Origin of the sequence: Burkholderia pseudomultivorans (assembly GCF_902499075.1) — a bacterium.
GTDB lineage: Bacteria > Pseudomonadota > Gammaproteobacteria > Burkholderiales > Burkholderiaceae > Burkholderia > Burkholderia pseudomultivorans.
On the sequence record NZ_CABVPP010000058.1, the window covers coordinates 1 to 49,048 of the forward strand.

At 66.7% G+C, this 49,048-nt stretch carries 48 protein-coding genes and 2 pseudogenes; 21 read left to right on the plus strand and 29 right to left on the minus strand.

Features of this window, described 5'->3' with window-relative positions; genetic code table 11:
- Window positions 1–163 precede the first annotated feature (163 nt).
- The 3 genes from BST28156_RS27895 to BST28156_RS27905 all read right to left on the minus strand — a co-directional run bounded on the left by BST28156_RS27895 (window position 164) and on the right by BST28156_RS27905 (window position 3,079).
- A complete protein-coding gene (locus tag BST28156_RS27895; protein ID WP_174903921.1) occupies window positions 164–985 on the minus strand; it encodes a quaternary amine ABC transporter ATP-binding protein in 822 nt (273 codons plus the stop codon).
- A 14-nt stretch (window positions 986–999) separates the two neighbouring features.
- Window positions 1,000–1,965 (minus strand): ABC transporter permease, encoded by a 966-nt coding sequence (locus BST28156_RS27900; RefSeq protein WP_040130564.1) that lies wholly within the window; start codon window positions 1,963–1,965, stop codon window positions 1,000–1,002.
- 79 nt (window positions 1,966–2,044) lie between these two features.
- Window positions 2,045–3,079 (minus strand): ABC transporter substrate-binding protein, encoded by a 1,035-nt coding sequence (locus BST28156_RS27905; protein ID WP_174903922.1) that lies wholly within the window; start codon window positions 3,077–3,079, stop codon window positions 2,045–2,047.
- A 601-nt stretch (window positions 3,080–3,680) separates the two neighbouring features.
- On the opposite strand from BST28156_RS27905, the gene BST28156_RS27910 reads away from it, so the two are divergent.
- From BST28156_RS27910 to BST28156_RS27930, 5 genes are all read left to right on the plus strand, one after another.
- Window positions 3,681–4,832 carry a porin gene (locus tag BST28156_RS27910; RefSeq protein ID WP_060247141.1) on the plus strand — a complete coding sequence of 384 codons (1,152 nt, stop codon included), beginning with the start codon at window positions 3,681–3,683 and terminating at the stop codon, window positions 4,830–4,832.
- 320 nt (window positions 4,833–5,152) lie between these two features.
- The gene (gene blaOXA / locus BST28156_RS27915; protein WP_174903923.1) at window positions 5,153–5,962 is read left to right on the plus strand and encodes an OXA-1043 family class D beta-lactamase; all 810 of its coding nucleotides are present in this window, start codon (window positions 5,153–5,155) and stop codon (window positions 5,960–5,962) included.
- Window positions 5,959–7,098, plus strand: a complete 1,140-nt coding sequence (locus BST28156_RS27920; protein WP_174903924.1) for an acyltransferase family protein — start codon at window positions 5,959–5,961, stop codon at window positions 7,096–7,098. The genes blaOXA and BST28156_RS27920 overlap by 4 nt, the downstream gene beginning before the upstream one ends.
- A 34-nt stretch (window positions 7,099–7,132) precedes the next feature.
- Window positions 7,133–7,918, plus strand: a complete 786-nt coding sequence (locus tag BST28156_RS27925) for a hypothetical protein (RefSeq protein WP_174903925.1) — start codon at window positions 7,133–7,135, stop codon at window positions 7,916–7,918.
- Between the two features lie 440 nt (window positions 7,919–8,358).
- Window positions 8,359–8,571 (plus strand): hypothetical protein, encoded by a 213-nt coding sequence (locus BST28156_RS27930; RefSeq protein WP_059516138.1) that lies wholly within the window; start codon window positions 8,359–8,361, stop codon window positions 8,569–8,571.
- 59 nt (window positions 8,572–8,630) lie between these two features.
- Here the strand turns inward: BST28156_RS27930 and poxB are convergent, their stop codons facing one another.
- Complete coding sequence (gene poxB / locus BST28156_RS27935; RefSeq protein ID WP_174903926.1) at window positions 8,631–10,352, minus strand: ubiquinone-dependent pyruvate dehydrogenase; 1,722 nt, start codon at window positions 10,350–10,352, stop codon at window positions 8,631–8,633.
- A 224-nt stretch (window positions 10,353–10,576) separates the two neighbouring features.
- Window positions 10,577–11,077, minus strand: a complete 501-nt coding sequence (locus tag BST28156_RS27940; RefSeq protein ID WP_009688120.1) for an Lrp/AsnC family transcriptional regulator — start codon at window positions 11,075–11,077, stop codon at window positions 10,577–10,579.
- Between the two features lie 191 nt (window positions 11,078–11,268).
- Here BST28156_RS27940 and BST28156_RS27945 point away from each other — a divergent pair, with 191 nt between their 5' ends.
- On the plus strand, window positions 11,269–12,285 hold the full coding sequence (locus BST28156_RS27945) for a 1-aminocyclopropane-1-carboxylate deaminase (protein ID WP_009688121.1): 1,017 nt from the start codon (window positions 11,269–11,271) through the stop codon (window positions 12,283–12,285).
- Between the two features lie 58 nt (window positions 12,286–12,343).
- On the opposite strand, the gene BST28156_RS27950 is transcribed toward BST28156_RS27945, so the two are convergent.
- From BST28156_RS27950 to BST28156_RS28000, 11 genes are all read right to left on the minus strand, one after another.
- On the minus strand, window positions 12,344–14,893 hold the full coding sequence (locus BST28156_RS27950; RefSeq protein WP_059604228.1) for a fimbria/pilus outer membrane usher protein: 2,550 nt from the start codon (window positions 14,891–14,893) through the stop codon (window positions 12,344–12,346).
- Window positions 14,894–14,983: 90 nt separating this feature from the next.
- A complete protein-coding gene (locus BST28156_RS27955; RefSeq protein WP_009688123.1) occupies window positions 14,984–15,694 on the minus strand; it encodes a fimbrial biogenesis chaperone in 711 nt (236 codons plus the stop codon).
- Window positions 15,695–15,748: 54 nt separating this feature from the next.
- Complete coding sequence (locus BST28156_RS27960; RefSeq protein ID WP_254596434.1) at window positions 15,749–16,327, minus strand: fimbrial protein; 579 nt, start codon at window positions 16,325–16,327, stop codon at window positions 15,749–15,751.
- Window positions 16,328–16,559: 232 nt separating this feature from the next.
- A complete protein-coding gene (locus BST28156_RS27965; protein ID WP_059516142.1) occupies window positions 16,560–17,480 on the minus strand; it encodes a fimbrial protein in 921 nt (306 codons plus the stop codon).
- 398 nt (window positions 17,481–17,878) lie between these two features.
- Window positions 17,879–20,881 carry a hybrid sensor histidine kinase/response regulator gene (locus BST28156_RS27970; RefSeq protein ID WP_174903927.1) on the minus strand — a complete coding sequence of 1,001 codons (3,003 nt, stop codon included), beginning with the start codon at window positions 20,879–20,881 and terminating at the stop codon, window positions 17,879–17,881.
- A gap of 143 nt (window positions 20,882–21,024) precedes the next feature.
- Window positions 21,025–21,699, minus strand: coding sequence for a response regulator (locus BST28156_RS27975; protein WP_040130583.1), 675 nt, complete (start codon window positions 21,697–21,699; stop codon window positions 21,025–21,027).
- A gap of 409 nt (window positions 21,700–22,108) precedes the next feature.
- Complete coding sequence (locus BST28156_RS27980; RefSeq protein ID WP_059516354.1) at window positions 22,109–22,306, minus strand: hypothetical protein; 198 nt, start codon at window positions 22,304–22,306, stop codon at window positions 22,109–22,111.
- A 165-nt stretch (window positions 22,307–22,471) separates the two neighbouring features.
- Window positions 22,472–25,483 carry an ATP-binding protein gene (locus BST28156_RS27985; protein WP_174903928.1) on the minus strand — a complete coding sequence of 1,004 codons (3,012 nt, stop codon included), beginning with the start codon at window positions 25,481–25,483 and terminating at the stop codon, window positions 22,472–22,474.
- 310 nt (window positions 25,484–25,793) lie between these two features.
- Window positions 25,794–26,843, minus strand: coding sequence for a hypothetical protein (locus tag BST28156_RS27990; protein WP_174903929.1), 1,050 nt, complete (start codon window positions 26,841–26,843; stop codon window positions 25,794–25,796).
- A 124-nt stretch (window positions 26,844–26,967) separates the two neighbouring features.
- Window positions 26,968–27,795 carry a hypothetical protein gene (locus tag BST28156_RS27995; protein WP_060247190.1) on the minus strand — a complete coding sequence of 276 codons (828 nt, stop codon included), beginning with the start codon at window positions 27,793–27,795 and terminating at the stop codon, window positions 26,968–26,970.
- A 122-nt stretch (window positions 27,796–27,917) separates the two neighbouring features.
- Entirely contained in the window at window positions 27,918–28,508 is a 591-nt protein-coding gene (locus BST28156_RS28000) for a tetratricopeptide repeat protein (protein WP_174903930.1), read from the minus strand.
- Between the two features lie 359 nt (window positions 28,509–28,867).
- Between BST28156_RS28000 and BST28156_RS28005 the strand changes: the two genes are divergently transcribed.
- Genes BST28156_RS28005 through atsR form a run of 3 tightly spaced genes read left to right on the plus strand, consistent with a single transcriptional unit; the run spans window position 28,868 to window position 32,087 of the window.
- Window positions 28,868–29,740 (plus strand): response regulator, encoded by an 873-nt coding sequence (locus tag BST28156_RS28005; RefSeq protein WP_174903931.1) that lies wholly within the window; start codon window positions 28,868–28,870, stop codon window positions 29,738–29,740.
- A gap of 41 nt (window positions 29,741–29,781) precedes the next feature.
- Window positions 29,782–30,282 (plus strand): putative pterin-binding protein, encoded by a 501-nt coding sequence (locus BST28156_RS28010; RefSeq protein ID WP_174903932.1) that lies wholly within the window; start codon window positions 29,782–29,784, stop codon window positions 30,280–30,282.
- Entirely contained in the window at window positions 30,279–32,087 is a 1,809-nt protein-coding gene (gene atsR / locus BST28156_RS28015) for a hybrid sensor histidine kinase/response regulator AtsR (protein WP_174903933.1), read from the plus strand. Before BST28156_RS28010 ends, atsR begins: the two co-directional genes overlap by 4 nt.
- A gap of 24 nt (window positions 32,088–32,111) precedes the next feature.
- On the opposite strand, the gene BST28156_RS28020 is transcribed toward atsR, so the two are convergent.
- Both BST28156_RS28020 and BST28156_RS28025 read right to left on the minus strand, forming a co-directional pair.
- Window positions 32,112–32,531, minus strand: a complete 420-nt coding sequence (locus BST28156_RS28020; RefSeq protein ID WP_009691384.1) for a secondary thiamine-phosphate synthase enzyme YjbQ — start codon at window positions 32,529–32,531, stop codon at window positions 32,112–32,114.
- Window positions 32,532–32,541: 10 nt separating this feature from the next.
- Window positions 32,542–32,868, minus strand: a complete 327-nt coding sequence (locus tag BST28156_RS28025; protein WP_060247201.1) for a thioredoxin family protein — start codon at window positions 32,866–32,868, stop codon at window positions 32,542–32,544.
- Window positions 32,869–33,067: 199 nt separating this feature from the next.
- Between BST28156_RS28025 and BST28156_RS28030 the strand changes: the two genes are divergently transcribed.
- The 5 genes and pseudogenes from BST28156_RS28030 to BST28156_RS28050 all read left to right on the plus strand — a co-directional run bounded on the left by BST28156_RS28030 (window position 33,068) and on the right by BST28156_RS28050 (window position 35,455).
- Window positions 33,068–33,400 carry a DUF2322 family protein gene (locus tag BST28156_RS28030; protein ID WP_174903934.1) on the plus strand — a complete coding sequence of 111 codons (333 nt, stop codon included), beginning with the start codon at window positions 33,068–33,070 and terminating at the stop codon, window positions 33,398–33,400.
- Window positions 33,401–33,503: 103 nt separating this feature from the next.
- A complete protein-coding gene (locus tag BST28156_RS28035; protein WP_174903935.1) occupies window positions 33,504–34,364 on the plus strand; it encodes a PASTA domain-containing protein in 861 nt (286 codons plus the stop codon).
- Window positions 34,365–34,411: 47 nt separating this feature from the next.
- A pseudogene (locus BST28156_RS28040) lies at window positions 34,412–34,627 on the plus strand (LysE family translocator); the annotation flags it as partial.
- 266 nt (window positions 34,628–34,893) lie between these two features.
- Entirely contained in the window at window positions 34,894–35,181 is a 288-nt protein-coding gene (locus BST28156_RS28045) for a type II toxin-antitoxin system RelE/ParE family toxin (RefSeq protein WP_279611181.1), read from the plus strand.
- Window positions 35,168–35,455, plus strand: a complete 288-nt coding sequence (locus tag BST28156_RS28050) for a helix-turn-helix domain-containing protein (protein WP_060247210.1) — start codon at window positions 35,168–35,170, stop codon at window positions 35,453–35,455. The genes BST28156_RS28045 and BST28156_RS28050 overlap by 14 nt, the downstream gene beginning before the upstream one ends.
- A 35-nt stretch (window positions 35,456–35,490) precedes the next feature.
- On the opposite strand, the gene BST28156_RS28055 is transcribed toward BST28156_RS28050, so the two are convergent.
- Window positions 35,491–36,060 (minus strand): hypothetical protein, encoded by a 570-nt coding sequence (locus BST28156_RS28055; RefSeq protein ID WP_060247321.1) that lies wholly within the window; start codon window positions 36,058–36,060, stop codon window positions 35,491–35,493.
- Window positions 36,061–36,263: 203 nt separating this feature from the next.
- Window positions 36,264–36,722: an Lrp/AsnC family transcriptional regulator gene (locus BST28156_RS28060; protein WP_059455810.1), complete on the minus strand. Its 459-nt coding sequence runs from the start codon at window positions 36,720–36,722 to the stop codon at window positions 36,264–36,266.
- A gap of 124 nt (window positions 36,723–36,846) precedes the next feature.
- Here BST28156_RS28060 and BST28156_RS28065 point away from each other — a divergent pair, with 124 nt between their 5' ends.
- From BST28156_RS28065 to surE, 3 genes are all read left to right on the plus strand, one after another.
- The gene (locus tag BST28156_RS28065) at window positions 36,847–37,587 is read left to right on the plus strand and encodes an AzlC family ABC transporter permease (RefSeq protein WP_060247212.1); all 741 of its coding nucleotides are present in this window, start codon (window positions 36,847–36,849) and stop codon (window positions 37,585–37,587) included.
- Complete coding sequence (locus BST28156_RS28070; RefSeq protein WP_060247214.1) at window positions 37,580–37,879, plus strand: AzlD family protein; 300 nt, start codon at window positions 37,580–37,582, stop codon at window positions 37,877–37,879. Before BST28156_RS28065 ends, BST28156_RS28070 begins: the two co-directional genes overlap by 8 nt.
- Window positions 37,880–38,076: 197 nt before the next feature.
- On the plus strand, window positions 38,077–38,856 hold the full coding sequence (gene surE / locus BST28156_RS28075) for a 5'/3'-nucleotidase SurE (RefSeq protein ID WP_174903936.1): 780 nt from the start codon (window positions 38,077–38,079) through the stop codon (window positions 38,854–38,856).
- A 127-nt stretch (window positions 38,857–38,983) separates the two neighbouring features.
- Here the strand turns inward: surE and BST28156_RS28080 are convergent, their stop codons facing one another.
- The 6 genes from BST28156_RS28080 to BST28156_RS28105 form a co-directional block, all read right to left on the minus strand.
- Complete coding sequence (locus BST28156_RS28080) at window positions 38,984–39,733, minus strand: SDR family NAD(P)-dependent oxidoreductase (RefSeq protein ID WP_174903937.1); 750 nt, start codon at window positions 39,731–39,733, stop codon at window positions 38,984–38,986.
- Window positions 39,730–40,200, minus strand: a complete 471-nt coding sequence (locus tag BST28156_RS28085) for a cupin domain-containing protein (RefSeq protein ID WP_174903938.1) — start codon at window positions 40,198–40,200, stop codon at window positions 39,730–39,732. Before BST28156_RS28085 ends, BST28156_RS28080 begins: the two co-directional genes overlap by 4 nt.
- Window positions 40,201–40,280: 80 nt before the next feature.
- Window positions 40,281–40,898 (minus strand): LysE family transporter, encoded by a 618-nt coding sequence (locus BST28156_RS28090; protein WP_174903939.1) that lies wholly within the window; start codon window positions 40,896–40,898, stop codon window positions 40,281–40,283.
- A 148-nt stretch (window positions 40,899–41,046) separates the two neighbouring features.
- Window positions 41,047–42,390: a pyridoxal phosphate-dependent decarboxylase family protein gene (locus tag BST28156_RS28095; RefSeq protein ID WP_174903940.1), complete on the minus strand. Its 1,344-nt coding sequence runs from the start codon at window positions 42,388–42,390 to the stop codon at window positions 41,047–41,049.
- Window positions 42,391–42,410: 20 nt separating this feature from the next.
- On the minus strand, window positions 42,411–42,710 hold the full coding sequence (locus tag BST28156_RS28100) for an ArsR/SmtB family transcription factor (RefSeq protein ID WP_060247225.1): 300 nt from the start codon (window positions 42,708–42,710) through the stop codon (window positions 42,411–42,413).
- A 208-nt stretch (window positions 42,711–42,918) separates the two neighbouring features.
- Complete coding sequence (locus tag BST28156_RS28105) at window positions 42,919–43,806, minus strand: LysR family transcriptional regulator (protein ID WP_174903941.1); 888 nt, start codon at window positions 43,804–43,806, stop codon at window positions 42,919–42,921.
- A 135-nt stretch (window positions 43,807–43,941) separates the two neighbouring features.
- Between BST28156_RS28105 and BST28156_RS28110 the strand changes: the two genes are divergently transcribed.
- Window positions 43,942–44,979, plus strand: coding sequence for an aldo/keto reductase (locus tag BST28156_RS28110; RefSeq protein WP_174903942.1), 1,038 nt, complete (start codon window positions 43,942–43,944; stop codon window positions 44,977–44,979).
- 101 nt (window positions 44,980–45,080) lie between these two features.
- Here the strand turns inward: BST28156_RS28110 and BST28156_RS28115 are convergent, their stop codons facing one another.
- From BST28156_RS28115 to BST28156_RS28125, 3 genes are all read right to left on the minus strand, one after another.
- Entirely contained in the window at window positions 45,081–45,500 is a 420-nt protein-coding gene (locus BST28156_RS28115) for a type II toxin-antitoxin system VapC family toxin (RefSeq protein WP_174903943.1), read from the minus strand.
- On the minus strand, window positions 45,500–45,751 hold the full coding sequence (locus BST28156_RS28120; protein WP_174903944.1) for a type II toxin-antitoxin system Phd/YefM family antitoxin: 252 nt from the start codon (window positions 45,749–45,751) through the stop codon (window positions 45,500–45,502). The genes BST28156_RS28115 and BST28156_RS28120 overlap by 1 nt, the downstream gene beginning before the upstream one ends.
- 138 nt (window positions 45,752–45,889) lie before the next feature.
- Entirely contained in the window at window positions 45,890–46,615 is a 726-nt protein-coding gene (locus BST28156_RS28125) for a class I SAM-dependent methyltransferase (RefSeq protein ID WP_174903945.1), read from the minus strand.
- A 251-nt stretch (window positions 46,616–46,866) separates the two neighbouring features.
- On the opposite strand from BST28156_RS28125, the gene BST28156_RS28130 reads away from it, so the two are divergent.
- From BST28156_RS28130 to BST28156_RS28140, 3 genes and pseudogenes are all read left to right on the plus strand, one after another.
- Entirely contained in the window at window positions 46,867–47,814 is a 948-nt protein-coding gene (locus BST28156_RS28130) for a hypothetical protein (protein WP_437341305.1), read from the plus strand.
- A gap of 144 nt (window positions 47,815–47,958) precedes the next feature.
- Window positions 47,959–48,768, plus strand: a complete 810-nt coding sequence (locus BST28156_RS28135; RefSeq protein WP_174903946.1) for a TlpA family protein disulfide reductase — start codon at window positions 47,959–47,961, stop codon at window positions 48,766–48,768.
- Window positions 48,769–48,786: 18 nt separating this feature from the next.
- A pseudogene (locus tag BST28156_RS28140) lies at window positions 48,787–48,922 on the plus strand (XRE family transcriptional regulator); the annotation flags it as partial.
- Window positions 48,923–49,048 lie beyond the last annotated feature (126 nt).

Here is a 49,048-nt window from a genome sequence, read left to right on the forward strand (position 1 = left end):
TCGTTTCTTCTTCATTGGCATATCCATGGCTTTTACACCTCATGATATGCCCCGCCCACGAAATCACGGATAGGTCCCCGGCAGGCATCGCCTCAAAACAGAAACGGCGCACCCTCGTCGCGGCGCACCGTTTCCTTGCCTGTGCCGATCGATCTTTCCGGGCTCAGTTCACGCCCGCCCGCTTCTCCACGAACCTTCGCACATAGTCGTCCGCCGGCCGCGACAGGATGTCGTCCGGCGTGCCGACCTGCACGAGCGAGCCATCGCGCAGGATCGCGATCCGGTCGCCGATGCGCAACGCCTCGTCGAGATCGTGCGTGATGAACACGATCGTCTTGGCAAGCGTCGCCTGCAGTTCGAGCAGTTGATCCTGCATCTCGGTGCGGATCAGCGGATCGAGTGCGGAGAACGCCTCGTCCATCAGCAGCACGTCGGTGTCCGCGGCCAGCGCACGCGCCAGCCCGACGCGCTGCCGCATCCCGCCCGACAGTTCGTCCGGATAGTGATCGCCGTACCCGTCGAGGCCGACCTTCGTCAGCCAGCTGCGCGCGGCCTCGACCGCGTCGTGCCGCTTCTCGCCGCGCGTGCGCAGCGCATACGCGGCGTTGTCGAGCACGGTCTGGTGCGGCAGCAGCCCGAAATTCTGGAACACCATGCTGACCTTGTAGCGGCGCAGCTCGCGCAGCCCGTGCGAATCGAGCTTGATCACGTCGTCGCCGTCGATCACGATCTCGCCGGCCGTCGGTTCGATCAGCCGGTTGAAGTGCCGCACCAGCGTCGACTTCCCCGAGCCCGACAGCCCCATGATCACGAAGATCTCGCCCGACGCGATGCCGAGGCTCACGTCGTTGAGCCCGACGTTGCAGCCCGTCTCGGACAGCACGTCGGCCTTGCGCTTGCCCGAGCGCAGCAGGTCGAGCACGCGCGGGTGAGCCGCTTCGGGCCCGAACAGCTTGTAGACGTGCCTGACGTCGATGTTCGCCATGTCTGTCTCCGTTCCTATGCGCGCGACGACGGCGCAGGCTGATTCGAATCGACGCCGGACGATGCCGCGCCGCCCGGCGCACGGTACGGCACCCGCGACGCGCCCTTCTGCCGGCGCTGCTGCGCCAGCCGCCGCCGCGCGCGCCGTTCCTGGCCGAAGCCCTGGCTGATCCGGTCGATCACGATCGCGAGAATCACGATCGCGATGCCGGCCTGCGTGCCCTTGCCGACGTCGAGCGTCTGGATGCCCGCGAGCACGTCCTCGCCGAGCCCGCGCGAGCCGATCATCGACGCGATCACGACCATCGACAGCGCCATCATCGTCGTCTGGTTGATGCCGGCCATGATGTTCGGCCGCGCGAGCGGCAGCTGCACGTTCAGCAGCAGTTGCCAGCGCGTCGTGCCGAACGCGCGCGCGGCCTCCGTCACGTCCGGATCGACCTGGCGGATGCCGAGGTCGGTCAGCCGGATCAGCGGCGGCAGCGCATAGATGATCGTCGCGAGAATCGCCGGCACCTTGCCGAGCCCGAACAGCATCAGCACCGGAATCAGGTAGACGAAGCTCGGCAGCGTCTGCATCACGTCGAGCACCGGCAGCAGCATCCGTCGCAGCGCCGGGCTGCGCGACGCGAGAATCCCGAGCGGCACGCCGATCGCGACCGACAGCACCGTCGCGACGAGCATCAGCGCGAGCGTCTGCATCAGCTTGTCCCACAGGCCGAAACAGCCGATCGCGTAGAGCAGCAGCATGAACAGCACGCCGAGGCCGAGGCGGCGCGTCGCATTCCACGCGATCGCGCCGACCACCAGCAGCACGAGCCACGGCGGCGTCGCACGCAGCGCGCCTTCGAGCGGCACGAGCAGGTAGCGCAGCAGCATCGCGCTGAAGTGGTGGAAACTGTCGCCGTACTGCGCGACGAAGGTCTCGATCACGCTGTTGACCCAGTCCGCGATCGACAGGTGCAGGAAGAAGCCGTTCATCGTGTGTCTCCGGCGCGCCGCCGTGGCGCGCATGACGGCGGCGGCGAGCGTGCGACCGCCGCCGCGCGCGTGGCAGTCGTTACGCGCCCTTCAGGCTGCCGGCGATCTTCTGGGCGACGTCGGCCGGCACCCACTGCTTCCACAGGTCCGCGCGGGTCTTCAGGAACTGCGTGGCCATCGCGGCGCCGTCGATCTTCTTCGTCGTCATGTCGAGGATCGTCTGGTTCAGGTAGTCCATCGGGAAGCTGACCTTCTCGAACACCGAGACGAGCGCCGGATTCGCGTCGTAGAACGGCTTCGACACGCCGATCTTCAGGTGCGACACCATGTACGACGACGCGCACTGGTTCGTCGCGCTCTCTTCGCGCAGCGTCTTCCAGCATGCTTCATTGTAGGCGGGCATCTTCAGCGCGACGAACTTGTACTTCGCCATCAGCGCGGCCGGCCCCCAGTAATAGAACAGGATCGGCGCACCGCGCTGGTACGCGGACGCGATCGCCGCATCGAGCGCCGCGCCCGTGCCCGGATGGAAATTCGTGTACGACTGGTCGAGCTTCAGCACACGCAGCAGGCGCGTGTTCACGCGCTCGCAATCCCAGCCGGTCGGGCAGTTCAGGAAACGGCCCTTGTCCGGCTCTTCTTCGTCCGCGAACACCTGCTTGAACTTCGGCAGATCGCCGACCGACGCGAGCCCCGGCGCGACCGGCTTGATCTTGCGCGCCGCGTCGCCCTTCACCACGTATTCGGGCACGAACCAGCCCTCCTTCGTGCCGCCCGGCAGCGTATCGCCGACCAGCTTCACCGTGCCGGCCGAGACCGCCTTCGCGACGATCTCGCTGCGGCCCGTCCATTGTTCGGACCAGACCTGCAGGTCGTTGCGCGCGAGCGCCGTTTCGGTCGCGGCCGTGCTGCCCGGCACGACGTCCGTCTTGCAGCCGTAGCCTTTCTCCATGATCTGCCGCAGCACTTCGGTCGAGAACGACCCGCTTTCCCACGTGACGCCCGCGAAATGGACCGTCTTGCCGTCCGCGCACGCGCCGGCCGCGTGGGCCGCGGGCGCCGACAGGATCGCCGCGGCGGCGAGAAGGACTGTCTTCAGTCGTCGAATCTGCATGATGGGTCGTCTCCAAATCGAATCTGTTGTTTGTGCGCTGCCGCATGCGCGGCAGGCCAGCCGGGCAGCGGCATGCCCGCATTCTTGTAGCGGCCGGCGAAAGCGTCCAAGTCCGGCCAGTCTGCATAGTTCAGTGGCCGATTTGTTTAGGGAAACGAGTAATTCCGATCACTGCAATCGGCGCTGCCAATCGTTCCCGATACCGGCTGCCAGCGCCGTAGGACGGGCCTCTCGGCCGTTTTCCGGACGACCCGACGGATGCTTCGCGCCGCCTGTTCCGCCGTGTTCGCGGCACGGTTGCGCGTGTTGCCGGCGCGCGATCGCCGCCCGTCGTTTCGGTTGCCGAAACACCCCGTCGCCTATCCATTGGCGATACCGATTGCAATGATCGAAATTACTCGCTTTCGGTTCTGTTTCGACTTGTTAAGAATGCGCGGAGTCATCGGAGGAGACAGGATCGGACGCCGCCCGTCGCACGCCGCCGCACTTCGCGCGTGCCGGCGCCGCAGGCGCTGCGCCGCTTCGCCCCGGATGACGGGACGCGCCTGCTGCGACGCGCTCACGACAACCGATACAAGCTGGATACCCGGAGATCTCATCAATGAACAAGAAACTGACGGCGCTCGCCGTAACGGCCGCTTTCGCGTCGCCCGCGTTCGCGCAAAGCAGCGTCACGCTGTACGGCGTGATCGACGAGGGTCTCGATTACACGAACAACGTCGGCACCGGACACGTCTACGAGATGGCAAGCGGCTACGCACAGGGCAGCCGCTGGGGCCTGAAGGGCAACGAGGATCTCGGCGGCGGGCTGAAGGCGATCTTCCAGCTCGAGAACGGCTTCGACGTCAACACCGGCCGGCTCAACCAGGGCGGCCGCATGTTCGGCCGCCAGGCGTACGTCGGCCTGAGCAGCGCGCAATACGGTACGGTCACGTTCGGCCGCCAGTACGACTCCGTCGTCGACTATCTCGCGCCGACCACCGCGAACGGCAACTGGGGCGGCTACCTGCTCGCGCACCCGTTCGACAACGACAACACCGACAACTCGTTCCGCCTCGACAACACCGTCAAGTACGCCAGCCCGAACTTCGCGGGCTTCCAGTTCGGCGGCGCGTACAGCTTCAGCAACAGCACGAACTTCTCGGACAACCGCGCGTACAGCTTCGGCGCGCAATACCAGAACAACGGTCTGCTGATCGGCGCCGCGTACCTGCAGGCGAACCGCCCGGGCGACGGCTCGGCCGGCGCGATCACCGCGAACGACGCGAGCTACATCGCCGAGCGCATGCGCGTGTTCGGCGCAGGCATCAACTACACGTTCGGCCCGGCAACGGTCGGCTTCGCGTACACGAACTCGAACTACAAGAATCCGACCGGCAACGGCTACCTCGGCACGCCGGGCGCGATCATCGCGCCCGGCGCAACGGTCAGCGCGATCAAGTACCAGAACTTCGAAGTGAACGGTGCGTACCAGATCACGCCGGCGTTCATGGTCGGCGCGCAGTACGTGCTGTCGCTCGAGAAATACGACGCATCGACCGGCGACGCAAAGCCGAAGATCCATTCGGTCGGGCTGATGGCCGACTACAACCTGTCGAAGCGCACCGACGTGTACGTGCAGGCCGCATACCAGCACATCGCCGGCGACAAGACCAACTCGATCCTCGACAACGCGTTCATCCCCGGCACCGATGCACCGTCGTCGACGTCGAACCAGGTGGCCGTGCGCCTTGCGCTGCGCCACAAGTTCTGACGCGCTCCGGTTCTCCCGTCTTCACGCGACACCCGCGCGGCTCCGCCCTGGTGTCTTCGCCCGCCCGCAGGCCGAAGCCTGTCGGCGGGTTTTTTCATGATTCGTCGTCGATCCGTCGCGCTCGCGGCCGGACTCACGTGTCGCGCCCCACCCGTCAACCGTGACAGGTCGACATTCGGCGATCCGCCGATACACTGTGAGCGGTCTCGACGTCCGGCCGCCGCCATCGCGGCCGGTCGCGCCGGGCCTCCATCACGCGCCCCGCCGTCGCTGCCGTCGAACGATGCCTGCGTGCCCTCCCTGCCCCGAAGGAGTCTCCGTTGAAACATTGGCGCCACGCGCTGTTCGTCTTCACCGCCGGCCTGCTGGCCGCGGCCGCCGCGCAAGCCCGCCCGCTGTGCACCGTCGTCGCCGATGCCGCCACCGGACGCGTACTCGTGCAGCAGGGCGACTGCGCGACCCGCGTGACGCCGGCGTCGACGTTCAAGGTGGCGATCAGCCTGATGGGCTTCGACGCGGGCGTGCTGAAGGACGAGCACACGCCGACGCTCGACTTCCACGCAGGCTATCCCGACTGGGGCGGCGCGCCGTGGCGCGAGCCGACCGACCCGGCGCGCTGGATGAAGCTGTCGATCTTCTGGTATTCGGAACAGGTCACGCAGGCGCTCGGACAGGCGCGCTTCCAGCAGTACACGAACGCGTTCGGCTACGGCAACGCGGACGTCAGCAGCCGGCAGGGCGAACTGAGCGGCGTGATGGGCGCTTGGGTCAATTCGTCGCTGCAGATCTCGCCGCTCGAGCAGGTCGGCTTCATGCGCAGGATCGCGAACCGGACGCTGCCTGTCAGCGCGCACGCGTACGACATGACCGAACGGATCACGCTGATCGACAGGCAGCCGGACGGCTGGATCGTGCACGGCAAGACCGGCACCGGATCGCCGGGGCCCAGGTACGACGCGTCGCACGCGTACGGCTGGTTCGTCGGCTGGGCGACCAGGGGGCCGCGCAAGCTCGCGTTCGCGTACCTGATCCAGGACGAGCAGCGGCAGACGCCGAATGCCGGCCTGCGCGCACGCGACACGTTCCTCGACGCGCTGCCGGCGCTCGCGGAACCGGGCCGCCCGCAATGAGCGCCGGCCCGCGCAACGCACGGATCGACCTGCTGCGCGGCATATCGATCCTGCTCGTCCTGCTGCATCACTTCAATATTCCGTACGCGCTGGGCGACACGGCCATCGCACGCGCGTTCGGCCGGGATGCCGTGCATGCGGTGGTGCGCAACGGCAACTACGGCGTGACGATGTTCTTCGTGATCTCCGGCTATCTGATCACGTCGAATGCGCGCCGCCGATGGGGCAGCCTCGGCGCGATCGATGTGCGCACGTTCTACGTGTCGCGCGTCGCGCGCATCGTGCCGTGCCTGCTCCTGCTGCTCGCGATCGTCGACGGACTCGCGGCGGCCGGCGTGCCGGTCTTCATGAATCACGCGCCGCAGGGTGTCGCCGTGTCGCTCTGGCTCGTGAATCTCGCGTCGCTCACGTTCTGGATGAACGTGCTGATCGGCGCTTGCGGGTGGGTCAACTACGCGCTGGGCGTGCTGTGGTCGCTGTCGGTCGAAGAGGTGTTCTACCTGTCGTTTCCGCTGCTGTGCGTCGCGCTGCGCCGCGACGCGCGCCTGTTTGCGTTCTGGGTGTGCGTCGCTGCGATCGGCCCGCTCTACCGTCTCACGCATGCCGACGACGAAGGCGGATTTCTCTACGCGTATTTCGCATGCTTCGACGGCATCGCGATCGGCTGCTGCACGGCGCTGCTGGCCGAACGCGCACGCTGGCAGACGCTGGCTGCGCAGCCCGTACAGTGGATCGTCGCGATCGCGATGGCCGTGCTCTATCTTGCATGGCCGATCGCGGAAAGCCATGTCCTCGGCGTGACCGCGATGGCGCTCGGTACGGCCGTGCCGCTGATCGGCTCGCATGCGGCCAGCGCGCAGACGCGCGGCCGCCTGCTCACGCCGTTGCGCTGGAGCGGCCGGCTCAGCTACGAGCTGTATCTGTTCCACCTGATCGTGCTCGGCGCGCTACGCACGGGCTGGCCGCCGTCGGCCACGCATGGCGACGACAAGCTGCTGTTGCTGGTCGCGTATCTGGCAGTGTCGGCGGCACTGAGTGCGGCGATCGCGCGCGGGATTGCGACGCCGCTGGATCGCGCGATCAAGCGCGCGTGGGCGCGTCCGTCGGCTCGTGTGCCGGACGGCGCGCGGTTCTGATGCGGGGCAGTGTGTTGCGGGAGTATCGCGCGGAATGAGCGATTTTTTCACCGGGATCGTGTCTTTCTTGACGGGGATCGCGTCCGCTGTCGAATTCGTGGCGATGGTGTTTGCATTCTTCGGCGGCGCTCTCTTTGAGGCAATCGGCCCGCTTATCGCCATCGCCGTCACGCTGCTGTTGCTGTGGCGCACCGTGCATCGCTTTCGCACCCATCCCGGCCGTGGACGGTTCCTGCCGCTTCGGCCGATACCGGTTTTACTTGTATTGGGCGTTCTGGCGATCGATGCCACGGCCATCGAGATGGTCCGGTACAGGTACCACCTCGAGTACGCAAACTATGAAGCGATAAAACAAACAAGGGAATGGGAAAGGCAATTTCTTCCCGCGTCCATCCAGTATGGCCAATTGCGCATCCCGGCAGGTTCTCTGGTGAACTTCTCGTATCCGACGAACGATACGCTTCTGACGGCAAGGATCCGGTTTGCGAGCCCGATGCCCGTGGCAGGCGTGACGGCGACGGCGCTCGACGTGACCAATGACAAGGTCGCCACGCTGGAGCTGGCAAACGACCAACGAATCGGCGACGTGCAATGCCATCGCGGGAAGCTCGCCGTATTTTCGATTCCGACGAGATACCAGGTGCGCAAGAACGGTGAATTCGTCCATTCCGAGCCATTCGATTTCTCCAAATGGCATTTCGAACAATGCAGCGATGCGCCGGGAATCGACGTGAAACCTCCGAAGCCGCCTCCGCCGGAACCTTCGCTGTGGAGCCAGCTGCTGCCGCGCCGGGCCGCCGGAACGGGATTTGGCGGATAGCGCGGCAGCCCCGGTTGCCGGGGTTCTGCCCGGTTCTCGCCTATCCGACATGGCTCGGCCGCTTGCAGTCATACGGCAAGCCGATCATGATGCTGCTCGGCAATCCGCCACGCCAACCGCTGCCTACTCGCCCATGCATTGCCCCTATTGTTCCGCCACGCTCGCGACCGCGCCGGGAGGAGAACTTCGGTGCTCGTCGACCGGCGCATCCTTCAGCGCGTCGGTGCGCGCACGACTCGATGCGGTCGCGGCAAAGCGCGCCGCCACAGTGCCACCACCGACGTTTGACGTCGGCCGGTGGTTTTGCCCGCGCTGCGGCAAGACAACCCTGCGCGGTGTGTGCAACGACTGCGGTGTCGTGATAACCGCCGGACTGGCGAGAGAACTGCTGGAATTGAATCCGCACGTCGATGCCGGAACGCTGAACGGGAATTCCCCTAATGAGTGACATCGGCATCGAACTGCCCGTCTGGGTCATTCCGGTGATGTTCGGCGCCATCTACTGGCCATTGACGCTGTTTTTCGGCTGCCTCGCGCTGTACGTCGGCGTGTTGCGCGTGCGCGGCATCGCGCGCATCGTGTTCATCGCGCTCGCGCTGCCGCTCATCGCCGATGCAGGCCTCGGGATTTACTACGCCATTGCCGGGTATTAGGCGGCGCCACATGGCCCCGTCGGCGAACGATATCCGCCGATTTCACGGCGCGGCGCACTTCACCTCAAATTGGTCTTCGCCAGCTCGACGATCTCGTCGCCGCGTCCGCTCAGGATCGCGCGCAGCATGAACAGGCTGAATCCCTTCGCATGCGCGAGTTCGATCTTCGGCGGCATCGCCAGCTCGTACTTCGACGTGACGACGTCGACGAGCGCCGGCCCGTCGTGCGCGAACGCCGTGCGCAGTGCGTGCTCGATGTTCTCCGAATGCTCGACGCGTACGCTGAAGATACCCGCGCCTTTCGCAATCGCCGCAAAATCCGTCGGGCTCAGGTCGACGTTCGTATCCAGATAGCCGGCCGCCTTCAGCTCCATCGACACGAAGCCGAGCAGACTGTTGTTGTAGACGACGATCTTGATCGGCAGGTTGAGCTGGCGCGCACTCAGCAGGTCGCCGAGCAGCATCGACAGCCCGCCGTCGCCGGACAGCGACACGACCTGCCGCCCCGGATGCGCGCCCTGCGCGCCGAGCGCCTGCGGCATCGCGTTCGCCATCGAGCCGTGATTGAACGAGCCGTGCAGCTGACGCTTGCCGTTCATCGTCAGATAGCGCGCGGCCCACAGCGTCGGCGTACCGACATCGGCCGTGAAGATCGCGTCGTCGGCCGCGACTTCATCGACGATCTTCGTCAGGTATTGCGGATGGATCGCGCGGCCCGGCGGCTCGGCCACCGCGAGATCGTCGAGCCCCTTGCGCGCGGTCGCATAATGCTTCAGCGCGTTTTCGAGGAAGCGCCGTTGCGTCTTGCGCGTCAGGCGCGGCAGCAGCGCCGCGATCGTCTCCTTCACGGTGCCGACCAGACCGAGCGCAAGCGGCGCGCGATGGCCGAGTTGCGACCCCTTCCAGTCGATCTGCGCGATCTTCGCATTCGACGGATAGAACGGCCGGTACGGAAAATCCGTGCCGAGCATCAGCAGCGTGTCGCACGATTCCATCGCGTGATAGCCGGAGCTGAAACCGATCAGCCCCGTCATCCCGACGTCGGACGGATTGTCCCATTCGACGAACTGCTTGCCGCGCAACGCATGCACGACCGGCGCACCGAGCGTGTCGGCCAGCGCGACGACCTCATCGTGCGCCCCCTGCGTGCCGCTGCCGCACAGCAGCGTGACCGCGTCGGACGCGTTCAGCAGCGCCGCGAGCCGGTCGAGATCGGCGTCGGCCGGCACGATCGACGGCGGCGCCGCGTCGTGCCAGCGCGGCGCTTCGTCGGGACCGTCGCCGAGCGCGATGTCGCCCGGCAGCACGATCACGGCGACGCCGCGTTCGTCGATCGCGGTGCGCATCGCGCGCGCGAGCAGCCGCGGGAACTGCGACGCATTGGTCACCAGTTCCGCAAAGTGACTGCATTCGCGGAACAGTTCCTGCGGATGGGTTTCCTGGAAATAGCCGAGGCCGATCTCGGTCGACGGGATGTGCGCGGCGATCGCGAGCACCGGCTGATGATTGCGGTGGCAGTCGTACAGCCCGTTGATCAGGTGCAGGTTGCCGGGGCCGCAACTGCCCGCGCACACCGCGAGCCGCCCGGTCGATGCGGCATCCGCGCCGGCCGCGAACGCCGCGCTCTCCTCGTGACGCGTATGCATCCACCGGATCGAGCCGATCTGGCTCAGGCTGAACGACAGGCCGTTCAGGCTGTCGCCGGTCACGCCCCAGATACGCTCGACGCCCGCTGCCGCCAGCGTCTTCGCCAGATATTCCGCCATCGTCTGTCTTGCCATGATGCCCTCGCTCGCAGGTTGGGTTGTCGCGACATGCCGGTGTGCGTGCGCGCCGGTTCGTCCCGCGTGCCGGCGCGGCACCTCTGCGCATGATAGACAAACGCGGGAATCGGCGTCCTGAACGCGCATTTGCGTGCATTGTTTCGCAGCCCGCGCATCCGCCGCGGCCGTCATCGGTTCGTCAGATGGCCGACAGGCAAACGAAACAGGCAAGCGCGGCCGCGCTAGACCGGCAACGCATGCGTCGAAAGAATTTCCTTGAGCACCATGAACGACCTCACCTGCCGCACGCCCGGCAGATACAGCAGTTGCTCGGCATGCAGCCGATTGAAACTCTCGTTGTCGCGCGTGCGCACCAGCATGAAGTAGTCGAATTCGCCGGTCACGACATGGCATTCGACGCATCCCGAGACTTTCTGCGCCGCCGTCTCGAATGCGGCGAACGCTTCGGGCGTCGAGCGATCGAGCACGAAGCCGATCACGACCAGCATGCCGGCGCCGAGCGGCTTCGGGTCCAGCAGCGCGACGATGCCGCGGATCAGCCCCATTTCCTTCAGCCGCTCGACACGCCGCAGGCATGCGGGCGCACTCAGCTTCACCTTCGCGGCGAGGCTCACGTTCGAGATCGACGCATCCCGCTGCAACTGCCGAAGAATCGCGCGGTCGATGCGATCGAGTGCCGGCGCGGCGTCGCCGGGGGAAACCGCTTTTCTTTCTAATTTCATTGCGTCTCGCTCCGTTTTGACGAACTGAAATTGCTTGGTCAATGGTCCGGTCTTCGACAACGTAGGCCGACGCGATTTATTTCGCAAGCTCATTTCGCATCGATGTTCCTATCATCTTCTGACGGGATGCGCGGCCGCCGGCCGTGCGCGAACGATCCCGCCTTTCCCCCCAACGTCCCCGGAGCCCGCCGATGAACCTGCAACGTTTCCCCCGTTATCCGCTGACGTTCGGCCCGACGCCGATCCAGCCGCTCAAGCGCCTGAGCGATCACCTCGGCGGCACGGTCGAGCTCTACGCGAAACGGGAGGACTGCAACAGCGGGCTCGCGTTCGGCGGCAACAAGACGCGCAAGCTCGAATACCTGATTCCCGATGCGCTCGAACAGCGCGCGGACACGCTCGTGTCGATCGGCGGCGTCCAGTCGAACCAGACGCGGCAGGTCGCAGCCGTCGCCGCGCATCTCGGCATGAAGTGCGTGCTGGTGCAGGAGCATTGGGTGAACTACGACGATCCGGTCTACGACCGGGTCGGCAACATCCAGCTATCGCGCATGATGGGCGCCGACGTGCGGCTCGTGCCGGACGGCTTCGACATCGGCATTCGCCGCAGCTGGGAGGAAGCACTCGAAAGCGTGAAGCGGGCGGGCGGCAAGCCGTATCCGATTCCGGCCGGCTGCTCGGAGCATCCGCTCGGCGGGCTCGGCTTCGTCGGATTTGCCGAGGAAGTGCGCGCGCAGGAAGCGCAGCTCGGCTTCCGGTTCGACTACATCGTCGTGTGCTCGGTGACGGGCAGCACTCAGGCGGGGATGGTCGTCGGCTTCGCGGCCGACGGACGCGCCGACCGCGTGATCGGCATCGACGCGTCGGCGACGCCCGAACGCACGCGCGAGCAGATCACGCGCATCGCACGCCATACGGCCGCCCTCGTCGAACTCGGACGCGAGATCACCGATGCGGACGTGGTCCTCGACAAGCGCTACGCCGGCCCCGAGTACGGGCTGCCGAACGACGGCACGCTCGACGCGATTCGTCTGTGCGCGCGGCTCGAAGGCGTGCTGACCGATCCCGTCTACGAAGGGAAGTCGATGCACGGGATGATCGACAAGGTGCGGCGCGGCGAATTCGAGCCGGGCTCGAAAGTGCTGTACGCGCATCTTGGCGGCGCGCCGGCGTTGAGCGCGTACAGCGGGATGTTCGGCGAAGGCTGATGCGCGGCACGGGGCGGCGACGTCCCGCCGATCGCGCGACGATACCGGGGCCGGTCGTTCACGAATCCGCGTTCTGCGTGTCGAGCGCGGCAACCGGTGCACCGGCCGGATCGGGGATGCACTCGGCGTCGACGACGTCATAGCTCAACGACGGATCGGCCTGCGGCAACGTATAGCGGACGCGGCATCCGTTGTCGCGCCAGCGCACCTCGAAGTCGCCGTGATCCTGCGCGCCGAACACCATCAGGCGCGACTGGTTGTCGACCACGCCGAGCGTGCGGCCCGTGTCGTCATATGCCATCGCGCCGATCGGCACGGTCGCGTCGCCCTTCGTCTGCAGCACGAACTGCACGCGACGGCCGACCTCCGCTTCGAAGTCGGCCGCGACCACCGCGCCGCGCGTCGGCACGAGCACCTTGGTACTGTCGGACACTTCGGTATCCGTACCGAGCGACGCCGCCGCGAGGTTCAGCCAGTTATAGCGATACGGCTGCATATAAGGCACCACCGCATAGCCGCGACCGTCCGTCGAAATCGACGACGACGCATCGAGCTGCGCACCCTTGACGCCCGACACGCGCATCACCGCGAAGGTTTCGCCGACCGGCTGGCCGAACGTCACACCACCCCGATGAATCACCATCGACCCGGCGGCGTTCGCGTCGAAGTGTCCGCCGTAGCGGCTCTGGTTGTAGTTCGCGCCCAGCTTGCCCATGCGCGCATCCCAGCTCATGCCGAGGCCGCCGGACGCGCCGCCGTGCTTCTCGTAGCCGGCCTGCGCCGAAAAGCCGAGCGTGCCGTTCCGGTCGACGAAACCCGAGACGCCGCTCTGCACGTTCGCGCTGCCGTCGAGCGACGACACCACGTTGGTATACGCGCGCAGCGAGCGCCCCCCGCCGCCGAGCGGAATGCTCGCCGACACGGTCACCTGCGTATCCGATCGACGCCACGCGCCGCTCTCGCGCGTATGCGACAGCGCGACGCTGTAGCTGGCGGCGGACAGGTTGCCGCTATACCCGAGCTGATAGCGACGACTGCGCCCCGACTCGCCCCAATAGCTGGTTTCCCCCAGCGACACGAACAGCGAGCCGCGCCGGATCGACTGGTTGACGTTGACGTCGAACCGGCTTTTCTGGCGCTGATAGCCATACGGCTGCACGAGGCCCAGATCGTCGGCATGCTGCGCAAAGGTGCGAAAGCCCTCGGTCGAGTAGCGATAGCCGACCATCGTCAACGTCGTGTCGGTCGCAGCCAGCGTCTTCGAATACAGCAAGCGCGCACTTTGCCCGCGCTGCGTTCGGTTGCCTGCATCGGACTGACTGTGCGTAACGTCGAGCGACAGGCCGCCGAACGGCGAATTGAAGCCCGCGCCGAGGTTCAGCGCGGTATAGCGCTGCGAAACCAGCAGCCCGCCGAACCCGGTGACGTTGTCGGTCACGCCATACACGAGCGTCGCCATCGCAAAGGTCGGCGACGGCTTGCCGGTGTTGCGGAATTTCCCGGTCGCGAAGTGGTAGCGCAGGCCGCCGCGACGCACCATCACCGGCACGTACGAATACGCCTGCGTGAAGGTGCGCACGCGGCCGTCGGCTTCGATGATCCGCACCTCGAGGTCGCCGTTCGAACCGCTCGGATAGATGTCGGCGATTTCGAATGCGCCCGGCGACACGGGCGTCGAGTAAATGAGATACCCGTTCTGGCGCACCTCGACGGTCGCATGACTCTCCGCGATGCCGCGCACGACCGGCGCGAAGCCGTTCTCGTTATCGGGCAGCATCCCCGTATCCGACGCAAGCTGTGCGCCGAGAAACCGGAAGCTGTCGAAGATCTGTCCGGACGTATACAGCTCGCCGGCCGCCATTCTCCCTTTGATCGCGCGCAGATCGCGCTCCGCGTACGTCCGGTTGCTCGAGAATCGCGTCAGGTTGCCGCTGCGCGTCAACGACGCATCGTTGCGCAAGCGCCAGCGGCCGACGTTGAAACCGTTGTGCAATCCAAGGTAGTAGTAGTCGCTGTTGTATCCGCCGCCCGTGTTCCGGCTGTAACTCGCCTGATAGTCGGAGAACAGTGCGGTTATGCCGTCATCCCAAAGGGACTCGTCGACATGGCCGCGCGGTTGCCGCGCCATGTACTTCTGCGGCATCGCGAGATGCAGCGACAGCGCATGGATGTCGAAATCCACCGACGCGCCGCTGTCGCCGCCGAAGAAGCCGACCACCGCGTCGTCGGGACTTCCCGGCGGCACCAGGCCGTCCGCTTCGAGCTTCGCGATATCGATGCCGATCTGCTTCAACACGCCGACCGTCAGCAACGGCTTGACGATCTTGTCGTCGCCGTCGTCGGCAAACCGCACCGACGCCCGCTTGACGAGCGACTGATTCAGATAGAGGTCGAGTTCGTACGTGCCCGGTACGACGCCATTGCCGCTTTCGAAGTACGACATTTCGACCGGCGCATCGTCGCGCTTGAGCAGGATCTCGTTGAATTGAACGACCGACGCCGGCGCGCTGCCCGGAAGCGCCATGCCCAGCAGGACCAGAAAGCAGGCGGGAGAACGGCCGGATACTGTCGGCTTGTTCCGCTTCTTGGTCTTCTTGATGTTTTCCATCTGGACTCCTCATCAGGTATGCTGCCCCTGAACAGGAAAGAAAATCCCTCCTCTACAGAAACATGTGGATTGCTGCGGGCGGTCTGGCGCTCAAGATGGGGAGACGTCGCGGGAGTGCGACACGATCGCGCCGTAGTCGTTGACCGTCTCGTATTCGACGCGGGCGGGCGTCGCGTGCTTGCCGGTGATCTCGACGCGCTGCGTGCCGCCGGGCACCGCCATTTCGACCGGCACGCGCTGCGCGCTCTGGCCGCTGACCAGCTTGACCGCGCCGAACGAGACGTTGAAACGCGAGTCGTTCCTGACCTCCAGGAATGGCTTGCCGTCGGCCTCGACGACGCGCCATGAGAGATGGCTCGCGGCCTCGTCCGCATTGCCAGGCAAACCGGACGGCCGGTAAAAGACCTTGACCCGCTGACGCACGGCGATCTGCAGCGTGTTGTCGGACTTGGCCTTCTGCGGAATCTCCTGCACGTTCAGCCAGAACACCGACTCCTTGTCGGACGGCAGGCCGCGCCCCTGATAGAAAATGCGCAGCACCTGCTGCTTGGCGGGCCCCAGCCGGCTCAGCGACGGCGTAATCGCAAACGGGACCGCCGCCTTGGGGTCGCTTCCGGACTCGACCCACGACTGGATCATGACGTCCTCGGATGCGCGATTCTTGACCAGGATCGATGCTTCCTTTCCCCCTGGCGGGAATACCACGCGCGTGCTTTCCAGCGTGACGCCTGCACTCGACAAGCCAGGGAGAATCGACAGCGCACAGGCCAGCAACACGCTGACAATGAATCGTTGTTTCATCTCGGATCCGAATTGACGCTGGAGGGACCGGGAGATCGCCTCCAGCAGGTTGACTTACTCGTAGGTGAGCGTGAAGGGCAGCGTGCCGTTCGCGACGCCGGCCTTGACCGGGTCGCCGTTCTTCACGTAGGCCGCGCGCAGCGCCAGCTTGGCCGAATAGTTGACGACTTCCGGATCGCCTTCGGCAGCACCCGGTGTTGTCGTCTTGACGAGCGGCGCGTCGAAGGTTTCGTTCGCGGCGAGGTTCAGCAGCTTGTTGTCGATGTCGTAGATGCCGATGCCGACGCCTTTCGCCGTGCCGGTCGTCTTCAGCAGATAGACGTTCTTCGGATCGACGCCCGAGCCGCCGTTCGGGTCGAAGCGGACCTTCACCGTCGTCAGCTTGTCGGCCGTGTTGCCGCAATCGAGATTCAAGTTGATGTTGGTACCGGCCGCGATCTGGCCGTCGGCGACCGAGCCGATTGCGTCAGAGCTGACCTTGCCCAGCTTCACTTCGACGTTCTGCGCGCCCTTGCCGCCCGTCACGTTCGCACCCGCGCCGCTCGAGATCGAGCACGACGCCGTGACGATTTCTCCCGAAAAATTGATGGTGCCGTCTGCCGCCATCACGCTGCTCGCGGCAACGGCAGCCACTGCAGCCGCGGTTATTTTTTTGATATCGAAAGTCACGATTTACTCCATTTCAATTGCAAAATTTAACTCTTTTAAACAATCATCAAGAGTTAATTTAATTTTATTGGCGGATACCTACCCCAATAAATAGGACATATTCGATAAGGACGCGTATAGATATCGGACTTGTTCTAAACTGAATTTCCGATGCGACTCGCCGCATCGAACCGGGCGCGCCGGCAAAGCGTGCGCCCTATTGATAGTCGAGCAGGACCACGATCGCGGCATGGACCGAGCCGCCTGTCACCTTGCCGGCGGTCTGCACGTACGAAGCACGCATCGGAATCTGATACGACCCGCCGGTGTCTTTGCTATATGCGGTCACGGGGAGCGATGCGCCGAACTTCGGCGGCGTACCGGACGCATCGACCACTCGAATCGACGCGCCGGTCGCGGTCGATTCGGGCAGCAAAGGCAGCGTGCCGGAACCGTCCGGCACGGAGCCGCCCGCCGGAAGAATCGTGTAGCCGACACGATTGAAGCCGCGCGGACATCCGGTCACCGAGAGATTGAACGGCGTGTCGGCTGCGGTCGCGCCGATACCGTGCAACTGCCCCGAGCTGACGGGCGGCAGTTTCACGTTCTGATCCGGCACCTCGCACGTCCCGTCGATTGCGGTAACCTTGCCCGACAGTCGGATCGACGAGTCGCGCGAAGAAATCATTCCGGTCTTGTAGCTGATGATGTAGTACGAATCGAACGAGCCGCTCGAGAACGCCCCGCTCGCGATCGGGCCGCCGTTGCGAAACAGCTGAAGTTCGGCGATGCGTGAAAAAGTGCCGGTGAAGTTGGAAGTGACTGGCTTTCCGTCGAAGAACAAACGAACGGATACGCCCGGAACATTGGTTTCCATGTCCGGCCCGGTGACGTTGCTTTCCCAGATACTGCCCTTGTTATAGAGAAAGACGAGCGAGATTTCGCATTGGCTCTGACCGCACACCTCGGCCGGCGAGAACGTATAACGGGACAGCGTGGCACCGGACGGCACGGCTGACGGAACGGCGAGGTCCCTGCCGCCGAACGCGTATATGTTGGCTGCGGTGCTAGACCCGGCGAAGCCGAGCATCGTTGCAGCGACAAGCAGAAGTCGGGTAGACAAGTCTTTGGCTTTCATGAGCGAGTAAACGAATGAATGCAGGGCCTCGGATCGGTGCCACCGCGGCGCACGCGCCGTGGCCGAAACGAAAGCATTCGTGGAATCCGGGGATACAGACGGGATTGGGCCGCGCGACATGTGACCGGTAGTGGCGATGCGAAAGCCGCTGGTATGGCAGTTTCGCCCCAACACGGATGCGCGGCATCGAGGGATATAGCGTACGCGTTCCGACTCGTGCCCGAATACGGGACGAGTTTTAATCTACGTGGATATTCACTCGTACAAATACTAAATCGATGCGTGCGCAATCCGTCCGGGCCGGAAATTCCATGCGATCTTGCAGATATCAGTCGACGAGCGCCACTTCAGATCGCACACCTGTCGCGACACTCCGCCGTCCCGGCCCACGCCGCCCGTCAACGCTCGAGACGCGCCAGCGCCTGCCCGATCGCGTGCTGGAACGCCTGCCAGTTCGCGTCGGACGCCTGCGCCCCGACCGCGCGCTCCATCGCCGCGCACGCGTCGCTCGCGGCGGTGTCGCCCGCCAACGCAAAACCGCCACGCATCGAATGCAGCTCGACGCCGATCGTCGCCAGGTCGCGACGCGCAAGCGCAGCGTCGATCGACGCCATCGATTGCAGCGTGGCCGTACGCAGCGTTTCGCGAATCTCGTCCGACATCGCCGGCGGCTCGTCGCGCCGCGCCGGTTCGCGCCCGGCCGGTGCATGCTCGCCCGCGCCGGCATGCCGCCTCAGGACGGCGTCGAGCACCGCAATCGCCAGCGGCTTGAGCACGACTTCCGCAACGCCAACCTGCTCGCAGCGTCGATAGTCTTCCTCGGTCGCGTAGGCGGTCATCGCAATGACCGGCACGCGCGTATGCTGCTCGCGCAGGAAATTGGCGAGCGCGTAGCCGTCGAGTTCCGGCATGCCGAGATCGGTCAGCACGACGTCGAACGGCGCGCCGAAGAACGCGCGCATCGCTTCGATGCCGTTCGTCACGATCGTCGCGTCGTGCTGAAGCAATTCGAGCTGGTCGCGCAGCAGCGCGCGGCTCGCCGGGTGATCCTCCGCCACCAGGACGCGCATCGGCCGCGCATCGGCATGCGGCGTCGCGTCGACCGCGAACGCGTCGCGAGCCGGCTCCGCGCCGCGCCAGCCGCGCGGCGCCTCCGGCAGCGGCAACGCGACCAGCACCGTCGTGCCTTCGCCCGCCGTGCTGTCGACCGTCAGCTCGCCGTGCATCAGACGCGCGAGGCGGCGGCACAGCGGCAGCCCGAGGCCGGTGCCGCCGAAGCGGCGGTAGATCGACGTGTCGGCCTGGAGGTAGACGTCGAACAGGGTCGGCAGGTTGTCGGCCGGGATCCCGATCCCCGTATCGGTCACGCGAATCTCGACGCAGCGCGGCCCCGCGTCCGGCGACGACAGTTGCGCGTCGATCGTCACGCTGCCGCGTTCGGTGAACTTGATCGCGTTGTCGATCAGGTTCGACACGATCTGGCGCAACCGCACCGGGTCGCCGACATGGCCGTCGGACAGCGCCGGCGCGATCCGGCTCGCGAGCGTCAGGCCCTTCGCGTCCGCGAGCGGACGATAGAACGCAACGACATCGCGCAGCATGTCGCCGACGTCGAACGGGATGCGCTCGATCGTCATCTGGTTCGACTCGGCCTTCGACAGGTCCAGCACGTCGTTGATGATGCGCAGCAGCGCGTCCGACGACGACGCGACCGTCTCCAGCCGCCGCCGCTCCGTCGGCGCGAGCGGCGCGCGCCCCATCAGTTCGAGATTGCCGATGATCGCGTTGAGCGGCGTGCGGATTTCATGACTCATCGTCGCGAGAAAGGTCGACTTGGCCTTGTTCGCGTATTCGGCCGCCGCGCGCGCTTCCTGCAGCTTCTGCTCCGTCTGCCGGCGCGCGGTGATGTCGAGCAGCGTGCACAGCAGCGCGTCGACGCCACGGTATCGGGTTCGCATGATGTTCGCCGCCACATATGCGCTATCCGGCCGGTCGGGATCGATCGCCAGTTCGCACCTGACGACGCGCGCGCTGCCGCCGCCGTCGCGGCGGTCGCGACCGTCACGATACGCGTGCCACAGACGCTTGCCGAGCGGCGTGCCGGTCGCCTGCTCGTCGTAGCGGGCCATCGTGTCGTTACGCACGATCACGTCGCCGTCGGCCAGCGATACCAGCGCGAGGCCCGCCGGCGCGGTACGGATCAGCATGCGATTCAACGACTCGCTTTCGATCAGCCGGATCGCGCGACGATACGCCGGACGCAGCGCGCGGAGGTCGAACGCCCAGATGGTCAGCCACAACGCAGCGAGCGCGAACAGCGCGGTGCCGGCGGTGGCGCCGAGCGACGGCGCCAGCGCGGTGGCGATGCTTCGCCACGAAAACGTCGTCATCAGCACGAGATCGGATTCGGGCAAGCGATCGCTGATCACGAAGCGCGTGCCGATCCGGTGCAGGCCTGCATGTCCACCCTGCGGATCGCCGGCGAACGCGAGTGCGCGCTCGACCAGCGCCGCATCGGCCGGCTGCCCGATCGCGACCGTGCCGTGACGATCGATCAGCGCGTGCGTCTCGTCGACATGGTCCGGCGTCATCAGCTCGCCGACTCGCGCCCGCGTATTGATCACGAGCCACGCGACCGGTTGCCCCGCCGCATCGAGCACCGGGCGCGTCAGCCGCAGCACCGAACGCCCGAGCAGCGGATCGCTGCGCGTCGTCAGCGTCGCGTCGTCGCGCCCATCGACGGAGCGCAGCGCCACGCCTTCGCCGCGGCGCGGACGCACGTCGCGCAGCAGCGCGTGCACGTCGATGGCCGGCAGCCGGTCGAACGCGCGGCCCACCGGCGTGAGGCCGACGATGCCGATGAAGTCCTGGTTCGCGCAGGCCAGATATGCGCTCAATCCGGCGTTGGCCGTGTGCGGCATCGGCACCACCATCACGTCCGCCTGCCCGGTCAACAAGGCAAGGCACGCCGCATAGCTGCCGGCGGGATGATCGGGCGTGATGTCGGCCAACGCCGCGACCGACGGCTGGCCGGTGCGGCTGCGAACGATCATCCGGCCGTTCGTGTCGGTGAACTGGCGCAACTGATCGGGCGTGGGGCGCGCGCCGGCGCTCGCGAACATCTCCATGCTGTCCACGTGATGCGTCAGCAGTACGTTCGCAATCTGAAGTTCGGCATGCAGTTCGGCCTCGCGCCCGAGAAACGCCGAGCGCGACCGTGCGAGGAAGTCGTACACGTCGAGCAACGCGACCAGCGTCGCGCAGGCCACGATGAAGACGGTCACCGCCACGCCGCCGCCATACAGCAGCGAGCGCTGCTGCCGACGGACGCGGGCCGGCTCGAATCGCTTCCCGCTCGCGGCGCCGTCGTGCGCGGCAAGCAGCTTCAGTTTGGTCGGCATACGATCGATTGTCCTGGACGCTCGGCGTCCCGTCGCGCGGCGCGCACGTTGCGCGGGACGCTGTCGCGCGCCGCCGCCGGGCGGCCCGGCATGCGGGCAGGCGCGCGCCTTCGTCGAAGCGGGGCGAGCGCGCGGCGCATGCGTTACGCGCCGTCGTCCGGCATGTCCGCGGACGGGTCGACCGGCAGCCGGCCCTCGTCCGCGTAACGGATCAGGTCGGCGTCGCGCACGATGCCGAGTTTCTTCATCGCGCTCGCCTTCTGCGAGCTGATCGTCTGCTTGCTGCGATGCAGCTGCGTGGCGATCTCGCCGACGGTCAGGCCGGCGCTGTACAGGCGAACCACCTCGATTTCCCGAGTCGTCAGCGGACGCTCGATCGCCGGCGAGCCGGTGCTTTCGAGCAGCTGCTTGATGTGCGGCGACTGATAGTCGGCGCCGACGAATGCGGCGTGCACGGCGCCGACCAGATGGGAGATCGCGTCCGACTTGCTCAGGATGCAGCCGACGCCCTGCCGGCGGATCGCATGCAGCACGCTCGGATTGTCGATCATCGTGATCGTCACGATGCGCAGCGCGGGATAACGGCGCTGCAGGAACGACAGCAGCACGAGCCCGTCGCCGAACTTCCCGCCCGGCATCACGAAGTCGAGCACCAGCACGTCGCTCGGATGCTCTTCCAGCGCCGCGACGAGATCCGTCGAGTTGGATACGGTGCCGACAAGCCGGATCGTGCTGCTCTCCGCGAGCGCCTTCGACATGCCGATCGCGGACGATGGATGGTCGTCCGCCACCATCACCCGCACAAAGAATTCATCCATGGTCCTTGTTCTCCCCGACCTTTCGATTATGCGCCCGCTCGGCGCCGCGACGTGCAATGCAGCCTCCGGCGCTCGCTCGTCCTGTCACAGGCCAAGCTCGCCAATCCGATGCATCGGTCAGGCAAGCACGATGTAATTTTAAGACAATAACATCGGTGAACTCGTTTGCGCGCGCGACACGCGCGCGCGGTCCGGGCCCCGGCCATCGGCCCTGTTGCTGATGCGACATGCCGCGGATCGCCGCAACGCACGTCGATTTGCGCCGCGACATGCATTTGCGACGCATCGCGTCACGCGCGACTGCGCTTCCGACACGCGGTCGGCCCGCCTGCGAGCCAATCGACGCCGCCGCGCATCCAACCCGCGCTACTGCCTGCGCGCGCCTGTCAGCGCGTTCGCTTCCGCACGATCAATGCCCGCCCGGATCCTCGCGGCGCTCGTCTCGCCTGTGCTCCGCGACCAGCTTCCACTCGTCGATCGCCTGCCGCTTCTGCAATGGCGACATGATCAAGAATTCGTTGATCCTCGCCAGAAAGTCTCGTCGGGACTTTTCAGGAAGCGTGGCGAAATCGAGCAGCAGCGCGAAGACCTTCTCCATGTGACGCACTGTCTTTCCCCTCTTCACCCAAAATAATCCACGCCGCACGCGCGTTGCGGCGCAGGCCTGCCTTCGATACCTCGGACACCCGGTTACGGCGCCGGGCCGCATCGCTGCGTGTCGCGCGACACCGCCATGCGACAGCCGCGCGCGATCCTGTTGTTGTTTTGGCGGCTACGTCTGCATGGCGGCGCCGCCGACGTGCCTGCCGCTGTGATGCGCCACGCTCGTCAGCACACCGCGCAAACGCGCGAGCGTCACGGGCTTGGTCAGCACGCATTCCACGCCGGCAGCCGCATAGCCGCGCGCGTCGTCAGGCATCAGATGCGACGTCACGATCACGACGTCGCACGACACGTGCCGCAGACGAGCGGTCTGCGCGAGCACGACCGCCTTCATGTCGGGAAGATCGGTGCCGATCAGCAGCAGATCCCATTCGTCCGCATCGAGCAGGTCGAGCGCCGTGCGGCCCAGCCCGGCAACGCGGACCGTACAGCCGAGTACGTCGAGCTGTTCGCGCAGGATCGTGCCGTTGACCGAGGCGTCGTCGGCCAGCAGCACGCGCAGCGCGGCGGAACTCGCGACGGCGGCAGCCGGTGCCGCGACTTCGCGCGGCCCGGCAAGCGGCGCCGGCGTATCGGCCAGCGTTTGTCCGAGTGCGACGTGCAGGCCGTGAAGCGCGTAGCTGGACATGCGGATCGTGCGGCCGGCGCGTACCGGCTCCAGCGGACCGTCGGGCGTCGCCAGCACGAGCGGCGCGCCGCCGCCCAGCCGGTCGAGCGCGTCGCGCGACCATGCATCGGCGTCGCCGAACAGCACGATGGCGGCCGCATGCGCATGGCGCGCGGCCGGGATCTGCCACGGACATTCGTAGACGTCCACGTCGAAACCCCATGCGGACAGGTGCGGCAGCGCGAACTGCCGCCACTCCGGCTGCGGCGCGACGAGCAGCAGCGTACCGGCGTCGCGCGCGACGCGCGCGCCGAACGGCTCGATGCCGAGCCCGAGCGGCACGCGCACCGTGAAGCAACTGCCCGCGCCCGGTGCGCTCGTCACCGAGATCCGCCCGCCCATCGCCGTGACGAGCCGGTCGCACAGCGCCAGCCCGAGGCCCGTGCCGCCGTACCGGCGCGTGATCGTCGCATCGACTTGCGAAAACGCCTTGAAGAGCTTGTGGAGATCCGCACCGCCGATGCCGATGCCGGTATCCTCGACCGCGATCGCGAGCTCGGCCGCGCCGCATTCGCCGCGCACGACCAGCACGCGCGCAGTCACATGACCCTGCGCGGTGAACTTGATCGCGTTGCTCAGCAGGTTGCCGAACACCTGCGCGAGCCGCGTCGGGTCGCCGCGCATCCGCTGCGTGCGGCTCGCGGCAATCTCGCAGAACAACGACAGCCCTTTCGCCTTCGCGACCGGCGCGAACGCGCCGAGCTCGCGCGCGATCACGCCCATCACGTCGAACTCGATCGATTCCACCGACATCGCGCCGGCCTCGATCTTCGAGAAATCGAGGATCCCGCTGACGAGCTCCAGCAGCCCCGCCGCCGCGGTGCGCAGCGTGCGCACGCGGCTGCGCTGCGACAGGTCGAGCGCATGACGGTCGAGCAGTTCGAGATTGCCGAGAATCACGTTGAGCGGCGTACGGATCTCGTGGCTCATCGCGGCCAGGAACGACGACTTCGCCGCATTCGCGGAATCGGCCGCGCGCACGGCTTCCTCGAGTTGCCGGACCAGTTGCCGCTTCGCGGTCACGTCGACGACCGCGACGATCAGCACGTCGCGCTCCTGGTAGCGCGCGCCGCATGCGATCACTTCGAGGTGCAGCGGCGCGGCGTCGGCGGCGGCGTCCGGCAGCACGAGATCGACCTGCAGCGGCCCGCTCGACGCGCGCGTGCGGTATTGCTCGACGATCTGTCCGGACAGCGCGCGATAGTCGCTGCCCAGCTGCGCGATCCGCTCGGCCAGCACCGGACTGACGAGCATGAAATGACCGTCGGCGCGCGAGATCAGCCCGAGACCGATCGGCGCCATCTCGATCACGCTACGGCACAGCGACTCGCTGTCGAACACGCGCTGCGAACGCGCATAGACGGGTGCGAGCATGCGATGGTGGAAACGCACGAGCAGCGTCCACATGATCGCGATCGTCAGCAGCGACGCGCCGAGCAGCAAACCCGCGCGCAGCGCGACGTTCGCGATCACGTCGGCCCACGACAGCGCATAGGCGAGCGTCCAGCCGGTATTGTCGAGCTTGCCGCGGAACAGCACGTGGCCGTCGCGAAACACCGGCTCGTCCGTGCTCGCCAGATCGCGCGATGCGTCGAGACGCAGCAGCCGCGTGATTCGCGCGTCGTCCTGTGCGATGCCGGGGCCGGTGGCCACAAGCCGGTTGTCGGACGTTGTCACGAAGAACATGCCGTCGGCCGGATGCGCGGGCAGCCACGACAGCAGGTAGTCCGGCGCGTATTCGGTGACGAGCACCGCGAACGGCTCGCCGTCGATCTGCGCCTGCGCGGCGAGCCGGATCCGCAACTCGCCGGACAGCGGGTCGACGAACGGCGGCAGCCAGCGCACGTGCGGACGACCGTGCCCGGCGCTCGACGGCTGATCCTCGAAGTCGACGCGCAATGCGTCCATCGCGCGGGCGCGCCCTTCCGGCGTCAGCAGCGCCGCGTCGTCGGTACGGGCATCCGGCACCAGCGCGAAAACGCCCGTCTGCGTGCTGTAGTGATAGCCGATCAGCGCATAGCCGCGATTGATCGAGCTGGCCGCGCAGATGCGCGCGAGCAGCACCGACAGCGACAGGTAGCGCGCAACCTCGCGCCGGTCGGCGGTCTGCCCCGGCACACCGAACACGACCGACGGATACGGGCTGATCGCGATCTGCTGGTCGTTGTCGTAGAACGTATCGACGATGCCTTGCGGCGCGTGATCGATGTCGCGCCAGATCAGCTGCGCATTGGATACGCCGTTGCGAAACGACGTCTCGCTGACCTTGATTTCGTTCAGCGTCTGCACGAGGCCGGCCAGATAGTTGCGCCGCTCGCCGTCGAGATAGCCGTAGACGATCGACGCCATCCCGAGTGCGCAGGCAATCAGGATGAGGACCGTCACGACAATTCCGCCGCCGAACATCGAGATGCTCTGGTAACGCCGGATCGATTGAAGCGAACTGTAAGGCATGGCGCAGGACGACGACGCATCGGCCCCCGGATGGCAAACCTATCCGGGGGCCGATGCATCGCATGAACGAAACCGTACAAAGATGGAAACGGTTCGATCATGCCAAACGGTCCTGCGAAAATCAGTTCAATACGAACGATTTAGTACATGTCCAATATGCTCTGGCTATTGTTTTGAACTTGACCGAGATTTTGGGCGTGAAATCGCGCAGTCCCGCGAGCGATCGACAAGACAGCGTCCCAATCGACGGCGGGCCGGCGCCAGTCCGGCATCCACAGGCAAGCGGCGCGCCGCACGGGTTTGCGCCCGCTCAGTTCTGCGTGAGCGGATTCAGCGTCGTGCACAGGAAGCCCGAGCAGTTGCTCGCGTTGAAGTAGAACGACGCCGTCACGAACGGCACCACCGTGCCGAACGACAGATCGCCGAAATAGGCGTTGCCGTTCGCGCCCTGGCCGTTCGCCTGCTGCACGAAGTCCGCGGCCGTCCCCTGGAGCGCGGCCGACTGATACGTGAAGGTCGGCGACTGCGTCTGGTCCTTCACGTAGACCGACGAGATCGTGGTGCCGAACAGCATGTCGCCCTTCGCGCGATAGCCTTTCGCGCCCTCGCTGTTGGCTTGCGCGACGAAGCCGTCGACGGTCGTCTGCGGCGCCAGCGTATCGTAGGTATAGGTCGCACCCGACGCGTTGTTCTTCATGTATACGTTCGCCTGCACCGTCCCCACCATCATCGGACCGAAGAACCAGTAGCCCGACTGGCCCTGGCCGTTCGCCTGCGCGAGGAACGCGGCCGGATCGGCCGGCAGCGCCGTCGTCACGTACGAATACGTGGCCGGCGACCCGCCGTCCTTCCGATACAGATAGCCGTACGAGTACGGCCCTTCGTAGCGGTAGCCGTTCGCGCCCTGCGCATTGGCCTGGGTGACGAAGCTCGTCATGTCGGCCGGGTTGGACTGCAGCTGGTATGTGTAGGTCGGTGCGGTGCCGTCGTTCACGAAGATCGAACGCACCTCGCCGTTGGGCGGCGAGTATGCGCCGTCTCCCAGATAGCGGTAGCCCTTCGCGCCTTCGGCATTGAGGAGCGTCAGGAAGCTCGCCGCATCCGACGCAAGCGGCTGCGCCTCGTAGCGCAGCGTCAGCGTGCTGCCGCCCGTGCTGCCCGTGCCGCCGGTACCTCCGGTCCCGCCCGTCCCACCGGTTCCTCCGCTCCCGCCGCTGCCCCCGCTACCGATACCGCCGCTTCCGCCGGTGCTGCCCGTGCCCGATCCGTTGCCGGCTGATGCGGCCGGAGACGAACTGTCGTCGCCGCCGCAGGCGGTCAGTGCCAGACAGGTCAGCGCGATCAATGCAACGGCTTTCATCGGAATTCCCTCCTCGAAACGAACCGGACGAACGAAGCCGGTGCGCGCGGACGGAGCCGCGCGCACGGGCCGTGGTGGATCGGAAATCGGCACGACCGGCGGCCGCGCCGCCGGCCGGCGTACGTCAGTTGACCTGCAGCTGGCCGCCGCGGCCGAGGCCGCCCTTGACGTCCTGCGCCTTGTAGCTGCGCAGTGCGACGACCATCTTGTTCCATGCGTCGATGAACGCGACGACGGTCGCCTTGCCTTCCGGCGTCGTCGAGAAGCCTGCGAGCGCGCCGCCCACGCCGCCGCCGAGACCACCGAGCGCCGCGCCGTAGTTGGTGGCCGTCGAACTGCCTTCGGCCGCCGCGATCTGCACCGCCGAGCGCACGTCGAACAGCGTCAGCGTGACGACCGACGCCTTCGTCTGCAGGTGGCCGGCGACCGCCGCGACCGCGCTGTTGCCGATCAGGCCGCCGATCATGCTGCCGATGCCGCCGATCGGCGAATCGTTGACCACGATCTGCGGTTCCATGTAGTAGTCGGCCGCGACGCGCTGGCCCTTCTGCTGCTTCGAGCCCGCGCGGTATTCGCCCGAGTTGCGCTGCATCTGCGTGATCCGCGACAGGCGCGAGTCGGTCTTCTGGTTGCCGATCGACGTGATCACGAAGCAGTTCGACTGCTGGACGGCCAGGCGCAGCAGCGGATCGATGCTCGTCACCTTGGTCGCGCTGCCGAACGGGCCCCACCAGTCGGCATTGCGGCCGTCATCGACGGCGATCGTGCCGAGCGGCGACGTGCAGCGCTGCAGCCCCGAATCGGCGCCGGCGCTCGCGCCGCCCGCGGCGGCACCGGTCACGCCGAGGCTCTGGCCGCCGGGCGACACCATGCCGCCACAGCCGGCCAGCGATGCGGAAAACGCTGCGGCCAGCGCAGCTTGGGTAAGACGTCGGGAAAGAGTGGTCTTCATTGTCGTTATCGATCGAAAGAGTCGTTGTTCGGCTTATGGGTTCATGCGAACGTCGATAAGCCCCCCGGGCATGGCGCGCGATGGCGGTCTCCTCGCAGCGGCCCCCGTTGCTTCCGGTCCGGTCAGTAGCCGTACCAGTAAGTCTGGTGCCAGGCGCCGTAATACGGATAGCCCGAATACCAGTAGCCGTAGTAGACGTCGCGCCACTGCGTGCGCCACTTCCAGTCGTCTTCGTCGGCCTTCTTTTCGTTGCGCGCGAGCTCGAGCAGCTTCTTCGATTCCTTGTCGCCGCGGGCCGCCGCGATCGACAGCCACTTGTCCGCCTCGCGCGGATCGGAGCCCATTTCCTCGAGACCGAACAGATAGAAACTGCCGAGCGCCTTCTGCGCGTTCAGGTCGCCGCGCTCGGCGGCGTCGCGCATCCACTTGATCGCTTGATAGCTGTCCTGACGAACGCCGTCGCCACGAAAATAGCGCAGGCCGAGATCGTACGCGGCCTTCGGCTGCGTCTTCGCAGTCTGCTTGAGTGCGGCGATACGCGGATCTTCGCGGTCTTCCGAATCGTCCCTTTTTTGGTAGGAGACCTGATCTTTAGGTCGATCGGAACAACCGGTGTCGTCACAGATCCGCACCGTGCTGCTGGTGACGGACGGATCCTGCGCGCACGCGGCCAGCAGCAACAGCAGCCCCGGTGCGAGTAAACGGCGATACATTGGTGCTTTCCTCTAGTTTTATTGGCGCCGCAATTCTTCGAGCTATCCACACCCCCGTGAGCTCGCACCCGGCTTGCGCGCGGCGCGGCGAATTCGATCCGCCTGCGCCGACACGCATTCCAAGGCTCTCTCAGGTTCTCTCTTCGAATCGTTCTGTCACTGTGTTGCTGCCGCTTTTCGCCGTGCCGGCTCTCCCCAGCTGCGATCTCCAAACATGACGCGACAAACAATAGTGACGTGGTGAGCAATAATAATGGAGAAAAATGACATGTCAAGGTGATTCGCTGTTTCAAAGTTTGCGTAGTACGTCACTTTTGAATATGCTCTTCCTCGCCAAAACCCCTGGAGACCCGATCGAGATGCCCAACAGCGAGCAGGCCAACGTCGACCTCATCACCGCCACCAAGGTGCGCGACCTTCTGAACCGGAACGGCATCCCGCCGCGCAGTCACAACACGACGATCGCGAACGTGCTCGGGCTGAGTTTCTCGGTCGTCACGCGCAAGATGAAAGGCCTGATCCCGTGGAACCTGTCGCAGCTGCAGGACATCGCGACGCATTTCGGCGTGCCGCCCGCGATCCTGCTCGACGACAAGGGCGCGCAGCCGGCCGCCGCCGAGATGATCGACGCGACCTTCGTGATCGAATCGCGGCGCTTTCGCTGCCGGGCCGCGATCTCGACGAAGGCCAGCAGCCAGATCGAGACGGACTTCGTCGCGCTGCAGTGGCAGGGCGAATGGATCGTCACCGAACGGCAGCACGCGCGCGAAGGGCGCACCTATCCGGTCGACGTCGTCGAGCTGCGTTCGAGCCAGCCGAACGTGTACGCGGCGCGGATCGCCGTGGTCGACGATTCGCCGGACGTGGCCGAGACCGTATGCGAGTACTTCATCGAGAAAGGCGTGAACGCGATTCCGTACCATGACGGCGAAACGTTCCGCAAGGCGCTGGAAGTCGAGGATTTCGACGGCTACATCCTCGACTGGATGCTCGGCGACCAGACGGCCGCCGACCTCGTGCGCGGGATCCGCTCGAGCGAGAACAGCGGCGCGCCGATCTTCCTGCTGACCGGCAAGATTTCGACCGGCGAGGCAAGCGAGGACGAGATCGCGCACATCGTGTCGCACTACAACGCGCGCTGCGAGGAAAAGCCGGTACGGCTGCCGATCCTGTTCGCCGAAGTCGCGCGCGAGCTGAAGATCGCGGTGCCGGCCGCGACGGCGATCGGCTGAAGCCGGAACAACGACATTCACCACACGACCGAGGAAAAGACATGCGAGTCTCGACGACCTGGATCAAGCACCTGATGGCGGTCTGCCTGCTCGGCATCGCCGCTGCGTCGTGGGCGGCGCCGTTTACGTTCACCGTCGACGGCAAGATCGGCAAGAGCAACCAGCCCGGCAAGGCCGTGTATGTCTTTTCCGAACAGGCGCTGATGGCGCTGCCGCAGCATTCGATCACGACCTCGACGAGCTGGACGCCGAAGGCGACCTTCACCGGCCCGCGGCTGTCCGACGTGCTGAAGACCGTCGGCGCGCACGGCACGAAGATCGAATTCCGCTGCATCGACGAATACACGTTCACGATTCCCGCATCCGACGCCGACCGCTACGGCGTGATTCTCGCGCGCACGATGAACGGCAAGGTGCTCGGCAACGACAACTACGGCCCGCTGTGGATCATGTATCCGCGCGACCAGTTTCCCGATGAGCTGAAGACGCCGCTCGGCGAAGCGAAGTTCGCGTGGCAGATCATCGGCCTGACCGTGAAATGAAGCGCGGGCGATGGCGCAATAGAAAAATCATCCTGGTCCTGGGATCCGTCTGGCTCCTGGGATTCGCCGCCTGGGCGTTCCTGCTGTGGGACCTGCTCGCGACCTCGGTCAACGAGGGTGTGCTCGAAGGGCCGCGCGAAGGCGTGTTCTGGACCGCGTCGCAATACCGGAACGTCTATACGCGGTTCGACCGGCAGCTGATCCTGTACGCGACGCGCCAGGACGACGACTTCGACCACGTGCAGATGCAGCTCGACAGCCTGTCGGTATCGTTCGGCTTCCTGCAGCGCCCGTCCGAAGTGTCCGAATACTGGCTGCGCATTCCGAGGGCGCGCGCCGAAATCGCGACGCTCGGCGAATTCATGACGTACCTGAAACACGACGTGCCGCTGCTGCGCGACGCCCCGCAAAACGCGCCGCGCGTGATCGCCGAGGTCGACGCGTACTGGCCGAAGGTCAACGGCCTCGCGAACTACTTCCGCGCGATCGAGATGGCGCAGCGCGACTTCACGTTCCATCAGCTGAAGGCCAAGCAGCGCGCGATCCTGATTCTCGGCAGCGTCCTCGGCGTGCTGCTGTGCGTGCTGTTCCTGCTGCTGTTCTATACGATGCGCACGCGCGACAACCTGCTCGACCGGCAGAACGCGGCGCTCGACGCGGAACGCAAGGCGTCCGACCGCGCGTTCGAGATGATCGAGGCGAAGAACGCGTTCCTCGGCATGGTCAGCCATGAACTGCGCACGCCGCTGCAGGCGATCTGCGGATCGATCGAGATCCTGCTCGCGCGCCCGCAGTCGGACGCGAACCTGAAAACGATCAGGCGGCTGCAGAATTCCGCGTCGTCGCTCGAAGCGCTCGTCAAGGATCTGACCGACTACATCAAGCTGCGCTCGACCAAGCGGCTCGCCGAAACGGAACCGGTCGGCGTCGCCGCGCTGCTCGGCGAGGTGCTCGACCCGTTCCGCGAGAAGATCGACGCGCAGCGGATCGCCGTCACGTCGCATGTCGCGCCGTACGATCTCGCGATCCGCTCCGATCGCAAGCTGCTGCGGCAGATCCTCGCGAACCTGATCGAGAATGCGGTCAAGTACACGCGCGGCGGCACGGTCGCCGTGTCGATCGCGCTCGCCGACGCGCCGGCCGGCCGGCAGTTGAAGATCGCCGTGCGCGATACGGGCGTCGGCATCGCGAAGCAGCATCTGTCGAAGATCTTCGAACCGTTCTACCGCGCGAACGATGCGGCCGGACTGAGCGTCGACGGCATCGGGATGGGGCTCGCCGTCGTGCGCGAAATCGTCACGACGCTGCGCGGGCATGTGGAGGTGCGCAGTGTCGTCGGCGAAGGCAGCGAGTTCGTCGTGACGCTGCCGGTCGAGGTGCCCGACTTCGGCGAGACGCCCGGCGAAACGCCCGCGCTGCCGGACGCCCCTGCGCAGCGCCACCGACGCGCGCTCGTCGTCGACGACAACGACAACGCGCGCGAAACGCTCGGCGCGATGCTGGCGGCGCTCGGTATCGAAGCCGATCTGTGCGGCACCGGGCACGAAGGCGTCGCGCGCGTCGGCGACGAAGGCTACGACCTCGTCGTGCTGGACCTGGAACTGCCGGACCTGAGCGGCTTCGACGTCGCGCGCCGGATTCGCGCGGCGGCCCGGCCCGCAGACGCGCACGCGCCGACGATCCTCGGCGTCAGCGCGTATGAATCGGCCGCGCTGCGCGACAACAGCCAGGTGTTCGACGCGTTCCTGCCGAAGCCCGTGCATCTGCGCGAACTCGGCGCGCTCGTCGAGAAGCTGCTCGGTTGAGCGTGCCGGCCGTTCGCCGCTCGTTCACTCGCCGATCAGATGCAGCACGATGTCGCGCCGGTGCGCGGCGCGGCGATGCTCGAACAGGTAGATCCCCTGCCAGGTGCCGAGCACCATGCGCCCGTGCTCGACCGGAATCGACAACTGCACCTGCGTGAGCGCCGTGCGCAAATGCGCGGGCATGTCGTCGGGGCCTTCGGTGTCGTGCTCGTAGCGGGTGGCGTCCTCGGGCGCGAGCGTCGCGAAGTAGCGTTCGAGATCGCGCTGCACCGACGGATCCGCGTTCTCCTGGATCAGCAGCGATGCGGACGTGTGGCGGCAGAACACCGTCAGCAGGCCCGTGCGGATCGCCTGCTGGTCGACGAATGCGCGCACCTGCGCCGTGAATTCGACGAGGCCGCTGCCGCGCGTGTCGACACCGATATGCGTGATCGCCTGTTGCATGCGCGTCACCTCAGGCCAGCGCGGCGAAGCCGTCGGCCTCGATCTGCCGCGCATCGGCCGGACGCACGACGCGCGCGACTTCGACGCCATCGCGCAGGAACACCAGCGTCGGCCACAGCTTCACGCCGAACGAGCGGCCGAGCGGGCGGCCGGGGCCGTCCTCGATCTTCAGGTGACGCACAGCGGGATGCGCGGCGAACGACTCGACGATCGACGGCTGCGCGCCCGCGCAGATGCCGCACCAGTTCGCGCCGAATTCGATGACGGTTGCGCCGGCGAGCGCGTCGACTTCCGCGCGCGTGGGCGCGTCTTCCGTATAGCGTTGCGGAGTGTGCATCGGGGGTCCTCGTGTACCGTTCATGAACCTGGCCGCGTCGTGCCGGAAGACGCGGCCTGCGATCTCCTACTGTAGCGGAAAAGCACGCATGACGCCGGCTCTCGGCCGATCGGCCGAGGGACGCGCGCGCCGGCCGTATCGCCGCGCCCGATCGGATAAGATACGGCCCGACCTTTATCGAACCGACGGAGTGTTTTCAGTGATTCGACCGACCGCAGTCTTCAAGGACAATCTCGCGCAACTGCCGGCCATCGACGGCATCGCCCGCATCGATCTCGTCGGCGCCAACGGCGACGTGGTCGCCAGCATCGAGAACCAGCCCGGCAAGCAGGGTTCGCTGGCGGTGTACAACTACCTGAAGCAGGCGTTCGGCACGCTCGACGCGAAAGCCGCCGAGCATGGCCTCGCGGTGTTCGCCGAACACACGGCGGACGCGCGCAATCGTCCCGGTGCGCACCCGAACGTCGATCGGCTGCTCGCGATCGTCGCGGGCGGCGAAGCGCTGCGCATCGACGTCGTCGCGAAGGCGTAAGCGACGGGCCAGCGCCGCGCTCCACGCGCGCGGGCCCGCGTGACAACTGTGCAGCGACGCGCGATATGATCGGACCTTCGCCGATCGCTCCGGAGACTTGCACGTGTTCCGCTTCCCTGCCCCGCCTTCCGCCCGCCGCGTTGCATCGATTGCCGTGCTGGCATGCGCGACGTTCGGCGGCGCAGCGTCGGCCGACACGCTGCACACGGCGTCGGATATCGCCGGCATCGCGCTGACACCGCTCGGCGCGCTGCCGCGCTCGCCCGAGAACGGTTCGGTCGACGATTTCTGCGCGCAGTATCCGGAGAAGAAACTGTCGGCAGCCGGACGCGAAGTCGCGAAGCGCGGCTGGATCGTCACGTCCGAAGCGCCGCTCGGCCGCTATCGGGTCGTCTCGTTCGTCAGCGGGATGACGCCCGGGACGAGCGCGATCTGCTTTGCGCGCAACGCGAACCTCGCGATCTTCAGTGGCACCGAACTGGTCGCGCTCGCGTATACGCCGCGCTCGGCCAAGCGCAGCCTCGGCACCGTCGACGTGCTTGAAAACGGCGCGTTGCTGATCCAGGGCGGTGACGGCCCGGGCGCGCCGCTTGCCGAACTGCATGAAGAAAATGGCGGATTCCGCATCACCGCGATCGCCGCCGAACGCACGTTCTGCCACGGCCGCGCGGTCGTGCCGAACGTATACGGGAAGCCGCTCGACACCGCGCGCAAAACGCTGATCGCACACGGCTGGCAACCGCTTCGCGCGCGCCGCAAACCGGACGACAGCGACGGCGCCGCCACGCTGATGAAACACGGCATCGTCGAAGTCTATGGGTGTTCGGGCACCGGCATGGGCTACTGCTCGTTCAACTATCGCAGCCCGGCGGGCGTGCTCGGCACGATCACGATGGGCGGCGAACCGGACAGACCGTCGCTGAATACCGTCATCGACTACGGCGTCACGTGCAGCAAGCCGTGACGCGCCTGTCGTTTTCGGAGCGCAGCGCGGATCGCTCGCGCGCGCCGCGGCCCGACCACGGCTCGATCGCCGTGCAGATCCTCGTGCTCGCGACAGTGCTCAACCTGATCGGGCTCGTCGTGAACGGCGCGGTGATCCTCTCTGCGAGCCGGCTGAGCCAGCGGCTCGGCGCGCGACGCCGTCCGTCGAAGCGGCCGCAATACCTGCTCGGCACGGTGTTCGTCGGGCTCGCAGCCCGGCTCGCAGTGGCCGGACGCAACTGATCGTCTTCCCGTCCCGCGTACGCGGACAAACCTGATATCCATTCGGACGACTGGCCGGATCTGGATCGACCGCCAACAATCAGGTTCACGCGCCGTCAACGAAGCACCGGAGCAACATCCCGCGTTTCCGGTGCATCCCGCCCCTCTACCAGGCCGCCCGCGCCATCGGCGCGACGGCACTGCTACTTGCATGGAGATAACACATTTGTTACTGTGCGAACCAGCGTTTTGAAATCCGGTTCTTCAGCGAGCGTGTCGAGGCAGGCATTTTTGCTTTACCGAAGACGTTGATCGCGCGGTTCTTCGCACTGGCCGACCGGATGGAACGGTACGGCCCGAATCTGGGTGAGCCTCACACCAGCACGATGGGCGACGGGTTGTATGAAATGCGCCTGAAGGGGGCGGAAGGCATCGCCCGTGTGTTTTACTGCGCAGTCGTCGGCGAGCAGATCGTCATGCTTCACTGCTTCGTGAAGAAGGCCCCGAAAACGCCGTTGAAAGAGCTGGATACCGCGCGCCGCCGATTGAAGGAGATTCGAGATGGCAACCTATAAGGCACTGCGCGAACGCGCGCTGGCCGATCCGAAGGTACACGCCGAGTATCAGCGCTTGAACCGCGAGGAATTCGCGCTGCTCGATGCGATGCTTGCCGCGCGGCGAGCCGCCGGTCTGTCTCAAGCCGACGTTGCGGAGCGCATGGGCACGAAGGCGCCGGCCGTCACGCGACTCGAACGCTCGCTTGCGACAGGCCAGCACTCGCCGTCGGTCGAAACGCTGCGCAAGTATGCGGCCGCCTGCGGCAAGAAACTCGTGATCACTTTCGCCTGAGTCGCCCCGAACCTCGTACCGCCATCGGCCGGCCTTCAGCGCGTCGCGCCGAGTGCCACGCGCAAACGCTCCATCAGCTGCGTGTAATGCCGCAGCACGTCGTCCTTCGGCACGACGTTCGTCGTCGAGAAGCGCTCGGACCACGCCGGCTTCCATTCATACGAGCCGTGCACGCTGCGATCGCCGTCGGGTGCCTGGATCAGCGACCGGATCCGCGCGTCGCGGCCCGGACCCGTATGCATGTCGAACAGCGCGTGGATATAGGCGTGATACGCGTCGTACACGTCGTCGTCGAACAGGTATCGGTAGATGTGGAACGTGCGGTCGAGTTCGCGCTTCGCACGGATCACGTCGTCCGGCGAGATGTCCTTCCAGTAGCCGATCCACGTGTAGAAACACAGCAGCGCGTTGAGCTGCGGCGCAACCGCGTCGTACAGCGCGAGCCGTTTCTCGATCAGCCGCTGGTTGGTCCACTGCACGAGCTCGAGCCGCTTCAGCCGCCGTGCGACGAGCCAGCCGAGGCAGGCCACCGACAGCGGCGTCAGCACGCCGAGCACGAGCTTGACGATTTCCAGCGAATTCCACGGGTTGTTGACTGGCTGCATGGGTGGCCCGACAAGAAGAAACGCATCTGCATCGACGCATGGCCCGGCGCGCAGCGCCGTCTGCCCGATCGCGTCGACATAGACCGTTAGTTGCTTGCACATCGAACGCCGCGCGGCGTTCGATTCACGTGATTCGTCAGTGTATCGGGCAATTGTCGCGTGGCGATGACCGTTCGTCGACGCATCGCCATGCGCCGGCAACGCTAGGTCGGCAGCGCCGACGTGAGCTTGACCTTCTGCATCGGGATGTCGGTCTTCACGCTCAACACGCCGGGAATGCGCGTCAGGTATTCCATCTGGAAGCGCCGGTAGTCGTCGATGTCGGCCGCGACGACGCGCAGCAGGAAATCGCAGTCGCCCGCCATCAGGTGACATTCGACGACTTCCGGCATCTGCTGGACGGCGTCGGCGAAACGGTTCACGGATTCCGCGTCCTGCCCCTTCAGCCACACGCGCGTGAAGATCGTCAGCCCCTTGCCGACCTTCGCAGGGTTCAGCACGGCCACGTATTTCTCGATCACGCCCGCTTCCTCGAGCAGCCGCACGCGCCGCAGGCACGGCGACGGCGACAGCCCGACTTCCTGCGCGAGCTCCACGTTCTGCATGCGGCCGTCGCGCTGCAGCGCGCTCAGGATCCGCCGGTCGATAGCATCCAGCTTCATTGGCATCCGATTCCAGGAAATTCTCAAATTACACGTTCAATGCCAAATTCTCCGAAAAACATAGCGACAACGCAACCCGATTCGAGTCAAAAAAGCAGACAATTCCTCCCCCGAAGGAGGAGTAATGAGCAGTAGCGTTTCAACGTCGTCCGGGCTTCGCGACAAGCCCGCGTATCTCGCCGAGATGGGTCGCGGATTGCGCGCGGCGCTGCCCGTCATGCTCGGTTTCGTGCCGTTCGCGCTGGTGCTGGGCGCGCAGGCCGCGCAGAAAGGGCTGAGCCTGTTCGAGGTGCCGATGATGACGGGCCTGAACTTCGGCGGCGGGTCCGAATTCGCGGCGATCCATCTGTGGACGTCGCCGCCGCATATCGCGCTGATCGTCGCGATGTCGTTCCTCGTGAATTCGCGGCACATCCTGATGGGCGCGGCGTTCGCGCACTATATCCGCCGCCTGCCGCGCCGCCGCGCGTTCGCGGCGCTGTTCTTCATGTGCGACGAGAGCTGGGCGATGTCGCTCGCCGATGCGAAGGCGCGCTCGGACAGCCACATCAGCGTGCCCTATTACGCGGGCATCTGCGCAGGGCTCTACCTGACCTGGATCTCGATGACCACGCTCGGCGCGGCGGCCGGCCCGACGATCGGCAACGTCGAGCAGTACGGCTTCGACATGGCGTTCACGGCCGTGTTTCTGGTGCTGCTGCGCGGCATGTGGAAAGGGATGCGCGCGAGCCGGCCGTGGTTCGTGAGTCTCGTCGTCGCGGCGGCCACGCATCTGGCCGTGCCGGGCGCGTGGTATGTCGCGGCCGGCGCGTGCGCGGGGCTGATCGCGACGCTGCTGTGGCAACCGGAGCCGCGCGATGCCTGATTTCGCTACCGTCGCGACCATCGTGCTGATGGCGTCGACGACCTACCTGTCGCGCGTGCTCGGCTACGTGATGCTGCGCAACCGCACGCTGAGCCCGCGAATGGCGGCCGTGATGGAAAACGTGCCCGGCTGCGTGCTGATCTCGGTGATCGCGCCGGCCTTCGTGTCGACGCGCCCGGCCGACCTGCTCGCGCTCGGCATCACGCTGCTCGCGGCCACGCGCCTGTCGATCCTGCCGACCGTGATCGTCGGCGTCGCGTCGGCCGGCCTGCTCCGGCATCTGCTCGGATAACGCGATGCAGCCCCGCCGCGATGCGCCGCCCGGGCCGGCGCGCGCGGCACACCGATCGACCGACGGGCGCGCAATGCGCCCGTTTTCGCCTGCGCACCGACGGCGCGGGACGACACGCGACACGACACGATGCTAGCCTTGCGGGCATAGGCCACGATACAGATTTGTCACTGCCCCACTTCGCGAGGATCGTCCCGATGCAAGAAACCCGCCCGCTGTTCGACCGCGTCCTGCTCACCAACGACGACGGCTTCGACGCCCCCGGCCTGCAGATACTCGAACAGGTTGCCGCGCAGCTCGCGCGTGAAGTGTGGATCGTCGCGCCGGCCGAGGACCAGAGCGGCACGTCGCATTCGCTGAGCCTGCACGAGCCTTTGCGTGTACATAACAAGGGCGAGCGCCGCTTCGCGGTGCGCGGCACGCCCGGCGACTGCGTCGCGATCGCGGTCAGCCACCTGATGAAGGACGCGCGCCCCGACGTCGTGCTGTCCGGCGTGAATCGCGGCGCGAATCTCGGCACCGAAACGGTGTTCTCGGGCACCGTCGGCGCCGCGATGACGAGCATGCTGCTCGGCGTGCCGGCGATCGCACTGAGCCAGGCCTTCACCGACCGCCACGCAGTGCCGTGGAACACCGCGCTCACCCATGCGCCCGACGTGATCCGCCGGCTCGTCGCGGCCGGCTGGGACCGCGACGCGTGCCTCAATGTGAACTTCCCCGCGTGCGCCGCGCAGGACGTGCGCGGCCTGAAGCCGACGAACCAGGGCGCGGGCACGCTGCAGGGTGTCGAGATCGTGTCGGGCCGCGATCCGCGCGAAATCGACTATTACTGGCTGAAGCTCGCGCGCGCGCCGCACGACGATGCGCCGGAGTCGGAAACGGTCGCGCTCGGCGAAGGGTATGTCGCCGTCACGCCGCTGAAGTTCGAGCGCACGCATGACGACGCGCTCGCGCAGCTGCGTTCGAAGCTCGGTTGATGCGCCGTTCGGCACGCGCTCGCCGATGAAGCGCGGCGGCGCCGCGCGTTTCGCGATGCCGTGATGTCGGCCGCATGCAGGCAGGCACTCGGGATCGCGGAACCCCGGCTTGCCGGCCCGCGCGACGTCACGTCAGGTTCAATCCGCCGTCGAGCATCACGATCTCGCCCGTCATATAGTCGGACGCGACGAGCATCGCGACCGTTTGCGCGATATCGTCCGGCGTCGCCGCGCGGCGCATCGGTGCGTGCTCGCGCCACAGCCGCTGCGCGTCGGTCCAGTCGGCCGTCAGCGGCGTATCGACCAGCCCCGGCGCGACCGCGTTGACGCGAATCGCCGGCGCGAGCGTGCGCGCAAGCAGCCGCGTCGCGTGATTGAGCGCAGCCTTCGCGGCCGCATACGGAATCGACGCACCCTTCGGCCGCACGCCCGCATGCGAGCTGACGTTCACGACGCAGCCGGGCCGCCCGCGCGACGCGGCGTCGCGCAATGCGGCTTCCGCTGCCGCGACGAGCCGGAACGGCGCGATCACGTTGATCTCGTGCATCTCCCGCCAGACGTCGGGCGTTGCGGCCGCGAGATCGTCGTGCGGAATCACGCGGCTGATCCCCGCGTTGTTGACCAGCACGTCGAGTCGCCCGTGCACGGCGATCGCGTCGCGGATCAGCCGCACGCGCTGGGCGTCGTCGGCCAGATCGGCCTGCACGTAGGCTGCGTCGCCCAGCTCACGCGCCATTGCCCGACCGGTGCCGACCGAGCTTCGCGAATGCAGGATCACCGCGTAGCCGTCGGCGGACAAACGCCGCGCAATGGCCGCGCCGATGCCCGACGTCGAGCCCGTCACCAGCGCGACCGGGCGCGCGTGGCCGCCGTTCATGCAGCGCCCGGCGCGGGCAGGTCGACGTACGCCTCGAGCTTTCCGGCCACATACAGCCGCTTGCCGCTTCTCGGGTATTCGCACACGTCGTGTTCGAGCCGCTGGCCGACGACGATCAGCTCCAGCGGCACGTCGCCGGTGTTCTGCAGCGTGTGCGCATCGCCGCGCCGCGCGAAGCCGAGGAAATCGCCGGGTCCGACCGCGTGGCTGCGCTCGCCGATCGTCACGGTCCCCGTGCCGGACAGCACGTACACGCATTCCTCCTCGTACAGATGCCGGTGATATTCGGCGGACTCGTGGCCGGGCATCAGCGTGATCAGGTGAAAACCGAGCTGCGTGAGGCCGGTCAGGTCGCCGAGCGGTTTCCTGAGACGCACCGCATTCGCGTTCAGCGGATGCACGGCGCGGTCCGGTTCGAGCTTCGCGATATCGGCGGCCTTCAGCAATTCCCTGGGTTGGGTCGACATGGGAGTTCTCGCAAGATTGACTACGGTATCGATCGAACACATCGCCCGCGCGCGGACGTCGGCCATGCCGACGCGGCGCGTCAGCGGATCAGCTGGCGGATGCCGAGCCCGACGATCAGCACGCCGCATACGCGGTCGGCCCAGCGCTTCGCGCGGCGATACGCGGACGCGATCGCCGCGTGCGACAGCACGAGCGCGACCAGCCCGTACCAGCTCGCGGCCGTCACGCCGACCGTCGCGAGCATCGCGAAGAAAGTCGCGGACGAAACATGGGCCGGCGCGGCCGACGAAAACACGGCCGCGAAGAATGCGATGGACTTGGGATTCGCGAGATTGGTCGCCACGCCCTGCAGAAACGCGGCCCGCCCGCCGGCGGACCGGGCGTCCGGCGCGCCGGCGGCGGTGACCGCGCCCGACGACAGCAGCAGCCGCATGCCGAACCAGATGAGGTAGCCCGCGCCGGCGACACGCACGATCATCGCGAGCCACGGAAACAGCGCAAACACGAAGCCGATGCCGAGGATCGCGCAACTCGCCCAGAACAGGTTGACGGTGACGACGCCGCCGACGAGCGCCAGCGCATCGGCGCGCGTGCCCGAGGCGGCCCGATGCGCGACCGCGACGAAGTTCGGGCCCGGCGACACGACACCGGCGACATAAACGGAAAAAACCGTGGCAACTGCGGCTGAGTCGACCATTCGGGCAGGCCTTTGCGTGGGGCAGACAGGGGACGGATCGGCGCGCCGCGAACGGCGTGCCGGCTATTGTCCGATATTTTCGTGCGCGGCGCGACGCGATCGGGCGCGACCGGTTCGGCCCGCGATCGCCTGTCCGGCCGCCTGCCCGTCAGCGCACACGCAGTGCCGTCAGCAGCGCGATGAGGCGATCGACATGTTCGTCGCCGGTGCGCCACGACGACACGCTGATCCGGAACGCGGGCCGCCCTTGCCACACGGTCGGGCCGAACCACACGTCGCCCGACGCCTGCGCGGCCTCGAGAATCGCGACGGTCTCGTCGTCGGTGCCGGCGCGCACCAGCACCTGGTTCAGCACGACGCGGTTCAGCACGTCGTAGCCGGCCGCGCGCAGGCCGTCGGCGATCCGCGCCGCCTGCGCGCAGTGCCGGTCGACCATCGTCGCCACGCCGGCGCGGCCGAGCGTGCGCAGCGCGGCCCACACGGGGATCCCGCGCGCGCGCCGCGAGAATTCGAGGTTCAGGTTCTTCTGCGCATCCTGCGCGCCGCTCAGATACACGGCGTCGCTGTTCATCGCGGTCGCCAGCGCAGCCGCGTCGCGACAGATCACCATCGCGCCGTCGTACGGCGTGTTGAGCCACTTGTGGCCGTCGGTGGTCCAGCTGTCCGCGTCGTCGATGCCTTCGGTCAGCGCGCGCTTCGACGACGCGCGCGCCCACAGGCCGAACGCACCGTCCACGTGCACCCATGCGCCGGCCGCCTTCGCGCGCGGCACCAGCGCGGCGAACGGATCGAATTCGCCGGTATTCACCTCGCCGGCCTGCATGCAGAAGATCGTCAGGTCGTCGAGCGGCGGCATGCGTGCGGGATCGATCCGACCGTGCGCGTCGACCGGCGCGACGACGATGCGCTTCAGCCCGAAGCCGAGCACGCGCAACGCCTTCCTGACCGTGATGTGCGCCAGCTCGGAGATCACGACCTTCACTTCCGGCGCGCCGACCAAGCCGTCCTCGTCGACATCCCAGCCCTTGCGCGCGAGCAGCGCGCGCCGCGCGGCGACGAGCGCGACCAGCGTGCAGGCGGTCGCGCTCGTGCCGAAGCCGACCGCGCTGTCGGCCGGCAGCGCGAGCGCGTCGACGATCCAGCGCGCGGCCTGGCGCTCGATCGTCGCGGCCACCGGCGAGTTCGCGAACGACGACGCGCACTGGTCCCACGCGAGCATCAGCCGTTCGGCCGCGGCCGCCGCCGGCAGCGCGGCGCCGATCACGAAGCCGAAATAGTTCGGCCCGTTCGACGCGACGGTCGCGGGCGAGCCGCGCTCGTCGAGCAGACGCAGCATGTCGTCGGCCGGACGGCCGTCGTCCGGCAGCGGCTCGTCGAAGGCGGCAAGGCCCGCCAGCGCGGCCGCGTCGGGAAACGCGCGGCGACGGTCCGTCGCGGCGAGGTACGCGTGTGCGCGCCGGTCGGCGTCGGCAAGCAGTGCAGATTCGTCCATGTCGTTGGCCTCGGCAGGGGTCAGAGTTGCGAGAGATCGCGGCCCAGCCGCTTCAGCGCGGCGTCGATCCGCTTGTAGTACGTGAACTTGCCGACGCGCGTCGCGCGCACCAGCCCCGCGTCCGCGAGGATGCGCATGTGGCGCGTGGTCGTCGCCGGCGCGATGCCGAGCTTCTCGGTGATGTACGTGCAGCACACGCCGAGTTCGTCGATATCGCCATGCGGCTGCGGCGGGAAATGCTTGCTCGGCTGCTTGAGCCAGCGCATCACGGCCAGACGGCTTTCGTTGGCCAGTGCGCTGATGCGGGTGACGTCGTCCATGGTTCGGCCTCACATAACGTTTCGAATATTAGCTAAATGACGAAACGTGGACAAGTGGATCGGAGCACGGTTTCGCGCGGTCATACCGTTCAGTCGATGAAGGCAACTGCCGAAGCGCAGGATTCGACGCTGCTGCATCGGCGCCCGCGATGCGGTCTCGTCGATGCGGCGTGGACGGGCCGCGCTCTCGCCGTCGGCGGCGCGCGGTTCAGGTCGCGGCCAGCGCCTGCGCCAGCCTGTCGATCAGTACACGCACGCGGCGCGGCTGCACGGCGCTCCCCGGATAGACGATCTGCAGATCCACGTCGCCCGGCGAGAACGCACGCAGGATCTCGACGAGCGCACCGGACGCCAGATCCTGTTCGACGTCGATCAGCGACTTCAGCGCGACGCCATGCCCCGCGATGCACCACGCACGCACGAGCGCACCGTCGTTGGCGATGCGGCGGCCGCGCACCGTCACGCGCCTCGGCTCGCCGTCGATCAGAAACGGCCATTCCGCATAGGGCGACTGGCCGAAGCGCATCACGATGCAATCGTGCGCGGCGAGGTCGTCCGGATGCCGCGGCGTGCCGTGCGCGGCGAGATACGCGGGCGACGCGCACACCACGCGCCGCGAACGGCCGAGCGAGCGGCTGCGCAGCGCGCTGTCGGCCAGCGTGCCGCGCCGGATCGCGAAATCGAGTCCCTGCCCGACGAGATCGACGAAGCCGTCGCCGAGATGCAGGTCGACCGTCACGGCCGGATGCTCGGCAAGGAACGCGTCGACGACGGGCACCACGCGTTCGCGGCCGAGATCGGCCGGCGCGCTCAGGCGCACGGGGCCCGACAGCGTCTGTACGCCGAGCCGCACGCGGCTTTCCAGTTCGTCGGCTTCGGCGAGCAGCCGCCGCGCCCCGGCGACGAGCGTGCGGCCTTCGTCGGTCAGGCTGATCGCGCGCGTCGTGCGCGTGAGCAGCGCCGCGCCGTAGTAGCGCTCCAGCGCGGCGAGCCGCTCCGATACGGTGCCCGGCGACAGGCCGACCTCGCGGCCGGCCGCGGCCAGCCCGCCCTTTTCCACGATGCGCAGGAACAGCGCGAGGTTGTCGAGCAGCATTCTTCGCCTCTTCCGAATGATATTTTCGAAGTCAGCCCAATTATCCGAGATATCCGGAAGCGATACAGTGGCTCGGACGATTGTTCTCGCGCGCGGCTTGCCGGCGCTTCGATCACCTACTCAAGGAAATCCGCGATGGAATACCGCACCCTCGGCCGCTCCGGCCTCCAGGTTCCCGTGCTGAGCTTCGGGGCAGGCACATTCGGCGGCACCGGCCCGCTGTTCAGCGCGTGGGGCAACACGGGCGTCGACGAAGCGCGACGCCTGGTCGACATCTGCCTCGAAGCCGGCGTGAACCTGTTCGACACGGCCGACGTGTATTCGGACGGCGAGTCCGAACGCGTACTCGGCGCCGCGATCAAGGGACGGCGCGACAGGGTGCTGATCTCGACGAAGACGGGCCTGCCGACCGGCGACGGCCCGAACGACGCGGGCACGTCGCGCGCACGACTGGTGCGCGCCGTCGACGACGCGCTGCGCCGCCTCGGCACCGACTACATCGATCTGCTGCAGTTGCATGCGTTCGATGCGGCGACGCCGGTCGAGGAAGTGATGTCGACGCTCGACGCTCTCGTGCACGCGGGCAAGCTGCGCTATATCGGCGTGTCGAACTTCGCGGGCTGGCAGATCATGAAGTCGCTTGCGGCGGCCGACCGGCACGGCTGGTCGCGCTACGTCGCGAACCAGGTCTACTACTCGCTCGTCGGCCGCGACTACGAGTGGGACCTGATGCCGCTCGGCGCGGACCAGGGCCTCGGCGCGCTGGTCTGGAGCCCGCTCGGCTGGGGGCGGCTGACCGGCAAGATCCGCCGCGACGCGCCGCTACCCACCGGCAGCCGGCTGCATGAAACGGCCGCCTACGGGCCGCCGGTGGACGACGAGCGCCTGTACGACATCGTCGACGTGCTCGACGGGATCGCCGAAGAAACCGGCAAGACCGTGCCGCAGATCGCGCTGAACTGGCTGCTGCAGCGGCCGACCGTGTCGTCGGTGATCGTCGGCGCGCGCAACGAGGAACAGCTGCGCCAGAACCTCGGCGCGGCGGGCTGGGCGCTGACCGACGCGCAGATTGCGAAGCTCGATGCGGCGAGTGCGGTGGAAGCGCCGTATCCGTACTTTCCGTACCGCAGGCAGGAGGCTTTCGCGCGGCGCAATCCGCCGATGCGGGGGTGAAGCTGACGGCGCGCATCCGGATGCGTTACCGGAAAATGAAGGATGCGCCTTCAACGAGCCACTCGATTTCCCGAGTGTGAAGCGAGCAAGACCCTGATAGCTCAGTCCCACGGATTGACGATGGCAACACCGGTCTCGACGAAGTCGGCCACGTTGCGCGTCACCACGGTCATGCCGTGGACGAGCGCCGTCGCCGCAATGAGCGCATCCCGCTCGGATCGCCGATCCGGCACATGCAGCCGTGCACAGCGCTGAGCGACCGCGGTGTCGACCGGTAATACGCGCCCCGAGAACTCGGGCATCACGTGACCATCGAGCCATGCCCTGAGAAGCGCCCCTTGCGTCGAGTCGCGACGCTCCATCTGCAAGACGCCGGTTTCCAGTTCCATGATCGTGATGGCCGAGACAAAAAGCGCGGACGCGTCGACGGTTGAACTCCAGGCGGCCAGATTCCTGTCCGCCTTGCCCGTTCGAACCTTCCGGAGTTCCGAAACGACGTTGGTATCAAGAACGAACATCATCAAAAATCAACCTGCCTGATCTTGATGTCCACGCGCGGCGGATCAAACTCGATGTCCTCCACACCGGGCATCGCAAGCGAATCGGCAATGTTGCGCCGCTGCCGCGTGAGACGCTGATACTCCTCGAAACTCAACAGCACATGGGCAGGCCTGCCGCGATCCGTAATGAACACCGGACCGTCTTTCGTCGCTTTTTTTGCCTTGGTCACGTCCTGGTTGAGTTCCCGGCTCGAAAGAGTGGTGATGGTCATGATCAACTCCTTCAATACATCAATGTAGGCATGTTACTACAAAAATGGACGCGGTACGACAAGTCGTCTTGGCCAAGCCATTTGCTGAATACGTTCGATCCGTTCTGCGCGGCCAACGCTTGTCCACCGCTCGACGTGTCACCCCACCACCCGCGCCTTGATCCACAGAAACAGCGGCACGCGCGACCACTGCCTCAGCTGATCGGTATCGGCATGATCCGGCAGCGGCTCGCGCAGCGACACGATCGCGAACCCGGCCGCCTCCAGCGCATTCATGTAGGCTTCCAGCGGCAGCGACCAGCCCGCGAAATGCATCGACAGCCCGTCGCGCGTCTCCACACCCTCGAAATGCTCGCGGCCGAAGTACGTGCCTTCCAGCACGAACGGCGCGTCGGGCTGCGGCCCCGCGAAGCGCCCGCGATCGCGGAACGGATGCACGAGCGATACGAACAGCGTCCCGTCCGGCTTCAGCACGCGACGCGCCTCGCGCAATGCGCGCGGCATGTCGTCGAGATCCATCAGCACGTTGTACGCCATCACGAGATCGAAACTGGCCGGATCGAACGGCAGCGATGCGGCGTCGGCGAGCGTGTAGCTGTGCGCGGAATCGGCGCGGCGTGCCGCATCGAGCATCGCGGGCACCGCGTCGCTCGCCGTCACGTCGTAGCCGAGCGCCTTCAGTTCGCGGCTCACGCGGCCTTCGCCGCAGCCGATCTCGAGTGCGCGTCCGGTGCCGCGGCCGATGTACGCGACGAGCCCGTCGCGGTATTTCCAGAACGCGTCGTGTCCCGGCTTGCCGGCCCAGTCGATCCATTGGTCGGCGACGTGCGCCCAGTGCGCGGTGATGGGTTTCGTGTCGGTCATGGAGGACTCCCGATCCGGGTTCGTGCGGGCTGCTCAGGATGCGCATGGTAAGCCGAAGCGGCGCGGCGCGTGAACGGGTTGCACGACAGCGCAGCGGCGACATCCGCATCCCGCCGGTTTGACTTCCCGCCGCAACGTCTTACAGTAGCCGGAAACGACGCATGACGCGCAACCGACGCCGAGGAACCGCGATGCCGATGCCCTTCGTTCCGTCCGATATTCCGTACCCGACCGTCGCGGCGGAAACGCGCATGGTGCACGACACTGCGACGCTGAAACCGCCGGACTACCGGCCCACGGACGGTTCGCCGTGGGTGATCGCCGATATTGCGCCCGCGCCGGACAGCGGTGCCAGCGTGTCGGGCGACACCTACTTCGATACCGCGAAACAGCGCACCGTACCGGTGCCCGATGCGCGCCGGCGCTATGCGAATCGCGGCACATGGACGCTCGTCGCGAGTTCGAGCCCGTCGGTGCCGTCGACGGGGCGCTACGACTGGCTGACGCTCGCATGGCCGAGCGCGATCCGGCGACCGATCCCGAATACGCCCGAGCATCTGTATTCGCCATTCATCCGCGGCGGCACGATCGTCTACCGGTGGCATCCGTCGGCCGACGGCGGCGAGCAATTCGGTGCGGTGCGCATGATTTTTCCCGAGTGGAAGCAGCCGGTCTCGGCCGTGCTTCGATCGGCTGCCGCCGACGATGCACGCACACCGTCAAGCAAACGCTCGCACGAATCGTCGCTCGATCGCGCCACGCACGACACGAATCCGATGGCCGCCGTGCTCGATTTCGGCGCTGCGCTGCGCGACGAACCTGCCGAACGGATCGTCGCGCGGCTGCCTGCGTTGCTGCGCGCGCACGACGCGCACGAAACGTCCGCCGTCGTGTTCCTGTGCCTGTCCGCAGCGCGCGAGGAAGACCGGCAGCACTTCGTCGAAGCGATCGACGCGTCGGTCGCCGACATCGACGATCCGGCGCGACTGCTCGCGATCGCCTACGGCGCGTTCGCCGCCGACCGGCTGCTGCCCCGGCCGTTGCGCGACGCCGCGCACATGGCCCGCATCAACGACGTATTTGCCGCGCTGAAACAGCGGACGTCGGCACTCGGCGTGCCGGTTGCCGAAGGCTCGCCGTGGTACGAATTCTTCACCGCGTACCGGCTCGGCGATGCGGCATCCGGAAACGGACCGTGATCGGTGTCCTGCGCGTTTCGTCCGGGGAACCCGCGTGCATGACGCGCGGTCGAAACGCCGCTACGCGACGGTAGACGATCTTCTACATCGACCGTCGATCCCGTCTCCCGCCATCTTCCAATCACGTCACGTCATGCGTTCCTCATGCTGAGCATCGGTCCCTTCTCGATTCGTGTCGTCGCGGTCGCCGCTGCCGCGCTGCTCGCGTGGCTCGTCGCCCGTTTCATACAGCGCCGGCCGCCCGACGGCCAGCACAAGACCGCGGCGAGCCTGATCCTCGACACGCTGCTGCTCGGCCTGATCGCCGCGCGCGTCGGCTATGTCGTTCGATGGTGGTCCGAATATGCGGCCGCGCCGCGCTCGATCGTCGCGCTCGGCGACGGCGGCTTCGACTGGCGCATCGGCCTCGCGGCCGGCATCGCGTTCGTCGGATGGCGGCTGCGCCGCCTGCCCGCGCTGCGTCGTCCGGCATTGGCCGGCATGCTGGCCGGCCTCGGCGCATGGGGCATCGCGCAGGGCACGCTCGCGACGCTGCAGCACCATGCGCCGCCACTCGCCGCGTTGCAGCTCGAAGCGCTCGATGCGACGCCGGTTGCGCCGCAGCGCTTCGCCGGCAAGCCGGTCGTGCTGAACCTGTGGGCAAGCTGGTGCGCGCCGTGCCGGCGCGAGATGCCGATTCTCGAGCAGGCCGGACGCGACCATCCGGATCTCGCGGTCGTGATGCTCAACCAGGGCGAAAACGCGCAGACGGTGCGCGCGTTTCTCGAACAGCAGGGCTTGCGCTTCGATCACGTGCTGCTCGATCCCGCGTTGCGCGCGATGCATGCGTACGGTTCGCGCGGGCTGCCGACGACGCTGTTCTTCGATGCGCAAGGCAACCTCGTCGAATCGCATATGGGCGAGCTGACCGCCGCACGGTTGAAGGATACGTTGAGCCAGCGCTTCGGTCGGTGAATGCCATCGATGGTCCGGCATCGCCGCTACAAGCTGCAAAACATTTCGCTGGAGCGGCTGATGCATGCGCTGGTATCGCTGGGCCAACATGTGGAAATCGTCGTGCAGCCCGCTGCGACGCGCACGCACGGCAGGCATCACGGTCGCGGCATGACGTCCGCGACCGGTCCGCTCGAAGCCCGCCGAATCGCTCCGACGCGCGACGCGCGGCTTACGGACGCGACAGCACCAGCACGCGCCCGCCGACGCGATAAAGCTTGAGCCAGCCCGTATCGGCCGT

Coding starts and splice junctions, on each gene's coding strand:
- BST28156_RS27895 (WP_174903921.1), bottom strand. CDS start 985: ATGGCGAACATCGACGTCAGGCACGTCTACAAGCTGTTCGGGCCCGAA.
- BST28156_RS27900 (WP_040130564.1), bottom strand. CDS start 1,965: ATGAACGGCTTCTTCCTGCACCTGTCGATCGCGGACTGGGTCAACAGC.
- BST28156_RS27905 (WP_174903922.1), bottom strand. CDS start 3,079: ATGCAGATTCGACGACTGAAGACAGTCCTTCTCGCCGCCGCGGCGATC.
- BST28156_RS27910 (WP_060247141.1), top strand. CDS start 3,681: ATGAACAAGAAACTGACGGCGCTCGCCGTAACGGCCGCTTTCGCGTCG.
- BST28156_RS27920 (WP_174903924.1), top strand. CDS start 5,959: ATGAGCGCCGGCCCGCGCAACGCACGGATCGACCTGCTGCGCGGCATA.
- BST28156_RS27925 (WP_174903925.1), top strand. CDS start 7,133: ATGAGCGATTTTTTCACCGGGATCGTGTCTTTCTTGACGGGGATCGCG.
- BST28156_RS27930 (WP_059516138.1), top strand. CDS start 8,359: ATGAGTGACATCGGCATCGAACTGCCCGTCTGGGTCATTCCGGTGATG.
- poxB (WP_174903926.1), bottom strand. CDS start 10,352: ATGGCAAGACAGACGATGGCGGAATATCTGGCGAAGACGCTGGCGGCA.
- BST28156_RS27940 (WP_009688120.1), bottom strand. CDS start 11,077: ATGAAATTAGAAAGAAAAGCGGTTTCCCCCGGCGACGCCGCGCCGGCA.
- BST28156_RS27945 (WP_009688121.1), top strand. CDS start 11,269: ATGAACCTGCAACGTTTCCCCCGTTATCCGCTGACGTTCGGCCCGACG.
- BST28156_RS27950 (WP_059604228.1), bottom strand. CDS start 14,893: ATGGAAAACATCAAGAAGACCAAGAAGCGGAACAAGCCGACAGTATCC.
- BST28156_RS27955 (WP_009688123.1), bottom strand. CDS start 15,694: ATGAAACAACGATTCATTGTCAGCGTGTTGCTGGCCTGTGCGCTGTCG.
- BST28156_RS27965 (WP_059516142.1), bottom strand. CDS start 17,480: ATGAAAGCCAAAGACTTGTCTACCCGACTTCTGCTTGTCGCTGCAACG.
- BST28156_RS27970 (WP_174903927.1), bottom strand. CDS start 20,881: ATGCCGACCAAACTGAAGCTGCTTGCCGCGCACGACGGCGCCGCGAGC.
- BST28156_RS27975 (WP_040130583.1), bottom strand. CDS start 21,699: ATGGATGAATTCTTTGTGCGGGTGATGGTGGCGGACGACCATCCATCG.
- BST28156_RS27985 (WP_174903928.1), bottom strand. CDS start 25,483: ATGCCTTACAGTTCGCTTCAATCGATCCGGCGTTACCAGAGCATCTCG.
- BST28156_RS27990 (WP_174903929.1), bottom strand. CDS start 26,843: ATGAAAGCCGTTGCATTGATCGCGCTGACCTGTCTGGCACTGACCGCC.
- BST28156_RS27995 (WP_060247190.1), bottom strand. CDS start 27,795: ATGAAGACCACTCTTTCCCGACGTCTTACCCAAGCTGCGCTGGCCGCA.
- BST28156_RS28000 (WP_174903930.1), bottom strand. CDS start 28,508: ATGTATCGCCGTTTACTCGCACCGGGGCTGCTGTTGCTGCTGGCCGCG.
- BST28156_RS28005 (WP_174903931.1), top strand. CDS start 28,868: ATGCCCAACAGCGAGCAGGCCAACGTCGACCTCATCACCGCCACCAAG.
- BST28156_RS28010 (WP_174903932.1), top strand. CDS start 29,782: ATGCGAGTCTCGACGACCTGGATCAAGCACCTGATGGCGGTCTGCCTG.
- atsR (WP_174903933.1), top strand. CDS start 30,279: ATGAAGCGCGGGCGATGGCGCAATAGAAAAATCATCCTGGTCCTGGGA.
- BST28156_RS28020 (WP_009691384.1), bottom strand. CDS start 32,531: ATGCAACAGGCGATCACGCATATCGGTGTCGACACGCGCGGCAGCGGC.
- BST28156_RS28025 (WP_060247201.1), bottom strand. CDS start 32,868: ATGCACACTCCGCAACGCTATACGGAAGACGCGCCCACGCGCGCGGAA.
- BST28156_RS28050 (WP_060247210.1), top strand. CDS start 35,168: ATGGCAACCTATAAGGCACTGCGCGAACGCGCGCTGGCCGATCCGAAG.
- BST28156_RS28055 (WP_060247321.1), bottom strand. CDS start 36,060: ATGCAGCCAGTCAACAACCCGTGGAATTCGCTGGAAATCGTCAAGCTC.
- BST28156_RS28060 (WP_059455810.1), bottom strand. CDS start 36,722: ATGAAGCTGGATGCTATCGACCGGCGGATCCTGAGCGCGCTGCAGCGC.
- BST28156_RS28065 (WP_060247212.1), top strand. CDS start 36,847: ATGAGCAGTAGCGTTTCAACGTCGTCCGGGCTTCGCGACAAGCCCGCG.
- BST28156_RS28070 (WP_060247214.1), top strand. CDS start 37,580: ATGCCTGATTTCGCTACCGTCGCGACCATCGTGCTGATGGCGTCGACG.
- surE (WP_174903936.1), top strand. CDS start 38,077: ATGCAAGAAACCCGCCCGCTGTTCGACCGCGTCCTGCTCACCAACGAC.
- BST28156_RS28080 (WP_174903937.1), bottom strand. CDS start 39,733: ATGAACGGCGGCCACGCGCGCCCGGTCGCGCTGGTGACGGGCTCGACG.
- BST28156_RS28085 (WP_174903938.1), bottom strand. CDS start 40,200: ATGTCGACCCAACCCAGGGAATTGCTGAAGGCCGCCGATATCGCGAAG.
- BST28156_RS28090 (WP_174903939.1), bottom strand. CDS start 40,898: ATGGTCGACTCAGCCGCAGTTGCCACGGTTTTTTCCGTTTATGTCGCC.
- BST28156_RS28095 (WP_174903940.1), bottom strand. CDS start 42,390: ATGGACGAATCTGCACTGCTTGCCGACGCCGACCGGCGCGCACACGCG.
- BST28156_RS28100 (WP_060247225.1), bottom strand. CDS start 42,710: ATGGACGACGTCACCCGCATCAGCGCACTGGCCAACGAAAGCCGTCTG.
- BST28156_RS28105 (WP_174903941.1), bottom strand. CDS start 43,806: ATGCTGCTCGACAACCTCGCGCTGTTCCTGCGCATCGTGGAAAAGGGC.
- BST28156_RS28110 (WP_174903942.1), top strand. CDS start 43,942: ATGGAATACCGCACCCTCGGCCGCTCCGGCCTCCAGGTTCCCGTGCTG.
- BST28156_RS28115 (WP_174903943.1), bottom strand. CDS start 45,500: ATGATGTTCGTTCTTGATACCAACGTCGTTTCGGAACTCCGGAAGGTT.
- BST28156_RS28120 (WP_174903944.1), bottom strand. CDS start 45,751: ATGACCATCACCACTCTTTCGAGCCGGGAACTCAACCAGGACGTGACC.
- BST28156_RS28125 (WP_174903945.1), bottom strand. CDS start 46,615: ATGACCGACACGAAACCCATCACCGCGCACTGGGCGCACGTCGCCGAC.
- BST28156_RS28130 (WP_437341305.1), top strand. CDS start 46,867: ATGGTGCACGACACTGCGACGCTGAAACCGCCGGACTACCGGCCCACG.
- BST28156_RS28135 (WP_174903946.1), top strand. CDS start 47,959: ATGCTGAGCATCGGTCCCTTCTCGATTCGTGTCGTCGCGGTCGCCGCT.